General features: G+C 64.3%; 53 protein-coding genes and 1 tRNA gene (1 of these 54 running past the window's edge). 27 read left to right on the plus strand and 27 right to left on the minus strand.

What is annotated here, in order from left to right:
- Positions 1–65 precede the first annotated feature (65 nt).
- Both GO615_RS03930 and GO615_RS03935 read left to right on the plus strand, forming a co-directional pair.
- A complete protein-coding gene (locus GO615_RS03930) occupies positions 66–572 on the plus strand; it encodes an ankyrin repeat domain-containing protein (RefSeq protein WP_169125749.1) in 507 nt (168 codons plus the stop codon).
- Positions 573–1012: 440 nt separating this feature from the next.
- Positions 1013–3310, plus strand: coding sequence for a TonB-dependent receptor (locus GO615_RS03935; protein ID WP_169125750.1), 2298 nt, complete (start codon positions 1013–1015; stop codon positions 3308–3310).
- 128 nt (positions 3311–3438) lie between these two features.
- Here the strand turns inward: GO615_RS03935 and GO615_RS28585 are convergent, their stop codons facing one another.
- On the minus strand, positions 3439–3627 hold the full coding sequence (locus tag GO615_RS28585) for a hypothetical protein (protein WP_211166943.1): 189 nt from the start codon (positions 3625–3627) through the stop codon (positions 3439–3441).
- Positions 3628–3657: 30 nt separating this feature from the next.
- Positions 3658–4464, minus strand: a complete 807-nt coding sequence (locus tag GO615_RS03945; protein ID WP_169125751.1) for a transporter family protein — start codon at positions 4462–4464, stop codon at positions 3658–3660.
- 152 nt (positions 4465–4616) lie between these two features.
- Here GO615_RS03945 and GO615_RS28590 point away from each other — a divergent pair, with 152 nt between their 5' ends.
- Both GO615_RS28590 and GO615_RS03955 read left to right on the plus strand, forming a co-directional pair.
- Entirely contained in the window at positions 4617–4745 is a 129-nt protein-coding gene (locus GO615_RS28590) for an HD domain-containing phosphohydrolase (RefSeq protein ID WP_339380122.1), read from the plus strand.
- Between the two features lie 322 nt (positions 4746–5067).
- Positions 5068–5340 (plus strand): hypothetical protein, encoded by a 273-nt coding sequence (locus tag GO615_RS03955; protein WP_169125752.1) that lies wholly within the window; start codon positions 5068–5070, stop codon positions 5338–5340.
- Between the two features lie 243 nt (positions 5341–5583).
- Here GO615_RS03955 and copK read toward each other — a convergent pair whose 3' ends face one another.
- The 8 genes from copK to GO615_RS04000 all read right to left on the minus strand — a co-directional run bounded on the left by copK (position 5584) and on the right by GO615_RS04000 (position 10431).
- The gene (copK, locus tag GO615_RS03960; protein WP_169125753.1) at positions 5584–5865 is read right to left on the minus strand and encodes a periplasmic Cu(I)/Cu(II)-binding protein CopK; all 282 of its coding nucleotides are present in this window, start codon (positions 5863–5865) and stop codon (positions 5584–5586) included.
- Between the two features lie 108 nt (positions 5866–5973).
- Positions 5974–6366, minus strand: coding sequence for a CzcE family metal-binding protein (locus tag GO615_RS03965; RefSeq protein ID WP_169125754.1), 393 nt, complete (start codon positions 6364–6366; stop codon positions 5974–5976).
- Between the two features lie 97 nt (positions 6367–6463).
- Entirely contained in the window at positions 6464–6889 is a 426-nt protein-coding gene (locus GO615_RS03970) for a hypothetical protein (protein ID WP_169125755.1), read from the minus strand.
- A gap of 162 nt (positions 6890–7051) precedes the next feature.
- Positions 7052–8092, minus strand: coding sequence for a DMT family transporter (locus GO615_RS03975; RefSeq protein ID WP_169125756.1), 1041 nt, complete (start codon positions 8090–8092; stop codon positions 7052–7054).
- 89 nt (positions 8093–8181) lie between these two features.
- Positions 8182–8865, minus strand: coding sequence for a transmembrane anchor protein (locus tag GO615_RS03980; protein ID WP_169125757.1), 684 nt, complete (start codon positions 8863–8865; stop codon positions 8182–8184).
- Between the two features lie 20 nt (positions 8866–8885).
- A complete protein-coding gene (locus GO615_RS03985) occupies positions 8886–9377 on the minus strand; it encodes a HupE/UreJ family protein (RefSeq protein ID WP_339380123.1) in 492 nt (163 codons plus the stop codon).
- Between the two features lie 380 nt (positions 9378–9757).
- The gene (locus tag GO615_RS03990) at positions 9758–9910 is read right to left on the minus strand and encodes a hypothetical protein (RefSeq protein WP_169125747.1); all 153 of its coding nucleotides are present in this window, start codon (positions 9908–9910) and stop codon (positions 9758–9760) included.
- A gap of 269 nt (positions 9911–10179) precedes the next feature.
- Positions 10180–10431 (minus strand): hypothetical protein, encoded by a 252-nt coding sequence (locus tag GO615_RS04000; RefSeq protein WP_169125758.1) that lies wholly within the window; start codon positions 10429–10431, stop codon positions 10180–10182.
- Positions 10432–10779: 348 nt separating this feature from the next.
- Here GO615_RS04000 and GO615_RS04005 point away from each other — a divergent pair, with 348 nt between their 5' ends.
- A complete protein-coding gene (locus tag GO615_RS04005; protein ID WP_169125759.1) occupies positions 10780–11553 on the plus strand; it encodes a flagellar brake protein in 774 nt (257 codons plus the stop codon).
- Between the two features lie 23 nt (positions 11554–11576).
- Here the strand turns inward: GO615_RS04005 and GO615_RS04010 are convergent, their stop codons facing one another.
- On the minus strand, positions 11577–13415 hold the full coding sequence (locus GO615_RS04010) for a 7TM diverse intracellular signaling domain-containing protein (protein WP_169125760.1): 1839 nt from the start codon (positions 13413–13415) through the stop codon (positions 11577–11579).
- A 527-nt stretch (positions 13416–13942) separates the two neighbouring features.
- Between GO615_RS04010 and GO615_RS28595 the strand changes: the two genes are divergently transcribed.
- A complete protein-coding gene (locus GO615_RS28595; RefSeq protein WP_339380124.1) occupies positions 13943–14542 on the plus strand; it encodes an aldehyde dehydrogenase family protein in 600 nt (199 codons plus the stop codon).
- Positions 14543–14575: 33 nt separating this feature from the next.
- Here the strand turns inward: GO615_RS28595 and GO615_RS04020 are convergent, their stop codons facing one another.
- Both GO615_RS04020 and GO615_RS04025 read right to left on the minus strand, forming a co-directional pair.
- The gene (locus tag GO615_RS04020; RefSeq protein WP_169125761.1) at positions 14576–15934 is read right to left on the minus strand and encodes a HipA domain-containing protein; all 1359 of its coding nucleotides are present in this window, start codon (positions 15932–15934) and stop codon (positions 14576–14578) included.
- Positions 15931–16167 carry a helix-turn-helix domain-containing protein gene (locus GO615_RS04025; RefSeq protein ID WP_169125762.1) on the minus strand — a complete coding sequence of 79 codons (237 nt, stop codon included), beginning with the start codon at positions 16165–16167 and terminating at the stop codon, positions 15931–15933. Before GO615_RS04025 ends, GO615_RS04020 begins: the two co-directional genes overlap by 4 nt.
- 596 nt (positions 16168–16763) lie before the next feature.
- On the opposite strand from GO615_RS04025, the gene GO615_RS04030 reads away from it, so the two are divergent.
- The 3 genes from GO615_RS04030 (at position 16764) to GO615_RS04040 (ending at position 20175) form a co-directional block, all read left to right on the plus strand.
- Complete coding sequence (locus GO615_RS04030; protein WP_169125763.1) at positions 16764–18602, plus strand: caspase family protein; 1839 nt, start codon at positions 16764–16766, stop codon at positions 18600–18602.
- Entirely contained in the window at positions 18599–19630 is a 1032-nt protein-coding gene (locus GO615_RS04035) for an alpha/beta hydrolase family protein (protein ID WP_169125764.1), read from the plus strand. The genes GO615_RS04030 and GO615_RS04035 overlap by 4 nt, the downstream gene beginning before the upstream one ends.
- A 176-nt stretch (positions 19631–19806) precedes the next feature.
- Positions 19807–20175 carry an integration host factor subunit alpha gene (locus GO615_RS04040; protein WP_169125765.1) on the plus strand — a complete coding sequence of 123 codons (369 nt, stop codon included), beginning with the start codon at positions 19807–19809 and terminating at the stop codon, positions 20173–20175.
- A gap of 106 nt (positions 20176–20281) precedes the next feature.
- Here the strand turns inward: GO615_RS04040 and GO615_RS04045 are convergent, their stop codons facing one another.
- Positions 20282–22165 carry a diguanylate cyclase gene (locus GO615_RS04045; RefSeq protein WP_169125766.1) on the minus strand — a complete coding sequence of 628 codons (1884 nt, stop codon included), beginning with the start codon at positions 22163–22165 and terminating at the stop codon, positions 20282–20284.
- A gap of 457 nt (positions 22166–22622) precedes the next feature.
- Entirely contained in the window at positions 22623–23207 is a 585-nt protein-coding gene (locus GO615_RS04050) for a TIGR01841 family phasin (RefSeq protein ID WP_169125767.1), read from the minus strand.
- Positions 23208–23528: 321 nt separating this feature from the next.
- On the opposite strand from GO615_RS04050, the gene GO615_RS04055 reads away from it, so the two are divergent.
- Together GO615_RS04055 and GO615_RS04060 are read left to right on the plus strand one after the other, a co-directional pair.
- On the plus strand, positions 23529–23996 hold the full coding sequence (locus GO615_RS04055; protein ID WP_169125768.1) for a hypothetical protein: 468 nt from the start codon (positions 23529–23531) through the stop codon (positions 23994–23996).
- Between the two features lie 200 nt (positions 23997–24196).
- Positions 24197–24673 carry an MbcA/ParS/Xre antitoxin family protein gene (locus tag GO615_RS04060; protein WP_169125769.1) on the plus strand — a complete coding sequence of 159 codons (477 nt, stop codon included), beginning with the start codon at positions 24197–24199 and terminating at the stop codon, positions 24671–24673.
- 281 nt (positions 24674–24954) lie between these two features.
- Here GO615_RS04060 and GO615_RS04065 read toward each other — a convergent pair whose 3' ends face one another.
- The 3 genes from GO615_RS04065 to GO615_RS04075 form a co-directional block, all read right to left on the minus strand.
- Positions 24955–25161 (minus strand): hypothetical protein, encoded by a 207-nt coding sequence (locus tag GO615_RS04065; RefSeq protein ID WP_169125770.1) that lies wholly within the window; start codon positions 25159–25161, stop codon positions 24955–24957.
- Complete coding sequence (locus GO615_RS04070) at positions 25158–25682, minus strand: helix-turn-helix domain-containing protein (protein WP_169125771.1); 525 nt, start codon at positions 25680–25682, stop codon at positions 25158–25160. Before GO615_RS04070 ends, GO615_RS04065 begins: the two co-directional genes overlap by 4 nt.
- A gap of 887 nt (positions 25683–26569) precedes the next feature.
- A complete protein-coding gene (locus tag GO615_RS04075; protein WP_169125772.1) occupies positions 26570–28243 on the minus strand; it encodes a recombinase family protein in 1674 nt (557 codons plus the stop codon).
- A gap of 594 nt (positions 28244–28837) precedes the next feature.
- Between GO615_RS04075 and GO615_RS04080 the strand changes: the two genes are divergently transcribed.
- Entirely contained in the window at positions 28838–30547 is a 1710-nt protein-coding gene (locus GO615_RS04080; protein WP_169125773.1) for a tyrosine-type recombinase/integrase, read from the plus strand.
- An 11-nt stretch (positions 30548–30558) separates the two neighbouring features.
- Here GO615_RS04080 and GO615_RS04085 read toward each other — a convergent pair whose 3' ends face one another.
- The 9 genes from GO615_RS04085 to acs all read right to left on the minus strand — a co-directional run bounded on the left by GO615_RS04085 (position 30559) and on the right by acs (position 42965).
- Positions 30559–31488 (minus strand): hypothetical protein, encoded by a 930-nt coding sequence (locus GO615_RS04085; RefSeq protein WP_169125774.1) that lies wholly within the window; start codon positions 31486–31488, stop codon positions 30559–30561.
- A 10-nt stretch (positions 31489–31498) separates the two neighbouring features.
- On the minus strand, positions 31499–32797 hold the full coding sequence (locus GO615_RS04090) for a site-specific integrase (RefSeq protein WP_169125775.1): 1299 nt from the start codon (positions 32795–32797) through the stop codon (positions 31499–31501).
- 126 nt (positions 32798–32923) lie between these two features.
- A tRNA-Ser gene (locus GO615_RS04095) sits at positions 32924–33014 on the minus strand.
- Between the two features lie 114 nt (positions 33015–33128).
- Entirely contained in the window at positions 33129–35186 is a 2058-nt protein-coding gene (locus tag GO615_RS04100) for a sodium:solute symporter family protein (protein ID WP_169125776.1), read from the minus strand.
- Between the two features lie 67 nt (positions 35187–35253).
- Entirely contained in the window at positions 35254–37422 is a 2169-nt protein-coding gene (locus GO615_RS04105; protein WP_169125777.1) for a 3'-5' exonuclease, read from the minus strand.
- 3 nt (positions 37423–37425) lie between these two features.
- Positions 37426–37797: a response regulator transcription factor gene (locus GO615_RS04110; protein ID WP_169125778.1), complete on the minus strand. Its 372-nt coding sequence runs from the start codon at positions 37795–37797 to the stop codon at positions 37426–37428.
- Positions 37798–37822: 25 nt separating this feature from the next.
- The gene (locus tag GO615_RS04115) at positions 37823–40582 is read right to left on the minus strand and encodes a sensor histidine kinase (protein ID WP_169125779.1); all 2760 of its coding nucleotides are present in this window, start codon (positions 40580–40582) and stop codon (positions 37823–37825) included.
- A gap of 10 nt (positions 40583–40592) precedes the next feature.
- Positions 40593–40790 carry a hypothetical protein gene (locus GO615_RS04120; RefSeq protein ID WP_211166953.1) on the minus strand — a complete coding sequence of 66 codons (198 nt, stop codon included), beginning with the start codon at positions 40788–40790 and terminating at the stop codon, positions 40593–40595.
- 201 nt (positions 40791–40991) lie between these two features.
- On the minus strand, positions 40992–42965 hold the full coding sequence (acs, locus tag GO615_RS04125; RefSeq protein WP_169125781.1) for an acetate--CoA ligase: 1974 nt from the start codon (positions 42963–42965) through the stop codon (positions 40992–40994).
- A 248-nt stretch (positions 42966–43213) separates the two neighbouring features.
- Here acs and GO615_RS04130 point away from each other — a divergent pair, with 248 nt between their 5' ends.
- The 15 genes from GO615_RS04130 to GO615_RS04200 form a co-directional block, all read left to right on the plus strand.
- Positions 43214–44746 (plus strand): fumarate hydratase, encoded by a 1533-nt coding sequence (locus GO615_RS04130; RefSeq protein ID WP_169125782.1) that lies wholly within the window; start codon positions 43214–43216, stop codon positions 44744–44746.
- Positions 44747–44936: 190 nt separating this feature from the next.
- Complete coding sequence (locus GO615_RS04135) at positions 44937–45536, plus strand: hypothetical protein (RefSeq protein WP_169125748.1); 600 nt, start codon at positions 44937–44939, stop codon at positions 45534–45536.
- Between the two features lie 179 nt (positions 45537–45715).
- Positions 45716–46576 (plus strand): DUF6502 family protein, encoded by an 861-nt coding sequence (locus GO615_RS04140; RefSeq protein ID WP_169125783.1) that lies wholly within the window; start codon positions 45716–45718, stop codon positions 46574–46576.
- Entirely contained in the window at positions 46573–48120 is a 1548-nt protein-coding gene (locus GO615_RS29170) for a DUF5666 domain-containing protein (RefSeq protein ID WP_169125784.1), read from the plus strand. The genes GO615_RS04140 and GO615_RS29170 overlap by 4 nt, the downstream gene beginning before the upstream one ends.
- A gap of 41 nt (positions 48121–48161) precedes the next feature.
- Positions 48162–48926, plus strand: a complete 765-nt coding sequence (locus GO615_RS04150) for a hypothetical protein (protein WP_169125785.1) — start codon at positions 48162–48164, stop codon at positions 48924–48926.
- A gap of 224 nt (positions 48927–49150) precedes the next feature.
- Positions 49151–49576, plus strand: coding sequence for a c-type cytochrome (locus GO615_RS04155; protein WP_169125786.1), 426 nt, complete (start codon positions 49151–49153; stop codon positions 49574–49576).
- 37 nt (positions 49577–49613) lie between these two features.
- Positions 49614–50996, plus strand: a complete 1383-nt coding sequence (locus GO615_RS04160) for a cbb3-type cytochrome c oxidase subunit I (protein WP_169125787.1) — start codon at positions 49614–49616, stop codon at positions 50994–50996.
- Positions 50997–51171: 175 nt separating this feature from the next.
- Positions 51172–51792: a cytochrome c oxidase subunit 3 family protein gene (locus tag GO615_RS04165; RefSeq protein ID WP_211166944.1), complete on the plus strand. Its 621-nt coding sequence runs from the start codon at positions 51172–51174 to the stop codon at positions 51790–51792.
- Between the two features lie 14 nt (positions 51793–51806).
- Positions 51807–52118 (plus strand): cytochrome C oxidase subunit IV family protein, encoded by a 312-nt coding sequence (locus tag GO615_RS04170; protein WP_169125788.1) that lies wholly within the window; start codon positions 51807–51809, stop codon positions 52116–52118.
- The gene (locus tag GO615_RS04175; RefSeq protein WP_169125789.1) at positions 52115–52915 is read left to right on the plus strand and encodes a CbbQ/NirQ/NorQ/GpvN family protein; all 801 of its coding nucleotides are present in this window, start codon (positions 52115–52117) and stop codon (positions 52913–52915) included. The genes GO615_RS04170 and GO615_RS04175 overlap by 4 nt, the downstream gene beginning before the upstream one ends.
- A 31-nt stretch (positions 52916–52946) precedes the next feature.
- Positions 52947–53354, plus strand: a complete 408-nt coding sequence (locus GO615_RS04180; protein WP_169125790.1) for a magnetosome magnetite crystal formation protein family — start codon at positions 52947–52949, stop codon at positions 53352–53354.
- Between the two features lie 4 nt (positions 53355–53358).
- The gene (locus GO615_RS04185; protein ID WP_169125791.1) at positions 53359–54399 is read left to right on the plus strand and encodes a 4Fe-4S binding protein; all 1041 of its coding nucleotides are present in this window, start codon (positions 53359–53361) and stop codon (positions 54397–54399) included.
- A 13-nt stretch (positions 54400–54412) separates the two neighbouring features.
- Positions 54413–56278, plus strand: coding sequence for a nitric oxide reductase activation protein NorD (locus GO615_RS04190; RefSeq protein WP_169125792.1), 1866 nt, complete (start codon positions 54413–54415; stop codon positions 56276–56278).
- Between the two features lie 4 nt (positions 56279–56282).
- Positions 56283–57035 carry a Crp/Fnr family transcriptional regulator gene (locus tag GO615_RS04195; protein ID WP_169125793.1) on the plus strand — a complete coding sequence of 251 codons (753 nt, stop codon included), beginning with the start codon at positions 56283–56285 and terminating at the stop codon, positions 57033–57035.
- Positions 57036–57140: 105 nt separating this feature from the next.
- Positions 57141–57671: the start of an HD-GYP domain-containing protein gene (locus GO615_RS04200; RefSeq protein ID WP_169125794.1), read on the plus strand. It continues 630 nt past the right edge of the window; 531 of the gene's 1161 nt are visible here — the first part of the coding sequence; it begins with the start codon at positions 57141–57143; its stop codon lies beyond the right edge, outside the window.

The raw sequence follows: 57671 nt of genomic DNA on the forward strand, positions 1-57671 counted from the left end.
CAGGGAATCGTCGATTCTGATCGACGGCCGACCGGTCATCGCTCAGGCTCTGCAGGACCGAAGCGATGAATGACGACGTCCATCATGAAGCGTGGGGCGACCGAGTCGGGCCGGAGTTGCTCGACGCGGTTCGCCACGGCAACGTCCCGGAAGTGCTGAGGCGGCTCGAGGAAGGATTGCCGTCCGACTGGCAGGACACGGAGGGATGCAGTCTGGTGTTCTTGGCCGCATTCCACCGTCAGTGGGACATGGTTGACACCTTGTTGGCGCACGGCGCGTCGGTCGACCTGCCCGATCGTCGCGGCTGGACGCCGCTCTTCTGGGCCGCTTTCAATGGCCACGCGGACATCGTCTCATTCCTGATCGGCCGCGGCGCCAATCCCGACGTGCGCACGGGAGACGGGGAGTGGCCCTTGTTCTGGGCAGTATACAAGGGCCACACGGCGGTTGTCCGAAACCTGCTGATCGGCGGAGCAAGGAGGGACCTGCTCGATGAGGAGGGCCATGACATGCTGTGGCTCGCGCGGACTTTGAAGCGACGGGACATCATAGCGATGCTGGAAAGACGGTAAGTGACTTGCTTCGGCAACGGGAGCACGCAGGGGCGCATGTGCGCATCGCCGCTCAATGGGCCGCCGGGGATCACTTAATACGCAGAGCTCATTACGAGCAGGTACGAGTTGCCCTGCAGATCGGGGGTCGGCATCAGACGATACTAGAGCTCCCACTCGTACCCCAATACAGTCTCGCTCTTTTCCTTAGCGTCGAAATGACGCTCATATGGAAGACGACGCGAAGGTCACGTATTCTGCAGCGACGCCGCGTAGTGCTGCCCAACGCAGCGTAGTGCTGCCCAACGCAGCGTGCCGATGGACGGTGATGCGCGATGTATCCGGCAGGACTTGGCATTGACGGACGAAGGGCAAGCGAACGAAACATCGCCAAGTAGCTGGCGCACCGAATGCCACCTGAACAATCATCCGACCGATGCGATTACACTGTGAGGAGCATCATGCAGCACCATAACCGGGCACCGATCCGCAAAGCATTGGCCCTCGCCATCGCCTCATTCGGACCCGTGACGATGGCGCTCGCCGCCGAGCCCGTCGAGCTCGCGCCGGTGGAGGTCGTCGGCACCACGCCGCTGCCCGGTATCGGCCTGCCCAAGGACCAGATTCCCGCCAATGTCCAGAACCTCAGCGGCCAGACCCTGCGTGAGGCGGGCGGACCATCCCTGGCAGAAGGCCTGCAACGCCGCCTGCCCAGCGTCAATGTCAATGAGATCCAGGGCAACCCCTACCAGGCCGACGTGAATTACCGCGGCTTTTCCGCCTCGCCGCTGCTCGGCACGCCGCAGGGCCTGTCCGTGTTCCTCGACGGCGTGCGTGTGAATGAGCCCTTCGGCGACGTAGTGAACTGGGACCTGATCCCGCAGGCGGCGATCGCCACCACGGTGCTGGTGCCCGGCTCCAACCCCCTCTATGGTCTCAACACCCTGGGCGGCGCGCTGGCGATCGAGACCAAGCGCGGCGACACCCACCCCGGCGGGGAGATCGAGCTGTATGGCGGATCCTTCGGCCGCCGCGGCGGGTCCGTCGAACATGGCGGCAAGCGCGACGAACTCTCCTGGTTTGTCGCTGCGGAGGGGATGAAGGAGGACGGGTGGCGTGACCGTTCTCCGTCCGAGGTCGGCCAGCTGTTCGGCAAGCTCGCGTGGGCCACGGGGAAGACGGATCTCGCCCTCACGCTGGCCCACGCCAACACCGACCTCATCGGCAACGGCCTGGTGCCGAAGAGCATGGAACGTCAGCGGCACGAAGCCATTTTCACCCATCCCGACCGGACGAAAAACCGCAGCACCCTGCTGGCGCTCTCCGGCGGCCATTGGCTGAGCGACGACGACCAGATCTCCGGCACCGCCTACGTCCGGCGTACCCGCACGCGCACGCTGAACGGCGACGGCAACGACGGGTACGAGGACGAGTTCGAGGATTGGGCCGACGCTGGCTTTCCCACCGGGGAGGAACCCGAAAGCGGTGTGCTCAACCGTACCCGTACCGACCAGAACGCCGCGGGACTGGCCTTGCAGTGGAGCCGCATCGCCGGTGCCCACCAGTTCGCCGTCGGGGTGTCGCACGACCGCAGCCGTGCCAGCTTCCGTCAGAGTGAGCAGGGCGGCGAGCTCACCGGCAATCGCGGCATCGCGGCCGGGGAAGACGAGGAGCAGGTGAACAGCCTGCTCGGCCGCACCCGAACCACCAGCGTCTATGCGACCGACACCGTCACGCTGGCCTCCACCGTGCATCTGACAGGCTCGCTACGCTTCAATCGCACCCGGGTAATCAACCGCGACCGCATGGGCGACGCCCTCAACGGCGACTTCACCTACCGCAAGCTCAACCCCGCGCTGGGCCTCACCTGGCAAGCCGCACCGACCCTCACCGTGTACGGCGGCTTCTCCCAGGGCAGCCGCGCGCCGACGCCGATCGAGCTGGGGTGCGCCGATCCCGAAAATGCCTGCAGCCTGCCCAATGCGATGGCCGCCGACCCCTTCCTCGACCAGGTCGTCACCCGGACCTTCGAGCTGGGTGTGCGCGGCAGACTCGCCGGCAACACGCAGTGGAATGCCACGGTCTTCCGCAGCACCAACCGCGACGACATCCTCTTCGTCGGCACCGGCGGCAGCCTCGGCTACTTCACCAACTTCGGCCGCACACGCCGCGAAGGCGTCGAGCTGGGCCTTTCCGGGGAGACCGGCGCCCTCGATTGGCGCGTGAACTACAGCTACCTCGAGGCCACCTTCCAGTCCTCCGCCTGCATGCTTGGCGAGAACAACAGCACCGAGGGCGAGGGCGGCTGTCCCGACGACGAGATCCGCGTTTCGCGCGGCGACCGCCTCCCCGGCCTGCCCGAGCACAGCCTCAAGCTCGGTCTCGGCTGGCGTGCCAGCGACGCGCTGCGCCTGGGGGCCGACCTCCTCGCCTACTCCGGCCAGTACGTGCGCGGCAATGAGAACAACCGCCACAAACCGAACGACGAGTTCGGAGGCCGCGGCAAGCTTCCCGGTTATGCCGTGGTGCACCTGAACGCCGACTACAAGCTCGCTCGCGGCTGGACCGTGTTCGGCCGCATCGACAATGTCTTCGATCAGCGCTACGCCACCGCGGGTGCGCTGGCCGGGAATCCTTTCGTCGGCACCGGCAACGCCTTTGAAGCAGATCCGGACGGATGGCGCCACGAGCAGTTCATCGCCCCCGGAGCGCCGCGCAGCGCGTGGGTGGGCATGCGCTACGCCTGGAAGGGCCTCTGATTCGTTGCGGGCAGAGTCCGTCCCCGCATAAAGAGGCATGTGTGGAGGTCACCCATGCTCAAACCCTTAGCCAGCGCAGCCTGCGCACGCCAGACCAGTCCAAGCGACAGCACGGCCAACGACTGCCCTTAATTGGCCGCGTCCCCCGCAAAATCGACAGCATCGGTCAACGGCGACACCGATCCCGAGGCGATGCCGTCGACGATCTCGATGCCGAACATCAGCGCATTGACCCACAGCGCAATCCATAGCACCCGGCGGTAACGCGGACTCACCGGTTGGTCGGGGGTGCAAACGGTGTCGCAGCAATCTGCCATGTTGATCTCGTGGGGGTTCGGGCCGTGGCCTTACTTGAACGGGTGCTCGAGCGACAGGTAAACCAGCACCCCCTGCGTTCCCGATGACGAGCCGACCCCAATCGGCCGGGAGACCCCGGACACGACCTGAAGCCCCGAATCGAAGTTGGCGGCGTAGCGGAAGCCCGGATTGATGAACATCGTCTTCTCGCGTTGTTTGTTGCCATCCGGCTGCACCACCTGAAAATTTGCTCCGGCTGCCTCCAGCATCAAGTTGAAATTCGGGGTCATCAGATAAATGAGGCTGGCCCCATAGTTCGAGCCCACCGTATCGGCACGGGCGCCGCCGGCTTCCTTCGATTTCGGCGTGTAGGTTCCGCCGAGATTCCAGTGGGTGACCACCGTGTCGGACAATTCGACACTCAGCGGCAGGTTCACCTGAATCCCCGTCGCCCCGGTGCCATGCCCTTTCTTGTAGTCGCCGGTCGGTGCGATGATCGACAGCCGAGGCGCGAAGGCGACGCGCTCGTTGGCGACGGCCTGATAGCGGTAGTTCAGGAGAATGTCGCCAACGCCGATCGAGGCGCCCGGATCAGGCGTCCGCAGCACGGGAATGGTGTAGGAGAGTTGGTGTGTTTCATCGGGGACGGGCCATTCTTGCGTGAACGAATAGGCCCACTCCTTCGACTGCTTCAGGTACATGAAACTCTGGATGTGCTGGACCACGCCAGCTTCCTGGTTGTAAGCCTCCTCGACCAGGAAGGAGTTGTCCTGGATCTTCTTGGCCCCTTCGGCCGAGGCGTAGAGGGGCAGACCCAGGGTCACGGCCAGCGCCAAAATGAAACGATGATTTGACATGAACGGTTCCTTGAAATAATGGACAGCACCAATTGAGGTCGGTTGAAAAGCGTGGAGTTCAACCGTTCAAGCGAGTATCTGTTGTGCATAGTAGCGCTGATTGATAGCTGCAGGCGACACATGGTCAAGCCGACATCGTCCTGTGTCACGAGGTGAGCTTCGACGGCACCGGCTATCCGCGCGGCCTGCAGGGCGAGGCGATTCCCTTCGGCACCAGGCTGTTCGCAGTCATCGACACCCTCGATGCGATGACCTCGAACTGCCCCTGCCGCCGGGGATAGCCATTCGACACCGCGAAGACGGAAATCCTACGCATGAGCGGTCGCCAGTTCGATCCGGAAGCTGTCCACGGTTCGCCGCGGACGAACAGATCCTGTGGCACATGGTCGAGATTAAGTGCGGGGACGCTCCTCTGGCCTGAGTTTCTTGGCCAGCAAGCGGGCCATGTGCCCCATGAGTACCGCGCGTTTCGCGAGGTTTACAAACAGGTAATCCACTCGTCATCGATGGGACAGCCACTCCGGCGCACACTGGCAATGTCTGCGAAGGATTCTGGCTCGACCACGCCGAGAGCGGATTCACAAACCATCACCGGAGACCATCATGAAATCCAGGACTGCCGTTGCCATCAGCGCATTCTCTGCTCTCATCGCGCTTTCCTTCGGAGCGAATGCCGCGCCGGAATCACCACCTGCCGGGCAGGCCACCAATACGGCGCCACCGACACAGGCAACTACCACACCAACGACACCGCGCCACAGTCACATGACCGAGAAACTCGGCGTACCTACCGCGTCCGCAGACTCGGACGACAAAACCGTGGCGAAGGAAAAAACACCGCTCCAGCGACACAATCACCAGCGCGACATGAAGTGACGAGGTGACGTCGCGGCATTTCATGCGTCATGAAATGCCGCGCACACACGGTGTGCGGTGTGCCTGCCGCCTTCTTGCGGCCGCAACGGGTTGTCCCGAGGATGCGGTGAATTACCGCTGTTGCGCCATCGTCCTGCGCAAGCGCTGGATCGTCGAGTGCGATCATGGTTGCATCAGGGAACGGCCCGCCATGCCTGTCGGCATGCGGGCCGTTCGACTGCAGCCGCTTCGCGGCCGGGTAGCTTACCTCCCTCGATGGTCGCGATGCAGCAGGCTGTCAAGACGCCAGACCTCATTGCCCTTCATCATGATTTTGTTGCCGTCCTTCGTTTCCATTTCATGACCCTCCTTCATTGAGGTAGCCCGGCCGAATTTATCTTCCATGGCCATCTTGCCGTCCTTGAAGATGTACACCGTCGAGCCGTCCTTCAATTCGTAGGACTTCTCGACATTACCCTGATCCACGGCGAAAGCCGAGGTGGCGATCAGGATTGATGCGGCAGCGGTAGTGAGTTTCGTGAACATGATGGCTTCCTCGTGATGTGTTGCAGTAGATGAAGTCGAGCAGGCCCGTGCGGTGAATTTCCTCATCCGGTCCCCGCTCGTGCGGCACGCCGATACCCGTCCCAGAAATCAGCGTCCCCGGTACAGCGGGCTCTCGGCGACGTACACCGTCACGCCTTCGGCGCCGGGAATGATTTTCGACAGCGGGAAACTGCGCATCGGGAACGCGTCGAAGGTCCAATTGACCGTCCTGTCGCCGACACGAATGGCGACGGTCTCCAGTTGCACAACGTTGAGATAACGCGTCGCCTTGTCGACGACGATCAGGCGACCGGGCGCGCCGCCGGGTGCGGCGTAACCGTAGGGGGCCAGTTGCCGCTCGGAGGCCTGGCTGGAAGACGCTTGGACGTGTTCCAGCCAGTGCGCGGTACCGCTTTCGGAATAGTCCGTGTGGGCGGATGCGCCGGATGCCGCAGCAAGCAGCGCCGTTGCAACAACCATGCGGTTCAATGTGCTGTTCATGGTGACTCCCCTTGCAGTGTCTGAATCGGCCGCTCACATGTGAGCGACCATGAGCACATGCTAGGAGGAAGCCCTCGACAGCAAGATGACTCCGAAATTACTTCGACTTCAGATGATTGTCATGTTCAGGACAGGAATGGCCGCGCTGGACGTGCGAACGCCAGCCAGCGCGAGAATCGCAACGCATGTCGTTTGCAACCGTGGTGCCTAATGCGACAGAGCATCGCTGGAAGACAAACACCGCCACGCCCGTGAAGCCTTGGACCATTTCCGGCAGGCAGCAAAGGAACAATGCAACCGGGAGCAGCGCCAACACGAACAGCAGGCTCAACATCTGCAGGCGGAGTTGCGGCAGCTGAATCAGACGCTCGGAGCCAAACAGGACCAACTGACCGGAGTCAGCAGGGGCAACGCGCGTTTGGCGGCCGAGCTCTCGCAGGCCCATGTGCAGCTTCACCAGATTCAGACGGAGGCGCGATCGCTCCGCGATGAATTGGCGGCGGCCACGGAAACGGGGCGACACGCTGAGTCGTTGAGCCGGCGCTTGGCGGAGCGGGAACTACAGATTGAGGAACTGCTTCGCGGCAAGAGTGTGCTCGAAGCCGCGCTCGCCGGGCAGAGCGAACGTCGTCAAGTCCTGGAAATCGAACTCGCGGCCGCCCAGGCATCACTATCGGTCAGCTCGTCAATGCGAGTGTCGGTGGTGAATATCCGGGAAGTGCGGGTGCTTATGGATCATGGCGGCGTGACTGTGCTGGTGTTCATGCGGTTCGCTACCGTCCCAATCGAAATCGTGCTCATGCTGGTGGTGCTCGTCATGCGCATGGCGGTGGCGGTGCTCGAGTGGGTCATGAGTGTGTTCGTGTTCGTGGTGCTCCGTCAGATGCAACCAGACGCCCCAGCCCATCAGGACCGCCGCCACCCAGAATGCCGGATAGGTCGATTCGCCGAGCAAAACCAGCGCCACCGCCGCGCCAATGAACGGTGCAGTAGAAAAATAGGCCCCTGTCCTCGCAGTCCCGAGGCCGCGCAGCGCCAACACGAACATTACGAGGCTGATGCCATAGCCGAGTAACCCGACGGCCATCGTGGCAAGCACGATGGCCATGTTCGGCACCATCGCCCCTAGCGAGAGCGCGAGCAGGCCATTCACCGCGCCGGCGATCATCCCTTTGCTAGCCGCAATGAATAGAGAATCGGAAGCCGACACCTTGCGGGTCAGATTGTTGTCGATCGCCCAGCACAGGCAGGCACCCGCGATCGCGAGGGGTCCGATCCAGCCGGTTACGTCGCCATCGCCTGTCGGCCACGACAGCACGACGCCGCCGGCCACGATGGCGAGCATCCCTAGCACAATGCGGCGGTCGGCGTTTTCCTTGAACACAACCCAAGCAATTACCGCGGTGAGCACTGTTTCCAGATTCAGCAGCAGGGACGCGGCCGAACCGCTCGCAGAGGTCAGACCGAACAGCAAGGCGACCGGCCCAAGCACCCCGCCAAAGAGGATGGCACCTAATAGCCAGGGCCATTCCGAGGGTACAAGGCCCGAGGGCTTCCAGCCACGATCCCTGATCAGTCGGACAAGCGTGAGGCCAATCCCGCTGCCGAGATAAAGCACGCCTGCGAGCAAGACCGGCGAAAGCTCGCCGACCAGCAGCTTGGCGAATGGCGTACTTGCGCCAAACAGGGCGGCCGCCAACACAGCACTCAGGACGCTGCGATTCATTGTCTTAGTATCCGGGTCAGACGCCACCGATTATCGGTTTCATTGTTGGGCATGAGCCCCATCCCAGGTGGAGATAGGGCTTCAGGGACTTAGAGAACGCGTTCGATGGTCTCGTAGTCTCCGTTGGTCTTCAGCGTAACGGTGACGTCGGTTCCCGAGCGGTTACGCCAGAACCAGCCGTGCTTGCCGTCGAAAGCGGCTTGCAGCGTTCCCGCATTGGCGGTTTCATTCCTGCCCTTGCCGTAGCCGTGATAGAAGCCTTTTGGCGCTTTGACCGGATCACCGTGGGTGTCGTAATTCACTAACCCCCCGACAGTGGACCACTCGTAGCGGACGCTGGCGTCCTTTCGCATCGTCAGCTTGACCTCCGCGGCCTCGCCGGGCTTCAGGCTGATCGTCACGGTATGACGCCGTGCCGGCGCTACTTCGGTAGTGCCCTCGGACCGCGATGTCACAGCAGGCGCCGCGGCGGCTGTTTGCCCGTGACCTTGCAGCGCGGCAGCGGTCGCGACTACCGGGGTTGCCGCCGGTGCGACGCTTGCTACGGGCGGCGCCTCTCCGGCATTCGCCTCGGTCGCGAGCGAAATCTTGATCTCTCCCATCTGGGAAAGACCGAGGGCGCGGCCGACGCCGGTGGGATCGATACCGTACTCCGCCGGCAGGATGGTGGAGACGAGCAGGCCGGTCGCGATCAGCGCGGCGATGGCGGTGGAACGCAGCAATTTCTCCGTGCTCGGCAGTTCGGCGCGGGTGGGAAGATCGGTGTTGTACATGAGTCAGGACTCCGCAGAATTCAGGAAACGAACAGGCCGGTGAGCTGATAGCCGATCAGCATGAAGCCGGCGCACATCATGGCGACGTTGGCGGTGTATGCATGCTTGAGGAAGGCGGCGGTGCGCCGCCAGTAGCCCATCGCGATCAGGATGGCCCCAAGTGCGAGCAACTGGCCGATTTCGACGCCGATATTGAAGGCCAAGAGGTTCGGTAGGAGACCGTCACGCGCGATCTCGAACTCCTGGATCTTTGCCGCCAACCCGAATCCATGGAAAAGGCCGAAAACCAGGGTCGCGACATTGGTGTTGGGCTGCACCCTGAACCAGCGCTGATAGGCCCCGAGGTTATCCAGGGCCTTGTACACCACCGACAGACCGATGATCGCGTCGATCAGATAGGCGTTCACGTTCACCCCGGCGTAGACGCCATATAGCATCGTGACCGAATTGCCGATCGCGAACAGGCTGACGTAGAGCGCGATGTCCTTCAGCTTGTAGAGAAAGAAGATCACCCCGGCAAGAGGCCTAGTTGAATGGAGCCGTGCCAGTGCCGAGAGGGGTATCGTCCTCCCGTGGTGACGGTGAAGGACGGGATCGGGAAGCGGCCGGGAAACACCCGCAGGTTGGCGCTGAGAGGGACAGTTTCGCCAGTCTGGTGCGAAAGGGGCGCGATCAGGTCGGTGGTCGAGAGGATCGGCGCGAGGCCGAGGAAGCCGGGAGTTCGAGCACGACGCGTCGCTCGATGCCTTGCTCCTCCCGCACAGCGGCGAGCAGACGGTAGCCGGTGCCCGAGATGATGCCGATGTGACCTTCGCGGCGGTAAGCGTCGAGCGTCAGTTCCTCGTCGATGCGCGGATGGTCGGCTACAAGCCCGGCGCATACCCTATCTTTCTCAGATGGGCAGTGACGGATCAACGGCTTCCGGCACCGGTTCGGCGTCGATGATGTAACCGCCGAAGCGCTTGATGTGGCTGGTGACGTAGGGGCTCAAGGTGGTCACGTCCTCCCGGGCAACCGGCAACCCCGTCCTTCGTTTCCATGTCATCGCCCTCCTCCATTGAGGTAGCCCGGCCGAATTTGTCTTCCATGGCCATCTTGCCGTCCTGGAAAATGTACACCGTCGGGCCGTCCTTCAATTCGTGGGACTTCTCGACATTACCCCCGTCTCCATGACTCAGGAAAACATGAACACTCTGATCCAGCCACCTTCGCCGATATGGTGCGCGACGAATGGTTGGATGCCACCCCCCGACGAGTTAGCCGGACCTAAGATGAGGTGATCATGGGCCCTGGAACGGTCGACTTCGAAGCCGCCTACTTCTTCTTGCCTTTTGCCTGGGCTAGTGCGCTGGCCGCAGCGGTTTTTGACTGAACGCTGGTTCGGCCGTCCTGGAGGACTTTGGATGCTGCGGACGCTGCAGGCGCCGAGGTTTGCTTTTTCGGTGCGCCCGTTTGTGACAATGTGCTCGCGGCAGCTGTCTTCGATTTTGCGCCGGTGGAATTGCTCTGCAACGTCTTCGACGCCGCCGTTGCGGCCTTGCTGCCAGTGGTCTTGTTGTTTGCCATGTTCCATCCTCCTGACAAGGTCAACTTCGGACTGCAAAAGGGGGGATACTGCTTGAGGTAGCTCGCCGTAGCAGGACACGGCTGCTGACAAGAATATACCTTTTTCATGGGGCAACCGTCCCATGCCCAAAGTCTGAATCGTGCGTCATGCTGTGTCGGTCCTGATACCCCACCCTACTCTCCGTCACGTCCTTCGCACCGCCAGACTTGACCTTAACTTCCAAGGCGTCCCTGCCCCCGAGAATCCTTCGTTAGCTGCCACTGAAGGTCACCATCACACGTGCGTGCGGCTTGGCGGCTAACGCGCGCGGTGCTATCGTGCGCCGTCACGTCCCCGAAAGAATAGTCATGACGCTGGACTCCGTCATTCAAAAACCCGTGGCCTTCGGCGTCGAGACCGCCTCGGATGCCGGTTCCGCCGCATCCAGCCCGGCCGGGGACGCTACGCCGACCCCGCGCAAAGTCTTCGCCTTCGACGACATGCACCTGCAGGTCGGCGACCGGCTGCAGCTCGAATGCCCGGCGCAGATGGGCATCGGCAGGGTCTTCGTGCGCGTTGTCGGCTATCTCGAGAACGCCAGCCTCATCGTCACCGCACCCACGCATGGCGGCCAGCGCGTGAACCTCGTGGACAACGACACCGTCGTGATACGTGCGTTCTCCCGTCAGAGTGCGTTCGCATTCCGTTCCTCCGTGCTGCGTACATGCAGGCTGCCGTTCGACTACCTGCACCTGTCCTTTCCGGAAGTCGTGCATGGCAGCGTGATCCGCAAGTCGACGCGCGTGCGCACCCACCTTCCGGCCAAATGCCTGGACGCGGGCGGCGAGGCGCAGGCGGCCGTGATCGAGAACATCAGCTCGACGGGCATCCTCCTCGCCTTGCCTCACAGTCCCGGCGCGCGGGGCGAAATCGTACATCTGGAATTCGATGCCCACCTGCATGACGTGGACACCCGTCTGAACGTCGAGGCGGAGATCGTGAGCGTCGCGCCCGGGCCGTCGGGCAGTGACGCCGCATGGCGCTGCGGGCTCGAATTCCGCAACCTGGAGCCGGGCGATCGCATGGTGATCAAGGGACTCGTCTACCAGCAGATCATCGAGAACCCTTCGAGTATTGCGTGACGCGCCGGCCGGCGCTCACCGCATCATAATCGGGGGACGGACACAGGCTCCCGGTCGGCTGGCACCCCGTTACCCGAGCCGGGACCGCCGGGAGCATTCGCAAGCACGCAACGCCCGCGACCGCCCTGCTTGGCGCCGTACATCGCGTGATCGGCAGCCAGCATCAATGCATTCGCATCCTCCCCGTCGCACGGGAAAAGCGCGATGCCGACGCTTGCCCCGACGTGCACGACGGTCTCGCCGAGTGGCACGGGCCGGGACAGTGCCGCGACGATCTTGTTGCCGATCCGGAGCGCTTGCGCTGGATCGTTCATCGCCTCAAGCAGGACCACGAACTCGTCGCCGCCAAGGCGTGAGACGGTATCGGTGGCGCGCACGCAGTTGCTCAGGCGGTCCGCGAGCACCTTGAGCAATTCGTCGCCGGCCGCATGGCCGAACCCGTCATTGATCGCCTTGAAGCCGTCGAGATCGATGACCAGGAGCGAAAAGACGCTGCCCTGCCGATGCCACCGCCCGATCGCGTGCTCGATACGGTCCTCGAGGAGCACGCGATTGGCAAGCCCTGTGAGGTGGTCGTGCCGTGCGGCCCTGATGAGTGCCACCTCGTTTTCCCGCAGGCGTTCATTCGCCGCGGCGAGTTCGGCGGTGCGCTGCGCGACCCGTTGCTCCAGCTCCCTCTCCGAACGCTGCAAGGTTTCGACCATTGTCTCCTTTACGGCGAGCATTTCCAGCTGCGCCGCTTCCTTGCCCCGGCGCACGATGTGGATACGGTCGGCAAGGGCGAAGGACAGGAGCAGCATCTCGAGTGCCGAGCCCAACTGCATCGCGTAGGTGGTGAAGAGGTTCGTCGGAAGCCAGCTGAGATTGCGCATGCCCATCACGGCCACGCCCCCGAGCAGCAAGCTCCAAGCGACGAGGAAGTACCGCGCACCGGGATATCGGTTGAGCAGGCAACGCACGCCCGCGACGACCGCGGTCAGCGAGAACGCAAGGCCAAGCAAGGAGATGAGGACGGCCGCAACCCGGTAGTTCACCGGCATCACCACCAGCACCGCGATGGCGAACCCGGCTGCGAGCACGACGATCAAACGGTCCAGCCGCGAGGTCTGTCGCCGTGTTTCGAGAAAGATCCGGGTGAAGAGCGCGCCGAAGAGGCCGGCGGCAGCGAAGCCGGACGGCAGAGCGACGTCGCCCCACGCCGGCCAGTTCGGCCAGAGGAATTGGTTGCCGAGACCGTTCAGCGACAGCTGACCGACGGCCATGGCGGCGACGAAGGCGACGTAGGCGAGATACACCCGGTCGTGCAGGGACAGGTAGAGCAGCAGGTTGTATGCACCCAACGCAAACAACATGCCGTAGTACAAGGCCAGGATCGCGTACTGGGCGTGGTCGTGGCGATGCAGCGCGGCCGGCGTCCATAGTGTCGCCGGGACGGTGAGACTGCCCTTCGACTCCACCCGCAGGTATACCGTCTGGACGACGCCCGACTCTAGGGCGAGCGGGAACACCAGGTTGCGATGCGCGAAGGGGCGGGCGGAGAACGGGCGCAAGTCGCCCCCCGTCTGCCGCGACATCCCGTTCGGGCCGGCCACGAACACGTCGACCCGGTCCAGCGACGGAAATCCAATCTCCAACAGCCAGTCGGCCGGTCTGCCCGCCTCCGGCTCGACATCGAGGCGCAGCCAGAAGGCGGACGCCGAATAGCCGAAATTGATGTCGTTTCCCTTGAAGCCGGCCGGACGGAATCTTGCGGCCACCGCAGGATCCGCCAAGTCCGCGACGTCGAGGATTCCGCGCTCGTCTTCGACGAAGTCCAGATGCCCCGCCAGCGGGACGGAGCCCGCCGCCACTCCGAGCCTCACGGGCTCCGCGTTCGCGTGTGAACCAGGCAGAAGCGCGGATAGCGACAACAACAGCGACAGCAGGAAATGTACAAGGCGCATGTCTGAGGTGAGTTCTGCCGGATGAGGATTGATCCTTATCGATCAGATGTGGCATGGGACACCCCATGACCCGGCGTTTTAGCGCCCTCCCCGGCGGCCGGATCGAGCGGCGATGGAGCGCGGCGTCTGAAGTGGGCGGCCAGCTTACGCGGCATTGCTTACAACAAACTTAACCATCATCATTGCGGCGCCCATTCCGTTCTGATGAACAACGGGGCTTGCATTGATGCGTGCTTATTGCGAATCCAGCAGGAAACAAACCTGCAAGAACAGGCCGGCTGTAAGACTGCAAACCCCTCGATCCCTCACGCCGCTGAATCTTGCTTTCCCGGGGACGGCCATGTAAGCGGTTTAGTCCCAGGGTCGGATGCGCTCACCCACCAAGGTGGAACCACTGACCGCTATAACGAGCCATCGATGCCTGGGGCGACTTTCAGCCGGTGGGCGTGGTTGCCGGCATCACGCCGTTCGACTCCCCGGCGATGGTGCCGCTGTGGATGTATCGGCTGGCGATCGCCTGCGGCAACACTTTCATCCTCAAGCCTTCCGAGCGCGATTCCTGCTCAACGCTACTGATCGCCGATCAGTTCCACGAAGCGGGGCTCCCCATGGGCATTCTCAATGTGGTCAATGGCGAGAAGGAAGCGGTTGATGGGCTGATCGTCGCGCCCGAGATCAAGGCTCTGAGCTTTGTCGATTCCACGCCGATCGCGGAATATATCTACAGCAAGGGTACCCGCACGCATCAGCGCTGCGCACTGAAGTCCCGCGAATACCCGGCTCATCAAGGGAAGGGGCAACAACAGCGGAAGTTCCTGCTCAGGACGCCACGACCTCAGCCCTGTTTTTCCGCAAACCGGCGCAGTCTGGCGCGACGATTCACTTTGCCTTGCGTCACAGCGTCGAGCGCGCGCTTTACCGCCACTCGATTAGCGTCAGCAGTGGGCGGCCGCAATTGCGCCGGGCGACATGTGCCAGCCCGTGCAGGGCTGTCACCTGAGCCTTGGGTATCCGGAGCATCTACAACGTACGCACTCCCGGCATAGCCGGCCTGGACGTAGCAGACATCTCAAGTACGATTATGGGCGTGCGGCCAGACGCTCCCGCACAGCCGGATCGACTTCCCGCCGAGTCAGCAGTTCTTTGAGCGTCGCCGGTCGAGATTTGAGCACCTCGGCAACGAAACCTCTTCGTTCCTCGATGACGGGCAGCACTTTCTCCCTCAGGAACTCCCGTTCGACCGGCAATATCCGTTCGTCGCCGATCACGTTGGCGATGGCCTCCGGCAATCCGGCACTCATCCGCGACAGGACGCCGCGAACCAGTCTCGGCGCCACGTCTGCCTCGTAGGCCATCGCATCCCAGTGCGCCCCCTCCACCCAGCCCGGCTTGTTTTCCCCGGCAATCGCCATGGCCATGGTCTGCCGGGGCAGATACGCCTCCACGCACAGCATGTCGTAAAACGGCGCGACCACCGCCTTGTGCCCGCGCATCAGAAAGGCGATGTTCTTGGCGTGGGCGTCCAGATTGCCGATCAGGTAGTTGAACACAACCCACTGGATCACGACGTTGGCCGCCACGATCGGACGTTCGATGAGGGCGCCCCGGAAGACGCCGAACAATTGATGCAGCCCCAGCCCGCCCTCGCTCTCGTATTTCTTCGATGGCGCCACCCCTAACGCCTGGCACAGGTCGATCTGATGGGTTCGCCGGACGGCCTGGCGGGCTTCCTTCGCCCCTTGTCCAGCCTGCAGTTCCCGGTCGAATCGCTCGATGACATAGAGCGGCTCCGGCAGGTGCAGCAGGCCGACCGCGGGCACCGGAACCTGCAATGCCCGGGCGAGGCGCATGCAGAAGAATTCGTTGGCGGGACAAAAGGGAAAGTCCGCACTGGCGTTCTCGGGCTTGACGATGTGGGTCGAGGGCGCCGAACCTTCGGGAAGGAACATCGCGCCGTTTGCGTCGATGCGTAGCCCCAGTTTTTCCTGAGCACCGGCCAGGGACATCCGGATTTCGTCCCAAGAGGCCATCAGCGGCAGATTGCGCGCTCGGGAGGCAAGGATCTTTTCCTGCAGCGCTTGCGGCGACAGCGGCAGCAGGACTTCCTCGGCCGACTCCTCGACGCCTTCCGGCATGAGTGAAAGCGCCCCTGCGGTGTCCTGTCCATGGCGCAGCAGGAGTGCCCATGTATCCCGCGGGTCAATCCGGTCCCGGACGGCAATCAACTCTCGCAAACGGCCTTCCGGCAGGAGGTTCTCGAAGAACCATTCGACCGGCCTGGCAGGGGCCGAATCCTTGAATTCCCGGATGGCGATCGGGAAATTCGGCGACAGCGCAAAGGCCGCCCACTCGCTCGCGTAGCAGAACTTCCACCACCCGTCCTCGACCTCGAGCGTTCCGACGCGGGCGCCGTTGGCCAGAACGACCAAGGCGCTCATTCTGTTTCACCCGGCAGCCGCAGCCTGAGCTCGATGCCAAAGCGACTACAGACGGCCAGCACTTTACCAACCTGCGCCGTAGCCTTGCCTTGCTCCAGGCCATTCAGAAAGGGCAGACTGACGTTGCACAGCGCCGCGGCATCGCGCTGGGTCAATCCCGACTCTTTGCGAACGGCCCGAACGATCTTCCCAAGTTCGGCGACCGAGGAGATACCAGCCTCTCGGGGTAGCATCGTCCCTCCGAAAATAAACGATCATTGAATCTTGCTCTACATCATCGTTGAGAGCAATGAAATTCAACGAACGTTGATCATTTCTATGAATTCCGTTCCGCGAGGCAATCCTCACCCATCCGTCTCCACATCCCTTGGTTGTTGTGCGCCTCGGCTCAGCAAGTTGTTGTCGCCAGTTGGAGTCCCCCGCGTCGGTCGAACTCGCGAGAGCCCTTACTCCTCTCCGTCTGCGCATCGGCACCGACCCGTTTGCTTGCGGCCGCCCTCTTTCACGATGTGGGGGAGTTGCATACGGACCCGGCGCTCCTCGATCCGCGCCGTCGGATTTGCGAGCACGAGTGGCGTCATATCTGTGTACATCCCATCACCGGCTATCTGATCGCGCGCGAGGCCGGGGGCTAGGCCTGCATTCCCTTGTGCGAACTCGACGAACGGCGTGCGGGGTCCTACGATTAACCATGGCAAATAGTTCCTCCGCCCGTCGGTGGTTCCTCACGGATCCGTGAACGTTCGCCGGCTGCAAACGCGTCGGACGGGACGTGACCCGGTCGTAGTGGGCCCCCAAGGACGGACGTGACGATCATCAAGGGAACGAAATGAAACGGCGCGATTTTCTTGCTATGGGCGTCACCACGGCCGGAATGCTCGCGGCCTGGCCTGTTCTCGCACAGACTGGCGGCCACAAACGGCGGGCGGCTGTCGTGATTGGAGTCAAGAAGGCGGGCAAGCTGCCGGTGCTCAAAGGGGTGACGTCCGGAACCCGCAGCGTCGCGAACTGGCTCGAAGCCGAAGGCTTCGAGGTGAGATGCCTCGTCGACGATAGTAAGCCCGTCAGAGCAAGCGAGATCTTCGATGTCATCGAGGAGTTCGTCGGACGCGGGACGCTCGACCAGTTGGTGATCTATTTCTCCGGCCATGGCTTTCTCAGCGGCTATTCCGAACACTGGCTGCTTTCGAAAGCACCCGACAACCCGAATGAAGCCGTCAGCCTGCGCGAAAGCGTCGAGCTCGCGAGGGAGTCGGCGATCCCGAATGTGGTCTTCATCTCGGATGCTTGCCGTTCCACGCCCGATAGTCTCGGCACCGGACGCGTGCGTGGCAGCCTGATTTTCCCGAATCGGGGCGTCGCTCGCGACGTGCGTGCGGACGTGGACCAGTTTCTTGCGGCCCTGCCGGGTGACCCCGCCTTCGAGGTCGCACTCCAGGAGAGTGTCGCCGCCTACGAGGGCATTTATACCGCGAGCTTCCTCGGCGCATTCGAACGTCCCGACGACACGATGGTGCGCATCGTGAACGGTATGCGAGTGGTGCCCAACAACATGCTTAAGTCCTATCTCGAGCGCGAGGTCCGCAAGAGGGCCGAAGCCAAGTCGATCAAACTTCGGCAGATTCCTGATGCCTACGTGACATCGGGTGAGACAACCTTCATTGGCCGGGTGACGCTCCCGGCACCGCAACCATCCCCTGTTACGCGGGATGTCCCTACGATTGTCGATGTAGCCGGCCTCGCGCTCGGGCGCGTTGGCGCAGGCGTTCTCGCGGCCGCCCTGCCGCAGTTGCCGGAGGGCACCATCGCCCACGCCGCTGCCGAAATCGGTTTCACCACGGCGCAGGATGCCATCCTCGGGGCCCCGGAAACCCGACAATTCGAGACACAAACCGGCTTTGTCGTCTCCGGTGCGCGAGTGACACAGGCGATCTGCAATCCGAAGATGCGCGTGCAGATCCTGACGCAGGGCGACGGACATGCCGTGGCGGCGCTTGTCCGCGTCGAGCCTGCAGGGGTGGTCGCCGGCAGTGTGGCGCTCGGCTTCTCCGACGGATCGGGCGCGGTGGTCGCAGTACTTGAGGGCTACATCGGCAACGTGGTCGTCGGCGCCGGGGGCGTGAGCAATGTGAGTTATATTCCGTCGCGGAACAACTGGCGGTGGGCCGACTACGAACAGCATCGCGCGCGCATCAACGAACTGCATGCGGCCATCGCCACCACCGCCCGCTTCGGCCTGTTTCGGATCGAAGGCGAACGAAGGAGCAGGACCGCAAGAGCCAGGCAGCTCGGCGACACCATTCGTATCCTCAAAGGCATCGACCCGACGCTCGGTCTGTACGCGGCCTATGCGTATTCCGACGCGGACCTGATCGACCAGGTGGAGTCGGTGCTCGGCTTCATGCGGGACGACTTGCGAACGGACCTCTTCGACGTGGCGATGCTGGCCGGGGCGCTCTCTGGTAGCCGCCGCAACGACGCCTATGGTCCTGTCCCATTTTGCCCGCTGTTGTCCCAAGGGTGGAACCTGCTCCGGGCCCGGGGCGTGCGCATGCCACCGGAAGTCGACGCCGCGCGCGATTACCTTCGCCCCGCATTGTGGACGACCTTCGATCCAGGAGGTATGCAGATCCTCAACCGGGCACTTCTGGAAGGGAGGCTGCGATGAGCGCCGACGAGTCTCGAACGAGCGCATCCGGCAAGCCGTGCTCGACTACATCGACAGAACACATAGTGAATCGCCGGCATATGTTGGAGGTGGCGTTGGCATTCGCCATCGCGGGCGTCCTTCCCATGTCGCGCGCGGCCCTTGCCGCGGGGAAGGTGAGGAGGCTTGTCCTCGTGCACGGACGCAGCCAGCAGGGGAAGGATCCCGCTGCTCTGCGAGCGGAATGGATGGATGCGTTGCGTCGCGGCGCACAGACACTCGGCCACGCGCTGCCGGTCGGGATCGAGGTCGCGCTGCCATTCTACGGTGATGCCCTGGCAGCATTCACCGAACAGTACGACATCCCGCTGACGACGGATGTTCAGACGCGGGGTGCGGCGGTGGACGAGGAGTTCCTCGCCTTTCAGGCGGAAATGGCCGAGAGCGTGCGTCAGAGCGCCGGCATCTCCGACGAGCTCGTCGATGCCGAATACGGGCCCAATCTCAGGCAGAAAGGACCCCTCAACCAGGAATGGGTGCTGGCGATTCTGCGCGCGATCGACAAGCATGGGGGTGGCATGAGCCAAAGCGCGCTTGAGCTGTTCATACGGGATGTTTTCCTGTACACCACCCGCGCAGGCGTCCGTGACGAGATCGACCGCATCGTTGCGAGTCACTTGACCGAGGCCCCCACGGTGGTCGTAGGCCATTCGCTGGGCTCGGTGGTCGCCTATAACATCCTGCGGTCCGACCGTCGGTCGCTCAACATCCCCCTGTTCATCACGGTCGGCTCGCCGCTCGGGATCCGCGCCGTCCGCGACCAACTGCGGCCACTTCGGTTTCCGCCCCCCGTCCAGGCCTGGTACAACGCCTTTGATGGCCGCGATGTCGTAGCGCTGCACGCCTTGGATGCGGCCAACTTCCCGGTCGTACCTGCGATCGAGAACAATCCCACCGTCAAGAATCACACCGCCAATCGCCATGGCGTCGTGGGCTATCTCGACGATCCCGGTGTGGTAAGACACGTTCTGGGCGCGCTGGGCGTGTAACGTCAGCAGGCAGGGGACGTACGGGCTGCCTTGCATACTTCCGCGCTCGTGCTGGCCGCATGCCGTCACTACAGCGGCTGTATCCGCCACGACAAGGCGGAGTAAACTTCGCCATGTCCAGGCATCGACCGTGATGCACCCTCGCCGTCTTTCCAAACCGCACGAACCGCCCCACCATGACCCTGACCAAGGCCGATCTCACCCAATGCATCGCCGACGCCATCGGATTCAACAAGCGCGGAGCAACTGAAATGGTCGAAGCCTTTTTCGAGGAGATTGCCACCGTGCTCGCGGGCGGAGAGGAGGTCAAGCTGTCTGGCTTTGGCAGCTTCCAGTTGCGTCAAAAAGACGCACGCCCGGGACGTAACCCGAAGACGGGGGACACCGCCGTGGTCCGCGCGCGTCGCGTTGTGGTGTTTCGCCCCAGTATCAAGCTCAAAGGTGCGGCTGGCACCGGCAAGCGACCGTCAGACGGCCCCGGCACGGCGGCTGCTACGCATCGTGCGACTCACAGTGCCCTGGACGACATCGAGGAGTTCATGTAAGTCGCTGCGGCGCGTCCGTGCCGCGATGCCGAATATGATGTCTTCTTGACAGACGTTGAAGGGCGACGAAAGGTGGTAGCGCACTATGCCGCGACCGCCCTGCCTGTCAGACGCAATCCCTGTCCAGTCGGACGAACTGATCCCGTCCACGCGCCTTCGCCAGATAGAGCGCCCGGTCGGCCCGTTTCAGTGCCGCTTCGAGACTGTCATCGCCGCCGCAGTCGAAGGCCGTCAAACCGATGCTCACGGTAAACGACAGCGTATGTTCGCCGTCGCTCACGCAGCACTGCCGGATCTGGCTCAGCAGGCGCCTGACGAACTCCTGCGCACTTTCAGCGTCAGTTTCGGGCAGCGTGATGCCGAATTCCTCGCCGCCGAGGCGGCCGACGATATCTCCCGCCCGCACGTTCAACGCCTTCGCGAGCGCCTTGAGGACAAGGTCTCCCGTGGGGTGCCCATAGGTGTCGTTGATGTGCTTGAACTTGTCCGCGTCAAGGGCCATCAGGGTCAGCGGACGCCCGTAGCGTCTGGCATTGGCGATCAGCTCCTCGGTTCGCCTGGTCCAGGCGCCGCGGTTCAGGACGCCGGTCAAGGCGTCCGTCGTCGCTAGACGCCGCATTTCTTCTTCAATTGCCTTTCGGTCCGAGATGTCGCGGATGACGCAAACGAAGAGCGCCGGATCTGCGTTTTCAGTGCAGCCGACGGTGGCTTCGATGAAAAACTCGCGGCCGTCCTTCGATTGGGCCTTGAGCTCCCGCGTTTGCAGGATCGGGGATTCTTCCGCGACCGTCGCACGGTTGACCGGAACGTCTTCGATCGCTTCCGGCTCTGGAAGCAAGAAGCCGAGGCTGCGGCCAAGCGCCTCCCTCGCCGAGTAGCCGAACATCTGCTCTGCGGCCGTATTGAACTCGACGATCTTTCTTTCAAGGTCGCACACCACCACGGCATCGGTCGCGGTATTCATGAAGAGCCGCGCACGTGCCTCGCTCAGGCGCAGTTCGTTCGTGCGTGCTGCCACCCGTTCCTCCAGGTGGATGTTGGCTTCCGCGAGCGCATCGACGGCCTTGCGACGACGCTGAAACTGGCGGTACGCAAAAACGGCGATGAGGATTAGCGCGAGGTTGCTGCTTATGCCTATCGCTACATACCGTCGAGCGATCTGCTGCCATGGGGCGAGAACCTGGCTCTCGCTGACAGTGGCCGTGACGACGAGCGGGTATTTCGCCGAGCTGGTGTACGCGCCAAGCGCCGATTCGTCCCCGAATAGTGCTCCGCCGCGGAAATCACCCTCGGCCGCGCGGTCGAGCAAGCCGCTGAACAGCGGCGTCTTCGACCAGTCGCGCGTGTAGCAATCCTCGCTGTCGGGCAGGCACGCAAGCGCCGCGCCACCGCGGAGGAACAGACGCAGCACGTAACCTTCCGGGAGGGCCTGGGCGCTCAGGATGTTCGCCAAACCGGCCGGATCGACCGCGGCAACGGCGACGCCCAGGAACAGGCCGCCATCGTTCGTGACGCGGCGGCTGGTCGGCACGAACCGTCCGGCGCGTCTCATATCGACCAGCGGTGGTCCGATATACAGGCCGGCATCCCAGGAGTCGGCCTGCGCGGTGAAGTACTCGCGATGCGCGATGTTCAGGTCCGGTGCCGGAAAGGACAAGGACGTCGCTGCAAGCTGACCGTCCGCGCCCGTTACCAGAAGCCAATGCACGTTGGCGGTGATCGCATGACGCCGCACCAGAAGACGGTGGATTTCGAGGTCGGTCAGGCCGGCTCTTATCCCGACGACTTCGCTGATGCCGGAAAGCGTGCGATCGTAGGTGTCGAAGAGTTGCTCGGCCCGGCGCAGCACGACATTGCTCGAAACCTTGAGATTCGCCGCTGCCTGTATCCCGAGCAGATCCAGGCCTTCGCGAGCCAGCAGGTGCAGCTGGAAGTCGACAAGGAAGATGATGGCGAGCACGGCCGCGATCCAACGGTATGCGATCTTCATTCGTGTCGCCCTGAAGGGCCGTGCAGGGTGGTGGGGAGACTTCGTGGGAAGTGCTACGGAGGCTGCACGACTTGCCGTGTTGGTCCATCGATTTCGCGGCCGAACCGATAATATCATCCGGCGCTCTGAATATTTTCCGCACGGGGAGCCACCGCCGAATACGGGCGCCTGACGCGAGGCTCGCGCCGCGCGCAGTCGGGCACGGGCCCAACCTGTGCAACGTTTGCACAGGTTGCAAGCGCCGGAGATGAGTAGCTTGGTGATGCGCAAGGTCTGCACATCAGCCCCCAACGCCCCCCCCCCGAGGAATCCTTGGTCGTTGCCACTGTCCGTCTGAATACAGCGTCGACGCAGCTTGGACCGCTCATCGCGTTGAGCCCCGGAGATGCAGGCCCACGTGCGTGGACAAAAAAATGCCGCCCGGGCCAGGGCGGCACTGTCGCGCGAGCGAGCCTGTTCAGCTCACCCCATTCCGTATGCGATCAGGCAGACTTCTTGGACGCCGCCGCCCTGGGCGACGCCCCTTGACCGCAGCGCTCGCTGCCGTCACGGTCGCTTCGGCGATCTCGGTCGCTTGCGTGGTCGCCTTGCTGACGCTGTCGAACACGTTGTTGGCGGCGTCGACGGCGGACTTAAAGGCAGCGAACAGGGCCTCGGAACCCGTCGGAGCGGACTTGGCGGCCTTGTCCAGCGCGTCGGTGAAGGTCTTGTTCAGCTGAGCCACTCGCACTTCGAAAAGCTTCGCGATTTCCTGCTGGCCCTCGGGCGCGATTTCATACACGCCGCGACCGTAGACGACCGTCCTATCAAGCATCGGCTGAGCCAACGTGCCTTGCAAGGCAAGCAGATCCTGCGGGGGCTTCACCGCGAGCACGGTCTTCGTGGCGGCAACGCTGTCGTCGAGCACCGAGCGGGCCGTGTTCAGATTCAGCTCGGTCAGGCGCTCGACCTGGGTGAACGCCTGGTTGGCAAGAGTCGCCAGGATTTCCACGCTGACTTGGTTGCCGAAGGCGAACTGCTCGCGGGCGGCAAAGGCGTTCATCGTCAATTTCCTTCGTGAGATCGGTTGAATCGTCAATGGCATCCGCATATCGAATTGCAGATCGGTTTGGCAGCGGTCTGGGTGGCGTCGGTCGTCGGAATCGTCGCCTACAACAAGTGGCAGGAACGCAAGCACCGCGAACCGCCGCGGCGTGGCGCCCCCCCCCCCGCGGAGCGACTAAGAGCGCAGGGCGGCTGACCACCGCAAACCCAGGTGTCGAATTTCAGTTCGACATTCTGGGGAAAATTCGGCCGACGTTGACACAGCGCGCTTGATGAAGCGCGGACACGCCGCCGGTCGAAAGCATACGAGGCGGCCGTCTTGCCTGCCGGCGACCACATCCCCCGACGCGACCGCAGCGCGTGCCACCTGCCGCGCGGCCTCCCGCGCAATCCGCCGCCGCGGCTCAAGCGACAAATCGGCGACAGGATTCTCTTTCTGCACCGTGTTTCTCCCCCCGCTCCGTTCGGCGACCTGGACCGCGCTCGGCGGCAGCTCCGACCGCATCGAGGGGCGCTGGAATCGCGTTCGAATCGATATCCCCGTCGCGTCCCGGCTACGCAGACGGGTACCCTCTTCGTCACGACTCGACTTTGCACCGGGCGCACGACGAAACTCCATGACGTCAAGATCGCCAACCGGGCGGAAACCATCACGCCAAGCGCACGGGTCATCGCGGTTTCTTTCAACGGGGTGCGCATCCTGACGTCCGAGGACCATGCCCGGATCGAAGCGGCAGCGAAACGGCATAACTCCCAGAGACGGTATCCGCTCATCCCCGAAGCGTGACCCGCGTCGCGGCCTCGGCGTCAACCGGCACCCGTCGGGCCCCTGCGCTCATCGGCCGGTCCGCGCGGCTCGACGCGGCGTTGATCGGACGGTCGCGGTTGGCCGCCCAGACAACCACGCCCGGCCGGTCAGCGCGGGCGCGCTCCGGCGGCGCCGTTCGGCTAAACTTGCCCTCTCGGCCCGACTCGTCCCACCTCCCGATGTCCGCCACCCCCGAGCCCAACCAGGATCGCCGTCGCCAGCCCGCCCCGTTCGACCGGCGGGCGCTGCTGCGTCTCGATCCGATGGACAGGATCAATGTCTTGCGGGCCGGGATCGAGTCCGTCGCGCTCGTGGCGATCGCCCACGCGATCGGACGGTCGTGCCCCGAATTGATCGACCTGCTGCAACTCGCGCGCCCCTCGCCCGTCAGCACGCCGCGGAAAGGCGTCCGACTTACCACCGCGCAGAGCGAACGTGTCCTCGCCTTCCTGCGGCTGATCGAGCGCGTCGATCACATGGTGACGATCGGCAGCGACGACAGCGCCTTCGACGCGGCACGTTGGCTCGGCGATTGGCTCGCCCGCCCCTGCCCGGCGCTGGGCGGGCAACGCCCCGCCGCCCTGACCGACACGCTCGAGGGGTATCGGGTGCTCGACCAACTGCTCTCGCAAATGCTATCCGGTGCCTACGCGTAGGTCGCCAACGATGATGACGATCGCGCCGTTGTCCTCCGCCCCGGAGTCCGGTGCGCCGTGTGCATCGCGATCCCGGGCATTGTGTGGTTCGTTGTGCCAATCGGCTGATCCGGGTTGGGGGATGGCTCGCCTCGGACGCGGAAAGACCCGCCGTAGGTCGTGGACAAATGGCGCATAAACAAGGCATTAGGACCCCGTCGTGGCGGAAACGCCGGCAGTCGCGGCAGGGTTCGGCCGCGCTACCGGCACAACGAACCACACAATAGCCGCACAGGGCACCGTTAGCGCTCCGGGCGCGGCCCCGGAACGGGCGCCTCGGACGCGAGCGGCCGCGCTCCCGGACCGAAGTCTTCGACGTGGCCGTCCCTCCAGCAGGCGACCACGCGCCCCGCGGCGACCGCGTCGCGCGCGGCCCGTTGCGTCGTTTCGCGGGCCAGCCGAATGATCGTCTCCACGGGCAGGTCTGAAACGTTCGGCGCGGCGCTCATGGCCTTTTCCCGGGAGGCACGCCGGCGCCCGCGGCGTCCGCGCGGCTCGCCGCCGCGGGCCCACTGTCAATCGGCCGATCCGGCTCCCGCTCCCGTGGTCCACCGGCCGCAATCACCGCCACGATCTCCGCGAGCGAGCGATCCAGGGCCTGCGCGAGCCTGCGGCACACCGACAGCCGCGGATCCTCGGTCCCGGCCTCGAGGCGCGCCAGGACCGCTTCGGGAATCGCGCTCAACACGGCCAGGTTGCGCCTCGACAGCCCGCGCTCGAGCCGCAGGAAGGTGAGCGTCCCCGGCACCGACAGCACAGGGGCCATGCGCTTTCTGGCGTCGATCAAGCCTTGCCTCCGTTTCGGATCGGCCTCCAATGCCCGCGCCCGATCACGCACGTCGCGCCAACCCGGCCGGATCGCCCGAGGGTGCGTCACATGGGGTCCTTCGAGCGTCATCACAAAAATCGGAACGGCCCCGGCCGAGGTGTCGCACCCGGCCGCAGTGCCGAAAAACCTAATGACCTGCATGAATCGCCCTCCCCCGATCGGCATCCCCTGATGCGCAGCATTATCGTCCAGTGGACGGGCGTCGCGACGACGCCGCGGTCAGGTGATCGGGGTCCGCGCGACTTGACATTATTGCGCAAGGGCCACGCGCGGCCAGCGCGGCGCGCGCGTCCCACGGGGCGTCCTCCGCTCCCCCGCGTACCAGCGCCGCAGGGGGTCCGTCGTGCGCGCGCCCGCCCCCGGTTTCCACGCCGAGATCCAGGCGGCGTCCTCGGCGACAAACACATTGACGTTACCCCGCAAGGGTTGGACTCCGACGGATACCGTACGCCGCCCACGCGTTCGCACCCAGCCGTGAAAGATTACCGCGCGAACTGCGGCAAGCAGCGTCTGCTCGCCGTGATTACAGAAGGAGGGGCGAACATTGAAGGAGCGGGGATTGCTTGAGAATGCGCTGCAGGCGCTCACGTCCTCTCCTTGGCTTTATCGCGAACGCGCGGTCAGATCTTTTATTTTAGATTCATACACTTAATCAAATACTATTTCTTCTCCTTAGGTTCGGGGAAGGAGATATTTCCGTACTCTGCACTACGCGTGGAGCATGCGATCGCCCGCTTGACTCCGCGCAACATCGTCACTGTCGTCACGTGGGATCCATCGCCTCCCGACGTACCGTCTTGAGGACCCCAGCCTGTTTGTCAGGCCAGTTCTGTGCCGACGGCGTCTCCCGATGCGCTACCGACCCACGCCAGCCGCCGAGCTCGTACCGGGCGGCCAGCCGAGTTGCACCGTCCCAATGGGGGCACGCTGCCGAGCACAGACAAAGAAAGAAAGCGACCGGGGGATCGGCCGCAATTACTTACACCGCGCCAATCCCAGCAGGCATCGGCCCTAGCCCAGCCCACGCGCTAACATGGCGCATTATCGAACGCAACCACCTCGATATGCAGGCACTCGACGCTCCACGTCAACGGCTGTCGGGTAGCCAGTTCCAGGCGCAGCGACATTCGCACACGTTCATCAATTTGCGAGGAGGTCCCGCTCAACCAAGCAACCGCAACACCGGGCGCAAAGTCCAGCTCGAAAAGTGCGACGTGTCGGCTTTTCCGCCCCATAAACACGAAACGGGGGAAAAGTTGTGTCAGCACTGCGCGCACCGCCGGTGCATCGAGCCGGCCGTCAAGGAGTTTCGCGCCCAGCGTGGTCGCATCGACGTCCAGCTGTGCCGCAATCTCCGCGCCGCTCCAGCCGATGTGCGCCGATTCCGTGTCCTTGAGACTCCGCTCCGCTTCGCGCAATGCCGCCTTTGCTTCGTCATACTCGCGCTCGAGAATTTCGTCGGGTCCATCTGAGCGGCGTATCATGCGCGCCAGTTGCTGCGCTTCATTCTGCGCCTTCGTCACGAGACGCTTGAGGCGCGCAAGCTCTGCCGCCGGCCCGCCATCGAGCCGTTCGCGCAGCCGTGCGCGAATGAGCGCAATGCGCTCATCGTCGAAGACATGCCGCAACGCGAACCCAACCACCGCGTTGAGCCCTGCGACGGAAACCGATGGGACCCGCGTGGGCGCACCAGGCGCCCCGACGCGCGAATTGACCACACACGTACCACACGCCATCCTGGACCCCGCATTCGTGACGCTCAGCACGCTGCCGCAGCAATTGCAGTGAATGAGTCCCGACAAGTGGTTCCGGCCACCGCCGTAGCCCGTTCTGCTGATGCCAGGGCCCTGCGCAAGCTTCCAGACTTCATCACTGACTAGACGCAAGTCCGGGCGAGGAAACGGAACGATTTTCAACTGCTTTCCAGACTTCTTGGCCTGATACTTACTGAAACTGCTCGCATTCAGCCGGAACTCTCCGCAGTAAATCGGATTTTCCAGCACCCGCTGAACCGCCGCTGGCCGCCACACGCGGCCGCGACGACTTGTTTTCACGCCTGAGTCATTAAGCCACGCGGCTATCTCGGCAAACGCGGCGCCCGCCAACCGTCGCTGATACATCTCACGCACAATCTCCGCCTCGGGCTCATGAATATGCCAGACGGTCCCGACAGCCCTGCCATCCTGGGCAAATTTTCGCTCACCGCGGTATCCATAAGGCGGTTGCGCGATCATGTAGCCGCGCACCAGTTGGCCCGTCATTCCGCGAGTAACCCGGAAGCTGATGGAGCGGCTTTCTTCAGCCGCCAATACGCCATAAAGCCCTATCAGGAACCGTCCATTCGCGCTATTCGAGTCGATGCCGTTAGCGGTTATGAGCCGCACGTCCCCTCGGTCCAGACGCTCTTCTAGCTCAGCAATCTGACGATAGTTTCTGGCAAGACGGCAAAATTCATCCACGAATAAGACGTTAAATTCACCCCGGTCCCATGCCGCCAGCAGGGCCTTGTATCCCGGGCGGTTCTGCGCCTCTTCGTACTTGTAACCGGACACCTCGGCGTCCTCGAAGAAAAGAACGTGGGCAGTACTGAAGCCCTGGCGTTCCGCGAGTTCCAGACAGCGCCGTTTCTGGTCCTCAATAGAAGTGGGACTTTGGTTCTCACCCGAATACCGCAAATAGAAGGCGATGATTGTCATCAACATAATATTCACCAAATAAGCTCGGGACGTGGCTCACACAGAGCGAGCCGGCGGCCCAGGCGATGTTCGCACCACCCCCTCCATCGAGCCTCCACCCCGTATAGCCACCGTCGCAAACTTTTGAGGGTTCCCTGCTGTCCCTTCCTATTAGTCGTAATCCGCGACGATTGCAGTTGCGTGACCATCGACGCCGCCTCCGTCTCAACGCCGCGCCTTATTCCCGTCAGTCGACAAAAGACTCGCCGCAAAGAGACTTTCCGTCTCCATACAACTACCGCCTGCCCCCGCCGTCCTCCATGGACCTCGACAGCTCTCACTTTCGCCGGGACGCCTATCCGCCAACCCCGTCGCGCGGTTCGCCCTTGGCTCATGTTTGGTCGTCCTTTGATGACATGCATTTCAAATCGAGGAGCAACCGATCCAGAACGAGGTCGATTAGGCGGTCAACGACCGGCGACATCACTGCCGGTGGCTCGGGCTTGACAACTCCCCTACCCGCCTTCCTTATAGCCACATCCACGCGTTGCGCTCGCACGGGGCGACGAGGGGCTTGCTGTTTCTTGCTGGGACTCATGACGTAATGCTCCTGATGAGGTCATGCTCCGGGAAAGTCGCGCGACGGTAACTAGACTGTCCATCAGCGGCATCACCAAACTGCGCATGACCTCCGTCGCGCCGCTGAAACGGGGGGCTGCGCAACAGTCGGTGCGCAGCATGGCGGAAGGCAAATACATGACGTTCGAGAAAGCTCGCGGGCGATATGTCTTTCAAATTCGTGTCCCCCTCGACCTCAAAATGGCGTTCCATGGAAAGACGACGGTTCGGGTATCGCTCGGAAAGGTGGTGGAAGCCGAAGCAATTGAACGGGCTGCCGCCTTGGCGACCAGCTGGCAGGCAAAATTCGCCAAGGCCCGCGGCAAACTCCTGGTACCGCGAACGGCTGCCGGCGCTGAAGTCACATGCGAACTCGACAGCGATGTCGCGCAACGCGCCGTCGCAACACATCGCGCGTTGCGCGTCGCCCCCTTGCAGGGCGAACTTACGCGGCTCCGCGGCAAAGACGATACGGCCTGGTCCGAAGCCCTGTGCGTTGCGCAGGCCGACCTGGACGCTGCACGCCGAAGGCTCGCGCGCGGGCAGCACAATGATGCGGTGACCGCGCTGGGAGAACTCAAATCGGCCTATGCACTCAAGTTTCGCCACACGGAAGACAGCCTCGTCGATTTCGCCGAACGCTGGAATGCCGACGCGGCGATCTTGGCTGAAGAGTGGCTCATGGTCCTTCATGGACGCCAGTCGCTCGACCGCCTCGTCGTGCCATCCGACGCGAAGCTGCCGCTCACCCGCTTCTTCGGCACCTGTGCGCAGACGCTGGCGGTGAGCTGGCGCGATCGCCTCGCAAGCGTCGGAAAAACTACCCGTCTCAAGACCTTTGAAAAATACCAGCGCATAGCCGACGATTTGCACACGGTGGTCGGCGAGCGGCCAGTCGAGGTACTTCGCGCCGGTCATGTCGCTGAGCTGACCGCGGTCTGGCGTAGCCGGGGCAATTGCACGACAACGATTACCGACAAGCTGCGTATTCTCGCCAGCCTGCTGCGCCCTGTCAGCGAAGCCGCGGCCGATGTGTGCCGACACGCCGTTCCCCGCACCCATCTCGGACGCGTACGTCGACGCCCGTTCAGCGCTGAGCAGCTCGCCACGTTGCGCTCCATCTATGCATCGAGCGATACGGCGTGCAGCGACGACCTGCACCTCGTCGACCTCATGACGCTGACCGGTGCTCGCCTGGGTGAGCTGCTTCAATTGCATACCGAGCAGCTCACCCGCACCGACCACGGATGGGTTGTCGCGTTTCGCGAGCGCGGCCAGGCCCGCCTTAAAACCTCGACGTCCGAGCGCGACTTGCCGATCAGCACACGCTCGATGGCGGACCTCGATGGATGGCTGACCGCGCGCAAGGCAGCGGGCGGACAATTGTTTGCGGACAGCGCCCCGGATCGCTATGGACACTACGGGGCTGCCGAAAGCAAACGGCTCAACCGAACGTTGCGCGAGCACTTCGCCGACAGGCGGCTCGTGCTGCAAAGCATTCGTAATACAGTCGGCCAGACGCTGCGACGCGCGAACGTCGACCCACGCATCAGGAGGCGTTATCTCGGCCATGCAGACATTGACGTTCACGACAAGTATTACGACCCCGCAGAATTGCTCGGCGCGACCGACCTGATGGCGGCGACGCCGATACTGGGCGAACTGGTCACCCGGATACGCGGAACATCACCGTTTCCGGGGGCTCAGGCATAAGGGGGGGACGGTCAACTCGTCGAGGAGCTTCCGCCACCCGCACCCGGCTCGTATCGCAAAAGATCTGCGACCACTAGCGGACGAGATTTCAACTCAATCCCTGCCGCGTCCAATGTGCGTCGCAATTGCAGCACAAGCGCGACAACATGCAGGGAGGTTCGCAAGAGGTCGCAATTAATAACAAACACCCTCGACTCTCTCGCATCAGCTGATGACGATCCATCCCCTTCGCCGGGCAATCCCGGTCGCAGAAGGAGCTCGACTTCGTAGTCGGGCAAGGTGAATTTCACGGAGGCAGGAATCTGACCGGGTAACCGCACGGCGGGAGCGCAAAAGCGCAGACCGTAGATTTCCAGATAACGCGCGACAACGAGGCATGCGACGTCAAATACCGGACCGCCGAGGGTCTCCCAGCCCTGCAAAGGCCGTGGCGGCAGCAGTCCGGCAATCTCCGATAACCATCCGCGGTCACACACTTCCTGGACGCCAGAAAGATCTATCTGCAGCCAGGCATCGAGCGTGGAGTAATGCCGTATGTAATCGACAAACTCAGCGACTTTTGTTGGCGGGTCGAAACTCGTCGCATCGAACCCTGCGAGAGCCATTACCTGTTCGAAATCCCCAGCGGCAAGAAGCCGATGACAAAGCTCGGGATAGTCGAACAAGACTTCACTCGGGTTGGAGCAAGCGCGATTGAGCAACACCGCCGCAATGTCAAACACGCGCAGCTCATTGATCGAAGTAATCTCAAACGTTGTCGGCCAGCCCAAGATCGATGCAATGCGGCGGCGCAGTTGCGGAGCTTCGCGCAGCTTGGCCCACGCCGCGGGTTCCAGCACGGCGAGTTCGATGAAGCTCTGGACCTCGCACCTGCGCAGCCAGTCGATCCAACGGATGAGTTGCTCACTCTCGCTGCCTTCGATTTCAATCCAATGCGTCATAGCTTGGCCCTCACGAAAGCACGCGCGGCAGCGCGACGGGCAGTCTCACCGCAGCGATCGCGCTCACGAGGGGCGCCAGCGGCATCTCACCGTACTGCCGGCTGATACTCGCTGACACGTGCCCGGTCAGCGCGTCATGGACGTCCTCAGGGATCATGGCGGCGCGGCAAAGTGTCTTGAACGTATGTCTAAAACTATGAAAGACGACGGTCGGATCCGAAATGCCGAGACCTGATCGAGTACGCAGGTAGCGCTGGAACCACTTTCCCCAATTGCCGCCCCTGCGTCCGTCATGATCCGGCTCTAGAGCAGGGAACAGCCATTTGCTGCCGGCCTCCCCGATTGCCTCGACATAGTCGAGCAGCCCGCCCCGGATCAAGTCTGGATGCAGTGGCACCGTGCGCCGCGATCCTTCATTCTTCACCCGCTGCTCGGGGTCTTCGTCGGTGATCCGCATTACGGGACCGTTGGAACTATCGACGTAAATGTCGCTGCTTCTGAGCTGCGCGATTTCCTCGAGCCTTGCGCCTGTCGCGAGCGCAATCATCGGAAGCCAAGCACATGCTTCTCCGCCGCCGCCGATTGGTCGAAATCCCTGCGAATAAACCTTCGAACTGAAAATTCGCGTCAATTCAGCGACGGTAAACGCGCGACGAACGAGCGTGGGCACCTTGGCTTTCGGAATCTTTAACCCGCGCGCGACGTTTTCGGAAAGCAAGCCCGCATCGAAGCCCACTTGGAGTAAGGTGGAGATGAAGCCGATTTTCTTGCTGACCGTTGCCCTGGCCAGTTTCTTGTCGAGCAAGTGATCGCGGAACGCCGCTACGTCTGACCGCCCCAGTTCCGCTGCCTGCACTTTCGTGAACTGACGGAAGACCCTAATCGCCGCCTGCATTTCGCGTTCTGTGCTCGCCTCGCGGGTACGGTCGATTCTCTTCCATGTATCGAAGAGCTCATCGTCCGAGACCGACTTCGCATGCAACGGTCGAATGATCTGAGGAGTGACGAAACCGGCGGACGGGGCTACTGGCGCCAGTCTCTGTTGAACTCCCAAGGGCTCCAAAGGCGGGCTCTCAAGGCCGCCTTCTGCGATCAGGCTGACTCCGGCAAGGTCAATTCGCGCCGTCTCGTGTGCCGTCGAAAAGCGTGCCAACCAGTCGCTGGCAAGACGCAAAGCGATCGGACGGGCAATGCCGCGGTCCGCCGTCTGCAGGTTGACGCGGATAATCTGCCCGAACTGGGCAACTAATGCTGCGGGAACACGAATTTGGAAATAGTAAGAACCATGGTGTAGTGCGAGGTAGCTCATGCAGCTTCTCCAATAGTTGAGAAAAGCTGCGAGCGTCACCTGTACGCCAGGTTGTAACACCCGAGGCGAAACCGGAGTTCCCGGTTTCGCTAGAACCTACGCCACTTACGGCCTAGGTGGTGTTACTGGCGGAGAGAGCGGGATTCGAACCCGCGTCAGGGTATTACCCTGAACACGCTTTCCAGGCGTGCGACTTAAACCACTCATCCATCTCTCCGTGGAAGGCGCGCATTGTAGCAGAACGCCCGCGATAAGAAACCCCACTTTCGCCATCATTTCCCTTCCGCCGCAAATCTCCCCTACTCCCCCGGGCAGGCGCAGCGCGCGGGTCTTACTTCGACTCCGTGAAGATGCCCGGATCATCTGCAGGCAGCCGCGGGTAGCGTACGTAATCGACCAGCGCCCGCACCTCTGCCGGCGGAGGCGGAGTGAGCAGGCTGACGAGGACGATCGTGAGGAAACCCAGCGGCACGCCGAACACGCCGCTCGAAATCGGGCTGATGTCGAACCACGCGTTCTCCATCGAGCCGCCGAAGAAGGCATGCGTGCGGACGAAGTAGTAGATGGTTACGGCCGGCCCCGCGAGCATGCCTGCAACGGCGCCGGGCCGGTTCGCGCGCTTCCAGAAGATGCCCAGCACGAGCGCGGGGAAGAAGGCCGCCGCGGCAATCGAAAAGGCCAGCCCGACCATGAACAGGATGTTGTCCGGGCGCAAGGAGGCGACCCACGCGGCCACCACGGCGACCACCAGCAATTGCGACTTGGCGATGACCAGCCGGCGCTGCGTGCTGGCACCCGGGTTGATGACCTTGTAGTAGAGGTCGTGCGACAGCGCATTGGAGATGGTAAGGAGGAGGCCGTCGGCGGTTGACAGTGCGGCAGCCAGGCCGCCCGCGGCGACGAGACCCGAGATGACGTAGGGCAAGCCGGCGATCTCGGGCGTCGCGAGCAGGATCACGTCGGTGTTGAGGCTGAGTTCGGCCAACTGGAGGATACCGTCGCCGTTGATGTCCTCGATGTTCACCATGCCCACCTTGCCCCATGAGACGAGCCAGTTCGGCAGCATCGCAATGCTGGTGCCGATGAGGTTGTTGTACACCTCCCACTTCGCGAACACCGCGTAGGCCGGCGCCGTGACGTACAGGAGGAAGATGAAGAACAGCGCCCAGAAAACCGATTTGCGCGCCTCGACCACGCCGGGCGTGGTGTAGTAGCGCATGAGCACGTGAGGCAGCGCGGCGGTCCCGACCATCAGCACGAAGACCAGCGCGAGGAAGTTGTTGCGTGCGGCCTCGCGCCGCTCCGGCGTATCGCCAGGGTGGGCCTGGGCGTGCCGCGGCGGGGGGCGCGACCGCTCGATCGCGTCGACCCGCGCCCGCTCCCAGAGTTGGCGAGCCTGCTCGGGCGTGCGCGGAAGATCGCGCAGCGCACGCTCCATGTGTGCGATGTCGCGCGCCGGGGCGTTGTTCAGGCGCAATGCGTTGAGGCGCTCGATGAGCTCGCGCCGCTCCGCGTCGAGCGAATCGGGCAGATGCTCGATCTTGGCAACGTAATCACTGGCACGCTGCTTGAACTGCTTGCGCACCGCCACCTCTGCGTCGTCGGTGAGCAGCTCGCTTTCCTTCTCGGAGAGATTGCCGAGCACCGTGCCGTACATGGCCGGCGCGACCGGTATGCCGGTGACCTTGTAGGAAAGGATCGTGACCGGCACGAGGTAGGCGACGATCAGGATCACGTACTGGGCGACCTGCGTCCAGGTCACAGCCCGCATGCCGCCGAGGAAGGAGCACACGAGGATGCCTGCGAGGCCGACGAAGAGTCCGATCTCGAACTCGACGCTGACGAAGCGACTGGTGATCAGGCCGACCCCGTAGATCTGCGCAACCAGATAGACGAAGCTGGCGATGACGGCGGCGACCAGGCCCACGACGCGCGCGGCGTTGCCCTGGTAGCGCGCCCCGAGGAAGTCCGGAATCGTGTATTGACCGAACTTGCGCAGGTAGGGGGCGAGCAGGAGCGCAACGAGCACGAAGCCGCCCGTCCACCCGGTGACGAAGGCAAGCCCCTCGAAGCCGGAGAAGTACAGCGTGCCGGCGAGGCCGATGTACGAGGCCGCGCTCATCCAGTCGGCTGCTGTCGCCATGCCGTTGAACATGGCAGGCACGCGGCGCCCCGCGACGTAGTACTCGGACACGTCGGCAGTGCGGCTCATCACGCCGATGCCGGCGTAGATCGCGATGGTCGCGAACAGGAAGACATGCCCGATCACGCCCGGCGACATGCCCATCTGCTCGCCGATCGCCAGCACCCCGACGAAGCCGATGAAACTGAGCGTATACCAAAGGTAGTACCGGCGCAGGCGGCGCGCGAAGGGCGACGGTCCGGTCATGCGGGCAGTCGTCCGTTCGGGCGGCGCAACGCAGATCCCGAGGATTCACGCCGCGAGGGTTCGGCCTTCAATACTTCACCCTCGCGTAGTACGACTTCTCCGCGGCTTCGCGCGCCTGGCGCAGGGTGCGGATGCCCATTGCCGCGAGCAGCGGAATCATCTTCAGGAAGACCTCCGCGGTGACGATCGCATCGCCCAGGGCCGTGTGCCGCCCGAGGATGGGCAGGTTGAGCCGTTCGGCGATCGCCTCGAGGCGGTGCGATTCCTGATTCGGGTGAATGACCGCGGACAGCAGCAAGGTGTCGAGCACGGGCTGGTCGAAGCGGATGCCGGTCGCTTTCTCCTTCAGCTGCAGGAAGCGCATGTCGAATGCCGCATTGTGCGCGATCAGCACCGTGTCCTCGGCGAACGCATGGAATGCCGGCAGCACGGCCTCGATGGTGGGCTGGTTCTTGAGCATGTCCTGGGTGATGCCGTGGATCTGCACCGACTCCGGCGACAGGTAACGGCACGGATCCACGAGCTGCTCGAACGACTCCTGGCGCAGCAGCTTGCCATTGACGATGCGGGTGGCGCCGATCTGGATGATCTCGTCGCCCTGCGAGGGGTTGAGTCCGGTCGTCTCGGTGTCGAAAACGGTGTAGGTCAGCTCGGTGAGCAGGCGGTCGTCCAGCGCACGCGACTTGTCGGACCAGTTGAAGAGGTCGAAGTCGTAGTATTCGGGCCGGCTTTCGCCCTTCAGGATCGTCGCCTCATCGAGCTGCTCCTGCGGCACGGCCGCCGGCAGCAGGATGCGGAAGAACGCGCGGTGACGGACCTTCTCGCGCTCCAGCCACATCTCGCCGTCGTGACGCTCGATGACGTCGCGCACCGTCAGGGGGCTGTTCTCGTCGCCAAAGCGCATCGGCTCGAGTTCCCAGCTCATCACGGTCTCGGTGCTCATCGCCTGGCCGGACCAGATGAGGTCGAGGTGGACCAGGCGACCCGCTGCGCTCAGGCGGAAACGCACCTCGCGCACCTCGAACTCGTCCGAGAGGCGGTTCGCCAGGTACGTCAGCGCCTGCAGCAGCGAGAAGCTGTCGACCTTGACCCACAGCGTCTCGTCGACCTCTTCCAGTTTCGTCGGCAAGCGGACGACGTTCTCGATGCGGCGTTGCACGGCGGCGATGAGGTCGGCCCCGAGCATCTCCTCGAGCGGCCAGCGCGCCTTGAGGGAGTCGGCGAATTCGTTGGCGGTCTCGTCGAGCCGCGTGCTCATCGCCCGCACCTCGTCGCGGATCACGGTGCGGAAACGCTCGCGCAGGTCTTCCTGCAGATCGGGATACTCGAGCATCTCGGCCGCGGCGCGCACGTTGGCGAGCGCGGCGCGGTTGCCTTCGGTGAGCGTATGCAGCATCTGGTCGCGCTTCGATTCCGTCTCGAAGGTGCGCGTGATGTTGTCGAGCATGAGGATGAAGCCGGTGATGGCCCGCTCGCCACCCTCCCCCTGCGTCACGGAAAGCACCGGCGCCATCTGCGCCCGCAGCAGCTGGCCGGCACGCGTGGTCGTGACGAAGTTCGCGACCGGCTGGGTCGCGCTGCGCCGCAGCCGATGCTGGATGCTTTCCAGCGCGTGATTGACGAGATTGCGCTCGAACACCGCATAGATCGAACGCCCGAGCCCGATCAGCTCGCCACCGCCAGCGACTGCCGGCGCGTCGGACAAGGCGCGGAACTGCTGCCGAGCGCGGTGGTTGTAGAGCAGGATGCGGCCGTCGAGGTTGCACACGACTACGCTCTGCGTGAGCTCCGACATGAGGGCCGCGAGGCGGTTCTTCTCCTCCTCGACGGAGTGCTTGGCCTGCGAGATCTGCGCCTCGACATCCTGCAGCAACTCGTCGCGCTGCTGCGCCAAAGCGTTCACGGCCTGCGAGAGCGCCTGCACCTCGGGCGGCCCCTCGGGCTTGACGCGGAATTCGTGATTCGCGCCGAGCATCAGCTTGAGGTGCTCCTCCATGCGCAGGAGCCCCCGGACATATTGCCGGAACAGGTTGCGCACGACCGCCATGCCGACCGCGAAACCGGCGATGGTCATCAGCGTACCCAGCGGCAGGTGCGGCACGACCGCGTCGATGAGGCGCCCGCGGTCGGCCTCGCCCGCTTCCAGCCACACCAACCCGGCCGTCAGCACGAAGGGGCCCGTCATCAGCAACGCGAGGATGCACACCGCGAGGATGAAACGCGCACGAGCGGTCATCCGTCAGTGCTCCGCAAGCATGCTGCGTACGCGCTCCACGAGTTCCTTGGTCGAGAACGGCTTGGTCATGTAGGCGTCCGCCCCGAGGGCCAGCCCCTTCGCGACCTCGGTGTCGCGCCCCTTGGCGGTCAGCATCAGGATGCGCACCGACTGCAGCTCGGGATTGGACTTAACCTCCTGGCACACCTCGAAACCGCTCTTCTTCGGCATCATCACGTCGAGCAGCACGAGATCGGGCTTCTCGGAGCGGATGCGCCGCGCCGCCTCGTCGCCGTCACTGGCGATGCTCACTTCGTAGCCCTCGCGCTTCATGAGGAACTCGAGTGAAATGACAATGTTCTGTTCGTCGTCGGCAATCAGTATTTTTTTGGCCATGCTCTCCCCTTTCCTTCCTCGTATTCTAAGTCATTGCGCGGTCCGGGCCGTTGCCGGCCTCGGGCGACAGCGGCAGGACGAAGCTGAACGTGGCGCCTTCTCCCGGTCTTGACTGCACCCACAGCCTGCCGCCGAAGTGCTCGACGATCTGCCGGCTGATCGGCAATCCAAGCCCGGTGCCCTGCGGACGCGAGCGCTCGTCGCCGCCCTGGCGGAACTTCTCGAAGATCACCCCCAGCTGCTCCGGCGCGATACCGGGTCCGTTGTCGGTCACATCCACGCGGACCTGGCCCACATCGCACGTCAGCCGCACACGCGCCACGCCGGCATCGGTCGGCACGAACTTCGCCGCATTGGAAATCAGGTTCAACAGGACCTGCAGCAAGCGGTCGCGATCGGCGCGCAGGCGAGGCGCGCTGTCGGGAAGGTCCAGCTCGAGCAAGGCCCCGCGGTCGCGGAACAACTGCTCGGTGGTCTCCACGGCATGCGCCACCAGTTCGCGCATGTCGATGTCGGTGTTGTGCCATTCGGCATGGCCCGACTCGATCTTCGCCATGTCCAGCACCTGATTCACCAGCCGCGTCAGGCGTTCCGTCTCGGAGACGATGATGCCGAGGAAGCGTTTGCGGTCCTTGAGGTCGATCCTGGGATCGTCCAGCAGCATCTCCGAAAACGCGCGGATGGAGGTAAGCGGAGTGCGCAGTTCATGCGTCACCGAGGACATGAAATCGTCCTTGAGCCGGTCGAGCTCCTGCAGACGTTCGTTGGCGGCCCGCAGTTCGGCGGTTGCCGCCTCCAGCGCCTGCGACTTCTCCTCCAGCTCGTGCGAATACGCACGCACCTGCGAGGCTTCGTCGAGGATATCCATCACCTCGTCCAGCCCGAGCGGCTCCTCCTGCACCACGGACGACACCATCACGCGCGCGGATGCACTGCCGATGGCGCCGGCCAGCTGGGTTTCGGCAAACTGCACCAGCCCGGCGTCGGGTTTCAGTTCGGCGATGCTGGCAACACCACGTTCGCGCGCGTACGACTCGAACATCCGACGAGCCCGCTCCGCGCCCAGAAAGCGCGCCACGAGCGGCTGCAGGTCCTGAACCTGCGCGCTGCCGCGCCAGAAGGTCGCCGGGGCGTCCTGTCCGCGGCTGAAGACGTCGACGAAGAGCGTCGCCTGCGTCGCCTCCTGCCCCGTGGGCACGCGTGCGAGCGACACGAGCACGTAGCATGCGATGTTCGCGGTCAGGCTCCAGAACAGCGCATGGCTGATGCTGTCCAGCCCTGCCAGGCCGAAGAGCTGTTCGGGGCGCAGGTAATCGAATCCGAACAGTCCCTGGTCGAGGAAGGCCCGGTCCAGCCAGCCGGACTTCGCCACGGAGGGCAGCATCAGGGTATAGGCCCACACGACGAAGCCCGCCAGCAGGCCGGCGAGCGCGCCTTCGCGGGTGCCACCGCGCCAGTACATGCCACCCAGCATCGCCGGCGCGAACTGCGCGACCGCGGCGAAGCTGATCAACCCGATGCTCACCAGCGCGTAGGCCTCGCCGGCGAGGCGGAAATACAGGTAGCCCAGCAGCAGCACGACGACGATCGCGCCGCGACGAATGCCGAGCAGAAGTCCGGTGAGGTCCGGATGGTCGCTGCGCTTGAAGCGCTCCGTGCTCAGCAGCAGCGGCATCACGAGGTCGTTGCACACCATCGTCGACACGGCGATCGTCTCGACGATGACCATGCCCGTCGCAGCGGAAAGACCACCGATGAAGGCCAGCAGCGCGAGTGCGCTTTCGCCATGCGCCAGCGGCAGGGAAAGGACGAAAGTGTCGGGATCGACGGTGCCCCGGCCGAAATACAGCAGTCCCCCCAGCGCGATCGGCAGCACGAAGATGTTGATCAGCAGCAGGTAGCCGGGAAAAAGCCAGGTCGCGCGGCGCAGGTGCTGCTCGTTCACGTTCTCGACGACCGTCACCTGGAACTGGCGCGGCAGGAAGATCACCGACAGCATCGCGAGCAGCGTCAGCGCGAACCAGCCGCCGTAGCCCGCCGAGCTCGCGGTCCTGAGACTCAGCAGGGCCGCGAGCTCGGGATCCGCAAAGGCGCGCGCGAAGATGTCGTCGAATCCTTCATACACGCTCCAGGTGACGAAGCCGCCGACGATGAGGAAGGCCAGCAGCTTGACGACCGACTCGAACGCGATCGCCGCAACCATGCCTTCGTGGCGTTCTGCGGCGTCGAGGTGGCGGGCGCCGAACAGCACCGTGAACAGCGCGAGCGTCAGCGCGACATACAGCGTGCCGTCATTGAACCAGCTCGCCGCGGCAAAAGGAAAGACGCCACTGTTGTCGCTGCCCGTGAGCACGGAATAGCCGCTGGAGATCGCCTTCAGTTGCAGCGCGATGTAGGGCACCATGCCGACCACCGCGATGATGGTCACCAGGCCGCCCAGCAGGTGGCTCTTGCCGTAGCGGCTGGCGATGAAGTCGGCGATCGACGTGATGCGGTAGGTGCGCGAGATGCGGATCATCTTCAGCAGCACCACCCAAGACAGACTCATCGCAAGCGTCGGCCCGAGGTAGATCGGCAGGAACCACACCCCGCCGGATGCCGCACGCCCGACACTGCCGAAATAGGTCCACGCCGTGCAGTACACGGCGAGCGACATCGCGTAGGTCCACGGATTCGCGATGATCGAGCGTCCCTGCTCCGCACGCCGGTCGCCGTACCAGGCGACCGCGAACAGCACCAGCAGGTACGCGAACGATGCGGCGACTACGACGGTGCCCGACAGCATCCCCGCCTCCTCAACGTGCGCCGCGTTCGGCAATCCACGCGACCACCGCGATCAGCAGCGCCCAGACGATGAACAGGCAGGCCCACAGCATCGGCATGCCGAAGAAGGGTTCGGACCTGTCGAGCAGGGACAGCACGGGATAGTTGAACAGCAACGCTCCGCCCAGGAACGTCGCGACGAGCCTCTGACCAGCCAGACCTCTGCGCATCATGTCTCCCTCATGATGACGATGGCTACCCGGAGTATACCGGGGCCCGCCCGGGCCCTCGCGAAGCGATCTCCCGGGCAGGAAAAAAAAGGCGCGCTTGCGCGCGCCTTCTCCTCCTCCCACTGCCGGCTCGCGCCGGCTTGCCTCAATTATTCTTATGCGGGGCCGGTCTCTCGCGGACCGGTCTCCCGTCATGAAGGGTCAGCCCGCGGCTTGCTTGAGCTGGTCCAGGATCGCCGGGTTCTCGAGGGTCGACGTATCCTGGGTGATCTCCTCACCCTTCGCCAGCTGACGCAGCAGCCGGCGCATGATCTTGCCCGAACGGGTCTTCGGCAGGTTCTCGCCGAAACGGATGTCCTTGGGCTTGGCGATGGGTCCGATCTCGTGGCCGACCCAGTTCTGCAGGTCCTTGATCATCGCCTTGGCGTCTTCACCGGTCGGACGCGCCCCCTTGAGCACGACGAAGGCGACGATGGCCTCGCCCGTCAGGTCGTCCGGACGGCCCACGACCGCGGCCTCGGCAACCTTCTCGTGTGCCACGAGCGCCGATTCGATTTCCATCGTGCCCATGCGGTGGCCCGAGACGTTCAGCACGTCGTCGATGCGGCCGGTGATCGTGAAGTAGCCGGTTTCCTTGTCGCGGATCGCGCCGTCGCCGGCCAGATACAGCTGGCCCTTGAAGTCGTCCGGGTAGTAGGACTTCTTGAAGCGCTCGGGATCGCCCCAGATCGTGCGGATCATCGACGGCCACGGACGCTTGACGACGAGGATGCCGCCCTGCCCGTTCGGCACTTCGGTACCCGTCTCGTCCACCACGGCGGCGATGATGCCCGGGAAGGGCAGCGTGCAGGAGCCCGGCACCAGCGGCGTCGCGCCCGGCAGCGGGGTGATCATGTGGCCGCCGGTTTCGGTCTGCCAGAAGGTATCGACGATCGGGCAACGGCCGCCGCCGACGTTCTCGTGGTACCACTCCCACGCGGCCGGGTTGATCGGCTCGCCCACCGAGCCGAGGATGCGCAGGCTCGACAGGTTGTAGTTCTTCGGATGGACGGTCGGGGTGTTCTCCGCGGCCTTGATCAGCGAGCGGATCGCGGTCGGCGCGGTGTAGAAGATGTTGACCTTGTGGTCCTGGATCATCTTCCAGAAGCGGCCGGCGTCCGGGTAGGTCGGCACGCCTTCGAACACGATCTCGGTTGCGCCGCAGGCGAGCGGGCCGTAGGTGATGTAGGTGTGACCGGTGACCCAACCGATGTCCGCGGTGCACCAGAAGACGTCGTTCGGCTTGATGTCGAACGTGTACTTCATGGTCAGGATCGCGTGCAGCAGGTAGCCGCCGGTCGAATGCTGGACGCCCTTCGGTTTGCCCGTGGAGCCAGAGGTGTAGAGCAGGAACAGCGGATGCTCGGCATCGACCCATTCCGGCTCGCAGGTTTCGGCCTGGCTGGCGCAGACCTCATGGAACCACTTGTCGCGGCCCTCGACCATCGTGCAGGCACCGCCGGTGCGCTGGACGACGACGACGTTCTTGATGGACTCGCAGCCACCCATGCCGAGCGCTTCGTCGGCGATCGGCTTCAGCGGCAGCGCCTTGCCGCCGCGGAACTGGCCGTCGGAGGTGATCAGCGCAACGGCGCCGGCGTCGTTGATGCGGTCGCGCAGCGCCTGGGCGGAGAAGCCGCCGAAGACGATGGAATGGGTCGCGCCGATGCGGGCGCAGGCCTGCATCGCGACGACGCCTTCGATCGACATCGGCAGGTAGATGACGACGCGGTCGCCCTTCTTGACGCCCATGTCGCGCAGCGCGTTGGAGAACTTGCAGACACGCGCCAGCAGGTCCTTGTAGGTGACGCGGGTGACTTCGCCGTTGTCGGCTTCGAAGATCAGCGCGACCTTGTCGCCGAGCCCGTTATTGACGTTGCGGTCGAGGCAGTTGTAGGAGACGTTCAGCTGACCGTCGGCGAACCACTTGAAGAAGGGGGCGTTGCTCTCGTCCAGGACCTGGGTGAAAGGCTTTTTCCACTCGACCAATTCGCGGGCCTGACGCGCCCAGTAGCCCTCGTAATCGTCCTCGGCTTCCTTGCACAGCGCGCGGTAGGCGTCCATGCCCGACACCGCGGCGTTCTTGACCATCTCTTCCGACGGGTAATACAGACGGGGCTGCTGTTCGTTCGACATACTGACCTCTCCTCAACTATTCAAAGTAATTGAAGCGCCCTGCCGGGCCGACCGGTCGAGCCGGTCTTGTTAGTCGTTCGCTGAAGATGCTGCTTTCGCGATCTGGTCCGCATTTAAGGCTGTGTATCTTACACAGGACTTACACCCATCCGCCGTGGAACATTGCCCATTCCGGTGGGACTTCACGGGCTGCGGGCTGCTAGAATTGCGCCCCTACCGAGTGACCCGGCCTTACCAGGAGATGCGCCATGACCGTGATTCGCGAAGAAGACCTGATCCAGTCCGTCGCGGATGCCTTCCAGTACATCAGCTACTACCACCCGCTCGACTACATCAAGGCTCTGGGCGAAGCGTGGGAACGTGAGGAGAGCCCCGCCGCGAAGGATGCGATCGCGCAGATCCTGACGAACTCGCGCATGAGCGCCGAAGGCCATCGCCCGATCTGTCAGGATACGGGCATCGCCGTGGTGTTCCTCAAGGTGGGCATGAACGTGAAGTGGGACGCGAAGATGAGCGTCCAGGACATGGTCAACGAGGGCGTGCGCCGCGCGTACAACAATCCGGACAACAAGCTGCGCGCGTCGGTGCTGCTCGACCCCGCCGGCAAGCGCCAGAACAGCAAGGACAACACCCCGGCCGTCGTGCATTACGAGATCGTCCCGGGCGACCACGTCGAAGTGATCTGTGCCGCCAAGGGCGGCGGCTCGGAGAACAAGACCAAGTTCTACGCGCTGAACCCGTCCGACTCGATCGTCGACTGGGTGCTGAAGACCGTGCCGACGATGGGCGCCGGCTGGTGTCCGCCGGGCATCCTCGGTATCGGCATCGGCGGCACGCCCGAGAAGGCGATGCTGCTGGCGAAGGAATCGCTGATGGCGCCGGTCGACATCCACGAACTGAAGGACAAGGCCGCCTCGGGCGCGGCACTGACCCGCGTCGAGGAACTGCGCCTCGAGCTCTACGAGAAGGTCAATGCGCTGGGCATCGGCGCGCAGGGCCTGGGCGGCCTGACGACCGTGCTCGACGTCAAGATCATGGACTACCCGACGCACGCGGCGAGCCTGCCGGTAGCGATGATCCCGAACTGTGCGGCGACCCGCCACGTGCATTTCGAGCTCGACGGCTCGGGCCCGGCGAAGCTGGAAGCGCCGAAGCTGGAGGACTGGCCGGACGTGACCTGGCAGGCCGACACCAAGGTCGCCACGCGCGTGAACCTGGACACGCTGACGAAGGAAGAAGTCGCGTCGTGGAAGCCGGGCCAGGTGCTGCTGCTCAACGGCAAGATGCTCACGGGCCGCGACGCCGCGCACAAGCGCATCCAGGACATGCTGGCGAAGGGCGAGAAGCTGCCGGTCGACTTCACCAACCGCGTGATCTACTACGTCGGCCCGGTCGACCCGGTGCGTGACGAGGTCGTCGGTCCCGCCGGCCCCACCACCGCGACGCGCATGGACAAGTTCACGCGCATGATGCTCGAGCAGACCGGACTGATCTCGATGGTCGGCAAGGCCGAGCGCGGCCCGGCGGCGATCGAGGCGATCCGCGACAACAAGTCGGCCTACCTGATGGCGGTCGGCGGCGCGGCCTACCTCGTCGCCAAGGCGATCAAGAGCGCGAAGGTCGTCGGCTTCGCCGATCTGGGCATGGAAGCGATCTACGAGTTCGACGTTCAGGACATGCCGGTGACCGTCGCCGTCGACTCCAACGGCACCAGCGTGCACAACACCGGCCCGAAGGAGTGGCAGGTGAAGATCGGCAAGATCCCGCTCGCGACCGCCTGACCCGCGCGCGGACAGCAAGCTCGCGAAGCCCGGCCGCTCACGCGATCGGGCTTTTTTTCGTCCTCGCAGTCGACGGGCATCACATCCCGATACATCTGCAGCCCTTCACGCGCTTGACCTTCAAGGCCACCGGCCCCTAAAGTTCGGACATGTGGGATTTTTTCCCACCTGCAAACCTGAGGAGAAAGCGATGAAACTTCATCCCGGAATTTCCGTTTCGTTTTACGCCGCGGCAGCCCTCGCCTTCGGGCTGCATACCAGCCTCGCCTCCGCACAGGAGGTCACGGCTACCACCACGACAGCCGCCGAAGTCGAATCCACCGACGCCACCGTGTCGACGGACGCTACCGCGAGCGCAGCGGTTTCCCGCACGCAGGGCGCCATGCCCCAGCACAGCGTGGAGACCGTCCTCAACGCCGATGGCACAACTACGGTGACCCGCACGCGCACCCTGAGCGCCACCGGTGCCGCACCGGCCCGCGTGCGCACCAAGGAAATGACGTTCAACGCCGACGGCGGCCTCGCGAGCCAGACGACCACCGAGGTGCGCACGGCTGCAGACGGCACGGTGCTGAGCGAACGCAGTTCCAGCCGGACCACCGCCGAGGGCGAAGTCGCGCGCACGCGCAGCGACTCGCACCGTGCCGCGGTCGAACGGCCCGACAACGCGGAGCGCATCGCCCGCGCCGAGCGCCCCGAGAAGCTCGAGCGGTTGGAGCGGCTCGAACGCGTGGAGCGCCCCGAGAAGCCCGAGCGGCTCGAGCGCATCGAGCGTCGCGTACGCGACTGATCGGGATCGCCATCGGATGCCCGCGTGCTCCTCGTACCACGGTCGGGGCACGCCGGGCGATCACATGCGGGGTCAGGCCCAAGTCCGCGGCGGGGATGGGAAGCGAACCCCGCATTGCATGGAAATTTTTCCCACGTCCGATTACACTATGAACGCCTGACCCCGGAAGAAACGACCTCATGCATTCCCCCACTCCGCCGACCTCGCTGCTGCAAGCGCTCAGGCGCGTCATGCGGCCGCTGGTGCGACTGATGGTGCGCAAGGGGGTGACCTTTACTTATTTTTCCGACATGCTCAAGGGCGTCTTCGTCGAGGTGGCCGAGCAGGAGTTCCGCCTGGACGCCAATGCGCCGAGCGACAGCAGGATCAGCCTCCTGACCGGCGTGCATCGCAAGGACGTGAAGCGCCTGCGCAGCCACTCGCCGGATGTGGGAGACGATCTGCCCGCAGCCGTATCACTGGGAGCCCACCTCGTGAGCACCTGGCAGACCACCCCGCCGTTCTGCACCCGACCGGGCGACCCCGCACCCTTGGCGCGACTCGCGAGCACCGGCGGAGAGCGTTCATTCGACGCGCTCGTCGCCCGCGTCAGCAAGGACATCCGGGCGCGCGTGGTGCTCGACGAATGGCTGCGACTCGGCATCGCGCGAGTGGATGAACACGACCACGTCCATCTTGAGACTGCGGCCTTCGTCCCACAGAAAGGCTTCGACGAGAAGGCGGCGTATTTCGGCCACAACGTGCATGACCATGCCTGCGCAGCGGTGCATAACCTGACGACCGAGGGGGCACCGTATTTCGAGCGCAGCGTCCATTACGACGCCTTGTCCGCGGCCAGCATCGCGCGCCTGCGGGACGCCGTCTCCAGCGAAGGGATGCAGGCGCTGCTCGCCTTCAACACGCTGGCTGCGCAACTCGAAGCGCAGGACACGCCGAGCGCCGATGCGCGACAGCGCGTGACGATAGGCCTGTATTTCTACAGCGAGGCGACTTCGGCCACGGTGCCGTCCGAAGAGACCGCGCCGAAGATTCCCGCATGAGCCATCGCGTCCATTTGCTGCGTCACCTGGCGGCGGGCCTCGCGCTCGCGCTGTGCGGCATTGCCCCGACCCTTGGTGCGCCGGTGTGCGTTGACCCCGGCGGCATCGGCGGTACGGGCGCGCCGCGGCGCGAAGGCGGTATCGGCGGCACGGGAGCGCCCGCATCCGGCGTCGGCGGGACGGGAGCCCCGGCGGCATCCGGCATCGGCGGCACCGGAGCACCGCTTGCATCGGGAATCGGGGGCACCGGCGCGCCGCTCGCCCAGGGCGGGGTCGGCGGTACCGGCGCCCCGGCCCGCGAAGGTGGAACCGGCGGCACGGGTATCGTGGGCACGATCACGGGTTTTGCGTCGATTTGCGTGAATGGCGTGGAGGTGCATTACGACGACTCGGTCCCGGTCACCGAAAACGGTATCGGCGGAAGCGTGTCGCGCCTGGCGGTCGGGCAAGTCGTCGCCATGGAGACCGGTAGCTCGACTCGTGGCCTCGAAGCGCGCACCATCGCGATCGTCCACGCCTACGAGGGTCCCGTCACGGGAACCCTGAGTGCCCGGGCACCGCTGCGCGTGATGGGTCAGCCGGTGCGTCTCGTGCAGGGAGCGAAGGTCGACGCGGGCCTACACGTCGGCGAGATGGTGCGGGTGAGCGGATTCCGCAATGCGTCCGGCGATGTGCTTGCCACGCGCGTCGAGCGGGCGCCGCAGCTGCGCGAGGCGAGCGCCATCGGATCGCTCGACCGCGACGGCACCTTGCGCGGCCTGGCGCTGGGCGGCCATCGGGGCGAGGATGGGGACGGCGTAAACGAATCACTGGTTCGCGGCACGTGGACGGGAAGTGCGCTGGCGGTGTCGCACACGAGCGCGAATCCGACGATCCCCTTCGCCGGACGCGTGCGCAACGCGCTCGTGGAAGGGCTGGTGCTCGATCGCGCCGACAGGCGCATGGACATCAGCGGATTCGAGGTGGAACTGGCTGACGGAACCGAATTCGCGGACCGCACGGCAGGCACACCCGACAAGGACGCGCGCGTCCGGGTGCACGGCACTTTCACCGGCGAGCGCAAGATCAAGGCCACGCGCATCGAAATCGTGCGCGACGGTTTCGGGGTCGCCGAGGCCGGCGAAGGCGCCCGGTCGGGCAAGAAATCCGGCAAGGACGATGACGACAAGGACCGCGGCGGACGAAAGGCACGGGTCGAGATCGACGAGAAGCGGATACGCATCGAGACCGAAAACGAATCGGGGCGCGAGCGCATCGAGCGGGAGCTGTCGCCCTCGGGCGAAATCGAACGCGAGCGGATCGAACGCACCGAGGTGAGCCCGAGCGGGGATCTGCTGTTGCGCGAGCGCATCGAGACACGCACCTCGGGCGACCGTGTCGAGACTCGCGAACGCATCGAACGCTTCGACGGCAGCGGCCGGGTCGAGCGCATCGAACGTATCGAGCGTATCGAGCGTATCGAACGGCCGGATCGCATCGAGCGCGTGGAGCGGCCGGAGAAACTGGAACGGCCGGAACGCATCGAACGCCCCGAACACGACTAAAGCACACCAGGAACAAGACCCCCGACAATGAGGAGAGTCCAATGAAGCACAAGCGCATCCTGCTGGCCCTGCTGCTGTCCGGCAGCGCTGTGGCCGCCGGCACCGACGCCGGAACGGGCACCGAGGCCAGCAAACTGAGCGTGACGACCGGGCTGGATTACTCGACCGGCGACTACGGCACGGATACCACCAGCGAGATGTGGTACGTGCCGATCGCGGCAAAGTACGAGACCGGCCGCATGACCTACAAGATGACGATCCCGTACCTGCGGGTGACGAACGCAGTGGTGAGCCCGGACGGGGATCCGATCCGCGGCACCGACTGCTCCGGCACCGAGACCGGACTCGGCGACATCACTGCGAGTGCGGGCTACAACCTGCTGGACGGCAGCGCGAACGGTTTGCTGGTCGACGCCGTGGCGAAGGTGAAGATGCCCACGGCGGAGAGCAAGTGCCTGGGCAACAACAAGACCGATTATGCGCTGCAGTTCGACGCGGCCAAGTCCTTCGGCACCGTGACCGCATTCGGCACTGCGGGCTGGAAGGACATGGGCGATTCGGACCTGCGCAATCCCTTCTACGCATCCCTCGGGTTCGGCTACAAGCTCGCCCCCGCCACCACCGTCGGCGCAGCCTACGACTGGCGCGCGCAACTGCGTTCGGGCAGCGATCCGATCCGCGAGGCTTCGGTCTTCGTCAGCCAGAAGCTGAGCCCCGCATGGAAGCTGCAGGTGTATGGGGTAAAGGGTTTTTCCGACAACAGCCCGGACTGGGGCGGCGGCATGATGGTCGGCTACACGTACTGAGCGTCATCCGGTTTGCACGGCTCCGGCGGGGCCGGGATCGCGGGAGGACAACCCTCCGCCCGCAGTCCCGGCCCCGTTTTCCATTCTTCGAGAGGATAAACCGACCGAATTCCCGAAATTGATTCAAATCATGGAGTGCTCCCCTCCCGCTGCCGAGAATGCCTGCAACCTTCGGGTTATTTCTCAATCACTCGGACGCATGACAAAACAATGAGGGACAAACCATGAGCGGTACCTTCACAAAGGCGATGGCCCGCAACATCTTTTATGGTGGCGCGGTGTTTTTCTTCCTGCTGCTGGTGGCGTTGAGTTTCGACACCATGAGCGGCCTGCCGAAATCCGACAACCGTGCGAACCTGACGGAGTCGGTCCTGCGTGGCAAGCATATCTGGGAAACACGCAACTGCATCGGTTGCCACACGCTGCTGGGCGAAGGCGCTTACTTCGCTCCGGAGCTGGGCAACGTCTATCCGCGTCGCGGCGCCGAGTTCATCAAGGCGTGGATCAAGTCGCAGCCGACCGGCACGCCGGGACGCCGCCAGATGCCGAACTTCAACCTGACCGAGCAGGAGCTCGACGACATCGTCGCCTTCCTGAAGTACACCTCGGAAATCAACACCCAGAAATGGCCTCCCAACATCGAAGGCTGAGCGCATCGGATCGACAACTTCAAGGGAATACATAACCATGAAATATTCATCGCAATCGGTCGCGATGCCGTACTTCATAGCGGCCATCGGCCTCTTTGTGGGACAGATCATCTTCGGCCTTGTCATGGGTCTGCAGTACGTCGTGGGCGATTTCCTCTTCCCGGAAATTCCGTTCAACGTGGCGCGGATGGTGCATACCAACCTGCTCATCGTGTGGCTGCTGTTCGGCTTCATGGGCGCCACCTACTTCCTCGTTCCCGAGGAGGCGGAAACCGAGCTGTATAGCCCGAAGCTCGCGTTGCTGATGTTCTGGATCTTCCTTGTCGCAGGCGCGGCGACGATCCTCGGCTACCTGCTGGTGCCCTATTCGACGCTCGCGGAGATGACCGGTAACAACATCCTCGCGACGATGGGACGGGAGTTCCTGGAGCAGCCGCTGCTGACCAAGATCGGCATCGTGATCGTGGCGCTGGCCTTCCTGTTCAACATCACGATGACGATGCTGAAGGGCCGCAAGACCGTGATCAGCATCGTGCTGCTGATGGGCCTGTGGGGTCTGGCGATCTTCTTCCTGTTCTCGTTCTACAACCCGGGCAACCTGGTCAAGGACAAGTTCTACTGGTGGTGGGTTGTGCACCTGTGGGTGGAAGGCGTGTGGGAACTGATCATGGCGGCGATCCTGGCCTTCGTGCTGATCAAGGTGACCGGCGTCGATCGTGAAGTGATCGAGAAGTGGCTGTACGTGATCATCACCCTGGCGCTCGTCACCGGCCTGATCGGTACCGGCCACCACTACTTCTGGATCGGCACGCCGGAATACTGGCAGTGGCTGGGTTCGGTGTTCTCGGCACTCGAACCGATCCCGTTCTTCGCGATGACCGTGTTCGCCTTCAACATGGTGAACCGTCGCCGCCGCGAGCATCCGAACAAGGCTGCCGTGCTGTGGGCACTGGGCACCGGCGTGATGGCCTTCCTCGGCGCCGGCGTGTGGGGCTTCCTGCACACCCTGGCTCCGGTGAACTACTACACGCACGGTTCGCAGATCACCGCGGCGCATGGCCACATGGCCTTCTACGGTGCCTACGTGCTGGTGGTGCTGACGATCATCAGCTACGCGATGCCGCTGCTGCGCGGTCGTGCCGCCAACGACGAGCGTGCCCAGGTGTGCGAGATGTGGGGCTTCTGGCTGATGACGATCTCGATGGTCTTCATCACTCTGTTCCTCACCGCGGCCGGCATCCTGCAAGTTTGGCTGCAGCGTGTGTCCGACACCCCGATGCCCTTCATGGCGGTGCAGGACCAGGTCTCGCTGTTCTACTGGATGCGTCTGTGGGCGGGCGTCGTGTTCGCCGCGGGCCTCGTGACCTACCTGGCGAGCTTCTTCGTCAAGGGCGAGAGCAAACCCCTGATCCATGCATGATGGATCCTCGCTTCCGGCCCTCCGCGGGGCCGTGAAGCGGTTGCGGGGCGGCTTCGGCCGCCCCTTTTTTGTTTTGGACGGGCACTGGGTGATATTCCCCACTCTTTCTTTCACCCAATCCGTGAGTTAACCAGAATCAAGGTTCGGCGTTGGCACTCTCCCTAGACTGGGACACATGAATACATGCGTCCAAACACTCGTGAGCCCGTCTGCCGCCCCGGCCGTCGCGTCCGACGGTTCCGCCAGGCGCCTGCCCGGCGACCTGGCGATCTGGTTCTTCATCCTCGCCGAACTGCTCGCCTTCGGCGCCTTCTTCCTCGCCTACGCCTTCGCCCGCGCCAACAACGTCGAACTGTTCAATGAGCAGCAGCTGGCGCTGGACCGCAATGCCGGGGCGCTCAACACCATCCTGCTGCTGACTTCGAGCTACCTCGTCGTACGCGCGGTGCAGGCTGCAGAGGCCGGCCAGAGCCGCCGCGCGGCGACCTGGATCGCCGGCGGATTCGCCTGCGGTGCGGGCTTCGTGGTCGTGAAGCTGTTCGAGTACGTGGCGAAGTTCGCGGCTGGCGTGAGCCTGTCGTCGAGCACCTTCCACATGTTCTACCTGATTCTGACCTTCTTCCACTTCATGCATGTGATCCTGGGGCTCGTGATCCTCGCGGCGCTGTGGAACGGGGCGCGCAAGGGGCGCTACGGTCCGGGCAACATGAACGGGATCGAGACGGGTGCCGCGTACTGGCACATGGTCGATCTGGTGTGGCTGATCCTGTTCCCGCTGGTCTATGTGATGCGTTGAGGGCTGTGACTACCATGCGAAACCATGAATCCCCGACCCGCGCCCTGCACCACTCCGATCACGGCACGCCGCTGCGCGCCACAGTGATCTGGGTCGTGCTCATCGCCGCGACGATCGTGACCTGGAGCGTCGGCGAGAACGGCGGTTCCGGCCCCGCCGTCGTCGGCCTGCTGTTCGCGATCGCGTTCGGCAAGGGGGCCCTGATCATCCTCGACTACATGGCGCTTCGCCGCGCCCCGCTGATGTGGCCGCTGCTCGCGCTCGGGTGGATGACGCTCGTGTGCGCCCTGATCGGCATTGCCTACTGGAAAGGACTCGCCGCATGATGCTCGACACCCCCCACCTCGACGTTCCCTTCTACCAACCGGCCGGCGACGAGATCGACGTCTTCGAGCATGCGTGGAAGAACCGCCTGCCGCTGCTCATCAAGGGCCCGACCGGCTGCGGCAAGACGCGCTTCGTCGCACACATGGCCGCGCGCCTCGGCCTGCCGCTGTACACGGTGGCCTGCCATGACGACCTCACGGCGGCGGATCTCGTCGGCCGCCACCTGATCGGCGACGGCCAGACGGTGTGGTGCGACGGCCCGCTGACGCGCGCGGTGCGCGAAGGCGGCATCTGCTACCTCGACGAGGTCGTGGAGGCACGCAAGGACACCACCGTTGTGCTGCACCCGCTCGCCGACGACCGCCGCATCCTGCCGATCGACCGCACCGGCGAGCTGCTCGCTGCGCCGCCGTCCTTCATGCTGGTGGTGTCGTACAACCCCGGCTACCAGAACCTGTTGAAGGGCATGAAACCCTCGACGCGGCAGCGCTTCGTGAGCCTGCGCTTCGATTTCCCCGCCACGGAGCGCGAGGAGGCGATCCTCATCGGCGAATCCGGCTGCGCCCCCGACCTGGCGAAACGCCTGGTGTCGATCGCGCATGCCTTGCGCACCCTCAAGGACCAGGATCTCGAGGAAGCGGCGAGCACGCGCCTGCTGGTGTACGCCGCGCTGCTGGTGCGCGACGGCATGGATCCGGTGACGGCCTGCCGCGCGGCGATCGTCGAGAGCCTCACCGACGACCCGGAAGTCGCCGACGCACTGATGGAGGTCGTGTCGGCCACCTTCGGGCGCTGACACGCTTGCCCGGGTCAATCGGCCTGCGACCATGTCGGACCAGGAAGCCGAACTCCTCAAGGAACAGATGCCCGGGCCACGCCTCGCGGTTGTCGCGGAGGCGCTTTTCCTCGCGAACCTGCTGGTCGCGCCCGGGCTCGCCTTCCTCGTCCTGCTCGTGCTGTGGCGGCGCCATCGCGACGACGCCTCGCTGGTGGTGCGCAACCACCTGCAGCAGACGGTGATTGCGAGCCTCTACGGCGGTGCGATGCTGGTTGGCGTGAGCGTCGGGATCTTCCTGCTGGGCGGCTTAGACGACCCGTGGTCGTGGGTGCTCGGCATCCTGTATTTCGTTTCCTTTCACGCCACGCTGGTGATCTTCGGCGTCGTCGGACTGAATCACGCGATTCTCGGCCGCAGCTGGCAATACCCCTTCATCGGCCCGGATCTGTACGAGTAAGTCCATGAACGCCCCGCTCCCCTCCCCCTTGCCGGTAACGCCGCAGGACGACGCCAGACCCACACGGCGCGTGATTCCCATCGCGACCGCAAAACCGATGGGACACAACCGCACGCAGAAGAAGCGCATCGCCTTCCAGATCGGCTTCTTCACGCTGTTCGTCCTTGCGCCGGTGTTCGACATCCTCCGCTACGACCTCGACGCGGGCCATGCCTGGCTGCTCGGCATGGAATGGCGGCTAGGCCTGGACGACTTCCTCGCCGGGCGCATCGGTGCGCTCGAAGCGGGCGCGAATGTGATGTTCCGCCTCTTCGTCCCCATCCTTGTCGGCGCGGCGGCCTTCCTGTGGGTCGCGTGGAAATGGGGGCGCCTGTACTGCGGCTGGCTGTGCCCGCACTTCTCTGTCGTCGAGACGATCAACAAGCTGATGCAGAAGGCCTCGGGCAAGCCCAGCGTGTGGGTCAGGGAACCCCTGCCGCCATGGAAGGCGGACGGCACGCCGTGGCGCGCGGATGCCCGCTGGTGGCTGGTCGTCGTTCCCGCGGCGGTATTCTTCGCCTTTCTGTGGGCGGTGGTGTTCCTGACCTATCTGCTGCCTCCGGCGGAGGTCTACGGCAATCTCTTCGGCGGAGCGCTCACGCGCAACCAGACGATCTTCCTCACCGCCGGCACCTCGGTGCTGACGCTCGAGTTCCTCTTCGCGCGCCACCTCTTCTGCCGCTATGCCTGCGCGGTCGGGCTGTTCCAGAGCCTCGCGTGGATGAGCAACCGCAACGCGATGGTCGTCGGCTTCCAGCGCAAGCGCGCCGCCGACTGCGCGAGCTGCCTGCCGGACCGCCAATCGGCGTGCGACGCGGTGTGCCCGATGCGGCTCACTCCACGCAACATCAAGCGCCTGATGTTCACCTGCACGCAGTGCGCGCAGTGCGTCGAGGCCTGCGAGCAGAGCCAGCGCGACAATCCGCAGGGCTCTTTGCTGCATTGGGTCACCAACGAGGCCGCGCGCCAGAACGAGGCCGGATTCCGCTCCGGCAAGCAACGCTAGCCAGGACAAGGACATGGAAGAAGCCGTAGGCAAGATCTGGCACCGTCTGATCACCCGCGCCGCGATCGGCAACCACCCCGATGCGGTCGTACGGCTGAAGGACATCGAACGCACGGCGGGCGTGTTCTTCCGCGCACTGGGCGGCGATCCGGGCCTGCGCGTGGCCGCGGCAACCAACGATGAGCATGGCGCACGGCGCGGCTTTCTCGCGCGCATCGCCGGCGCGGGCGACCGGGCCGCGCGCGCGCGGATGGATCCGTCAACGCTGCGGCTGCCGCCCGAGATCGACGCCTTTCCCGAAAAGTCGCTGAACCGCGACCTCTACCTGTGGCTTGCGGCGCTGGCCGCCGCGCACGAGGGCCTCGAAGCCGACGGCGAGGACGAAGCCGACCGCGACTTCCGCCGCAACCAGTTCGCGACCTGTGCCGCGCTGCATGCCTGGCCGGGGCTCGCACCGCGCTACCGGCGGCTCGTCGAAGCCTATCTACCCAAGCGCCCAAAGCCCGAGAAACTGCCCCCGCAGGAGGCCGAGCGCGAACGCGCGATCCGGCGCGCACTCGAAGCGCCGGGCACCGTGTTCGCGCTCCCCGCCGTGCCGCAGGGCACGCCACCCGCACACCCCGTGCTGCTGTGGCTCACCGGCTCACTCGCCCCGGCCGGCAGCGCGACCCGCCGCGGCAGCGCCGACCCGGAACAGACCGCCGATGGCGGCCCGCCCGCCTTCGAGGAGTCGGAACGCCGCGCCCATCGCGCCGAGCAGGTCGACATGCCGAAGGAGAAGAACGGCCTGCTGCTGATGTTCCGCGCCGAGAGCCTGCTTGCGATTGCGGAATTCCTGCGCATCAACCGCCCGGCCGACGACGACCCCGATCCCAACGCCGCCGACGCGGCACGCGACCTCGACCATTTGTCGCTGTCGCAGGACAAGGAGCGCGTCGCCTCCAAGGTGCGTTTCGACCTCGACCTGCCCTCCGCGGCCGAGGACGACGTCGTGCTCGGCGACGGGCTGCCGCTGCCCGAATGGGACTACCGCAAGGGCGTCCTGCTGGAAGATCACGTCCGCCTCGTCGAACTCGCCGCACGCGACGCCCAGCCCTGCCCCCTGCCCGAGCACCTGCGGCGCACCGCGAAGCGCCTGCACCAGCAATTCGCGGCACTGCAGCCGGGGCGGCGCTGGATCAAGGCGCAGGTCGACGGCGCCGAGCTCGATGTCGACGCCATCGTGCGTGCGCAGACCGACCGCGCCGTCGGCCGCCACCCGTCGGACCAGCTCTGGTTGTCGCTGGAGAAGCGCGAACGCGACCTCGCCTGCATGGTGCTCGCCGACCTCTCGCTGTCCACCGACAGCTGGGTGTCGAGCGAGGCCCGCGTCATCGACGTGATCCGTGACGCGCTGCTGCTCTTCGGCGAAGCGCTGGGCGCGACCGGCGACCGCTTCGCCATCGCGGGCTTCTCGTCGGTAAAACGCAACCAGGTCCGATTCCATCGCCTGAAGGACTTCGGTGACCGCTTCGATGACCGCATCCGCGGTCGCATCAGCGCCATCAAGCCGGGCTACTACACGCGCCTCGGCGCCGCGATCCGTCGCGCGAGCGCCCTGCTGGCCGACGAACCGGCCGCGCGCCGCATCCTCCTGATCCTGTCGGACGGCAAGCCCAACGACCTGGACCTCTACGAAGGCCGCTACGGCATCGAGGACACGCGCGTTGCCATCGCCGAGGCGCGCAAACAAGGGCTCGTGCCGTTCTGCGTCACGATCGACCGCGAGGGCGCAGGCTACCTGCCGCACCTCTTCGGTCCCGCCGGTTTCGCGGTGATCCGCAAGCCGGAGGAGCTCCCCGCGCGCCTGCCGATGTTCTATGCCCAACTGACACGATGATGCCATGCCCGTGACCACAACCGAGCGCGAGACGTCGGCCCCGCTCACCGTCAAGGAGCACGACACCGGACACGTGTGCCGTCTGCTCGCTCATGTGCCCCTCCTCGAGGGACTTGCCCCCGAGGAACTCGCACGCTTCGCCCGCGGCGTGCGCGAGCAGCACGTCGACAAGGGCGATGTGCTCTTCCACCGCGGCGACCCCTGCCACGGCTTCCACCTCGTGCTGTGCGGCCAGATCAAGCTCGCATTCACGTCGGCCGAAGGCCAGGAGAAGGTCATCGAGATCATGCGCCCGGGCCAGAGCTTCGGCGAGGCGGTGATGTTCATGGAAAAGCCTTACTTCGTGATGGCGCAGGCGCTCACCGAAAGCCGACTACTGCACATCGCGAAGAGCGTGGTGTTCGAGGAGATGGACCGCGACCCCACCTTCTGCCGCCGCATCATCGCCGGGCTGTCGCAGCGCCTGCATCACCTCATCGCCGACGTCGAGACCTACTCGCTGCTCTCCGGCCGCGAACGCATCGTCGGCTACCTGCTGCGCGAGGAGGAAAGCAGCGGCGAACCGGGCCTGTGCGGACGCGTATCGATCCGCCTGCCGACCAGCAAGGGGACGATCGCCTCGCGGCTCAACCTCACGCAGGAGCACTTCTCGCGCATCCTGCACGAGCTGGCCGAAGCGGGCCTCATCGTCGTCGAAGGGCGCACGATCCACATCCCGGATATCGAGCGGCTGCGCACGACCAGCGCCCGCTACTGAACCGCAGCGGCACTTGACGACAGCGCAGGGGGATGTGTCAAAAGTAGTAGCGGCATCGCAGGTCGTAACTGATAATTGATTCCCGTTCCCGCAGACACGGAAATCATGAGCGTCACCGACAGCTGGCAGGAATTCGCCGCATCCGCCGCTAGACAGGCAGGAAACCTGCATGTCGCCTCGGTCAGCGACAAGGTGCGCGAACTGCACCAGCGCATCCACGAGCGCTACCCCGCCATCGCGCGCATCGCCGTCGCGCTCTACGACCCCGAGATGCGGCGCCTCAAGACCTTCGTCGCCAGCAACGACCCGGGAATCTCGCCGCTGAACGGCTACGAATGTCCGATCGACAGCGTCCCCTCGCTGCTGGCGATCGCCGAAAGCGGACAGGCGCGCGTCGTGAACGACCTCAGCAAGCTGCCCGTATCCGACACGACACACTCGCGCTGGCTGCATCACGAAGGTTTCCTGTCCAGCCTCACCCTGCCGATCCGGCGCAGCGACCAGCTGCTCGGCTTCCTGTTCTTCGACGCGCGCGAACGCGACGTCTTCACCGATCCCGTGGTCGCCGACCTCCTCCTCTACGGCCATCTCATCGGCATGATCGTGACGCAGGAGCTGGCGACGGTGCAGATGCTG

Origin of the sequence: Aromatoleum evansii (genome assembly GCF_012910805.1) — a bacterium.
Classification (GTDB): Bacteria; Pseudomonadota; Gammaproteobacteria; order Burkholderiales; family Rhodocyclaceae; genus Aromatoleum; species Aromatoleum evansii.

Excerpts from the sequence above, each read along its gene's own strand:
- GO615_RS04130 (WP_169125782.1), top strand. The coding sequence starts at position 43,214 with ATGACCGTGATTCGCGAAGAAGACCTGATCCAGTCCGTCGCGGATGCC.
- acs (WP_169125781.1), bottom strand. The coding sequence starts at position 42,965 with ATGTCGAACGAACAGCAGCCCCGTCTGTATTACCCGTCGGAAGAGATG.
- GO615_RS04080 (WP_169125773.1), top strand. The coding sequence starts at position 28,838 with ATGCTCCGGGAAAGTCGCGCGACGGTAACTAGACTGTCCATCAGCGGC.
- GO615_RS04140 (WP_169125783.1), top strand. The coding sequence starts at position 45,716 with ATGCATTCCCCCACTCCGCCGACCTCGCTGCTGCAAGCGCTCAGGCGC.
- GO615_RS04005 (WP_169125759.1), top strand. The coding sequence starts at position 10,780 with ATGACGCTGGACTCCGTCATTCAAAAACCCGTGGCCTTCGGCGTCGAG.
- GO615_RS04100 (WP_169125776.1), bottom strand. The coding sequence starts at position 35,186 with ATGACCGGACCGTCGCCCTTCGCGCGCCGCCTGCGCCGGTACTACCTT.
- GO615_RS04175 (WP_169125789.1), top strand. The coding sequence starts at position 52,115 with ATGATGCTCGACACCCCCCACCTCGACGTTCCCTTCTACCAACCGGCC.
- GO615_RS03965 (WP_169125754.1), bottom strand. The coding sequence starts at position 6,366 with ATGAACAGCACATTGAACCGCATGGTTGTTGCAACGGCGCTGCTTGCT.
- GO615_RS04035 (WP_169125764.1), top strand. The coding sequence starts at position 18,599 with ATGAGCGCCGACGAGTCTCGAACGAGCGCATCCGGCAAGCCGTGCTCG.
- GO615_RS04150 (WP_169125785.1), top strand. The coding sequence starts at position 48,162 with ATGAAGCACAAGCGCATCCTGCTGGCCCTGCTGCTGTCCGGCAGCGCT.
- GO615_RS04090 (WP_169125775.1), bottom strand. The coding sequence starts at position 32,797 with ATGAGCTACCTCGCACTACACCATGGTTCTTACTATTTCCAAATTCGT.
- GO615_RS04160 (WP_169125787.1), top strand. The coding sequence starts at position 49,614 with ATGAAATATTCATCGCAATCGGTCGCGATGCCGTACTTCATAGCGGCC.
- GO615_RS04040 (WP_169125765.1), top strand. The coding sequence starts at position 19,807 with ATGACCCTGACCAAGGCCGATCTCACCCAATGCATCGCCGACGCCATC.
- GO615_RS04165 (WP_211166944.1), top strand. The coding sequence starts at position 51,172 with ATGAATACATGCGTCCAAACACTCGTGAGCCCGTCTGCCGCCCCGGCC.
- GO615_RS04120 (WP_211166953.1), bottom strand. The coding sequence starts at position 40,790 with ATGCGCAGAGGTCTGGCTGGTCAGAGGCTCGTCGCGACGTTCCTGGGC.
- GO615_RS04065 (WP_169125770.1), bottom strand. The coding sequence starts at position 25,161 with ATGAGCGCCGCGCCGAACGTTTCAGACCTGCCCGTGGAGACGATCATT.
- GO615_RS04195 (WP_169125793.1), top strand. The coding sequence starts at position 56,283 with ATGCCCGTGACCACAACCGAGCGCGAGACGTCGGCCCCGCTCACCGTC.
- GO615_RS04155 (WP_169125786.1), top strand. The coding sequence starts at position 49,151 with ATGAGCGGTACCTTCACAAAGGCGATGGCCCGCAACATCTTTTATGGT.
- GO615_RS04030 (WP_169125763.1), top strand. The coding sequence starts at position 16,764 with ATGAAACGGCGCGATTTTCTTGCTATGGGCGTCACCACGGCCGGAATG.
- GO615_RS03980 (WP_169125757.1), bottom strand. The coding sequence starts at position 8,865 with ATGTACAACACCGATCTTCCCACCCGCGCCGAACTGCCGAGCACGGAG.
- GO615_RS29170 (WP_169125784.1), top strand. The coding sequence starts at position 46,573 with ATGAGCCATCGCGTCCATTTGCTGCGTCACCTGGCGGCGGGCCTCGCG.
- GO615_RS04075 (WP_169125772.1), bottom strand. The coding sequence starts at position 28,243 with ATGTTGATGACAATCATCGCCTTCTATTTGCGGTATTCGGGTGAGAAC.
- GO615_RS03945 (WP_169125751.1), bottom strand. The coding sequence starts at position 4,464 with ATGTCAAATCATCGTTTCATTTTGGCGCTGGCCGTGACCCTGGGTCTG.
- GO615_RS04070 (WP_169125771.1), bottom strand. The coding sequence starts at position 25,682 with ATGCAGGTCATTAGGTTTTTCGGCACTGCGGCCGGGTGCGACACCTCG.
- GO615_RS04110 (WP_169125778.1), bottom strand. The coding sequence starts at position 37,797 with ATGGCCAAAAAAATACTGATTGCCGACGACGAACAGAACATTGTCATT.
- GO615_RS03930 (WP_169125749.1), top strand. The coding sequence starts at position 66 with ATGAATGACGACGTCCATCATGAAGCGTGGGGCGACCGAGTCGGGCCG.
- GO615_RS04190 (WP_169125792.1), top strand. The coding sequence starts at position 54,413 with ATGGAAGAAGCCGTAGGCAAGATCTGGCACCGTCTGATCACCCGCGCC.
- GO615_RS03975 (WP_169125756.1), bottom strand. The coding sequence starts at position 8,092 with ATGAATCGCAGCGTCCTGAGTGCTGTGTTGGCGGCCGCCCTGTTTGGC.
- GO615_RS04060 (WP_169125769.1), top strand. The coding sequence starts at position 24,197 with ATGTCCGCCACCCCCGAGCCCAACCAGGATCGCCGTCGCCAGCCCGCC.
- GO615_RS04105 (WP_169125777.1), bottom strand. The coding sequence starts at position 37,422 with ATGACCGCTCGTGCGCGTTTCATCCTCGCGGTGTGCATCCTCGCGTTG.
- GO615_RS04180 (WP_169125790.1), top strand. The coding sequence starts at position 52,947 with ATGTCGGACCAGGAAGCCGAACTCCTCAAGGAACAGATGCCCGGGCCA.
- GO615_RS04170 (WP_169125788.1), top strand. The coding sequence starts at position 51,807 with ATGCGAAACCATGAATCCCCGACCCGCGCCCTGCACCACTCCGATCAC.
- GO615_RS04135 (WP_169125748.1), top strand. The coding sequence starts at position 44,937 with ATGAAACTTCATCCCGGAATTTCCGTTTCGTTTTACGCCGCGGCAGCC.
- GO615_RS04020 (WP_169125761.1), bottom strand. The coding sequence starts at position 15,934 with ATGAGCGCCTTGGTCGTTCTGGCCAACGGCGCCCGCGTCGGAACGCTC.
- GO615_RS03990 (WP_169125747.1), bottom strand. The coding sequence starts at position 9,910 with ATGACATGGAAACGAAGGACGGGGTTGCCGGTTGCCCGGGAGGACGTG.
- GO615_RS04000 (WP_169125758.1), bottom strand. The coding sequence starts at position 10,431 with ATGGCAAACAACAAGACCACTGGCAGCAAGGCCGCAACGGCGGCGTCG.
- GO615_RS03955 (WP_169125752.1), top strand. The coding sequence starts at position 5,068 with ATGAAATCCAGGACTGCCGTTGCCATCAGCGCATTCTCTGCTCTCATC.
- GO615_RS04115 (WP_169125779.1), bottom strand. The coding sequence starts at position 40,582 with ATGCTGTCGGGCACCGTCGTAGTCGCCGCATCGTTCGCGTACCTGCTG.
- GO615_RS28585 (WP_211166943.1), bottom strand. The coding sequence starts at position 3,627 with ATGGCAGATTGCTGCGACACCGTTTGCACCCCCGACCAACCGGTGAGT.
- GO615_RS04025 (WP_169125762.1), bottom strand. The coding sequence starts at position 16,167 with ATGCTACCCCGAGAGGCTGGTATCTCCTCGGTCGCCGAACTTGGGAAG.
- GO615_RS04085 (WP_169125774.1), bottom strand. The coding sequence starts at position 31,488 with ATGACGCATTGGATTGAAATCGAAGGCAGCGAGAGTGAGCAACTCATC.
- GO615_RS03935 (WP_169125750.1), top strand. The coding sequence starts at position 1,013 with ATGCAGCACCATAACCGGGCACCGATCCGCAAAGCATTGGCCCTCGCC.
- GO615_RS04050 (WP_169125767.1), bottom strand. The coding sequence starts at position 23,207 with ATGAACGCCTTTGCCGCCCGCGAGCAGTTCGCCTTCGGCAACCAAGTC.
- copK (WP_169125753.1), bottom strand. The coding sequence starts at position 5,865 with ATGTTCACGAAACTCACTACCGCTGCCGCATCAATCCTGATCGCCACC.
- GO615_RS04185 (WP_169125791.1), top strand. The coding sequence starts at position 53,359 with ATGAACGCCCCGCTCCCCTCCCCCTTGCCGGTAACGCCGCAGGACGAC.
- GO615_RS04045 (WP_169125766.1), bottom strand. The coding sequence starts at position 22,165 with ATGAAGATCGCATACCGTTGGATCGCGGCCGTGCTCGCCATCATCTTC.